General features: G+C 29.6%; 52 protein-coding genes, 6 tRNA genes and 2 riboswitches (1 of these 60 running past the window's edge). Of the genes, 1 reads left to right on the top strand and 57 read right to left on the bottom strand.

Annotated features, from left to right (window positions below; genetic code table 11):
• From hpdB to metK, 24 genes are all read right to left on the bottom strand, one after another.
• On the bottom strand, positions 1-999 hold the 5' portion of the coding sequence (gene hpdB / locus IR151_RS11015; RefSeq protein ID WP_227434570.1) for a 4-hydroxyphenylacetate decarboxylase large subunit. The gene continues 1710 nt to the left of window position 1, outside the view; the window shows 999 of its 2709 coding nt (coding positions 1-999); the start codon lies at positions 997-999; its stop codon lies beyond the left edge, outside the window.
• A gap of 272 nt (positions 1000-1271) precedes the next feature.
• Positions 1272-2288: a tRNA (adenosine(37)-N6)-threonylcarbamoyltransferase complex transferase subunit TsaD gene (gene tsaD, locus IR151_RS11010; RefSeq protein WP_227434569.1), complete on the bottom strand. Its 1017-nt coding sequence runs from the start codon at positions 2286-2288 to the stop codon at positions 1272-1274.
• Between the two features lie 5 nt (positions 2289-2293).
• Complete coding sequence (gene rimI, locus IR151_RS11005; protein WP_227434568.1) at positions 2294-2770, bottom strand: ribosomal protein S18-alanine N-acetyltransferase; 477 nt, start codon at positions 2768-2770, stop codon at positions 2294-2296.
• A complete protein-coding gene (tsaB, locus tag IR151_RS11000) occupies positions 2760-3476 on the bottom strand; it encodes a tRNA (adenosine(37)-N6)-threonylcarbamoyltransferase complex dimerization subunit type 1 TsaB (RefSeq protein ID WP_227434567.1) in 717 nt (238 codons plus the stop codon). Before tsaB ends, rimI begins: the two co-directional genes overlap by 11 nt.
• Complete coding sequence (gene tsaE, locus IR151_RS10995) at positions 3476-3928, bottom strand: tRNA (adenosine(37)-N6)-threonylcarbamoyltransferase complex ATPase subunit type 1 TsaE (protein WP_227434566.1); 453 nt, start codon at positions 3926-3928, stop codon at positions 3476-3478. The genes tsaB and tsaE overlap by 1 nt, the downstream gene beginning before the upstream one ends.
• Positions 3929-4068: 140 nt before the next feature.
• Positions 4069-5109 carry a DUF4116 domain-containing protein gene (locus IR151_RS10990; protein WP_227434565.1) on the bottom strand — a complete coding sequence of 347 codons (1041 nt, stop codon included), beginning with the start codon at positions 5107-5109 and terminating at the stop codon, positions 4069-4071.
• A gap of 336 nt (positions 5110-5445) precedes the next feature.
• Positions 5446-6051, bottom strand: coding sequence for an ECF transporter S component (locus tag IR151_RS10985; RefSeq protein ID WP_227434564.1), 606 nt, complete (start codon positions 6049-6051; stop codon positions 5446-5448).
• A gap of 125 nt (positions 6052-6176) precedes the next feature.
• A riboswitch (FMN riboswitch) is annotated at positions 6177-6294 on the bottom strand.
• Between the two features lie 59 nt (positions 6295-6353).
• Entirely contained in the window at positions 6354-7520 is a 1167-nt protein-coding gene (locus tag IR151_RS10980; protein ID WP_227434563.1) for an amidohydrolase, read from the bottom strand.
• Between the two features lie 147 nt (positions 7521-7667).
• Entirely contained in the window at positions 7668-9809 is a 2142-nt protein-coding gene (locus IR151_RS10975; RefSeq protein WP_227434562.1) for a Tex family protein, read from the bottom strand.
• A 146-nt stretch (positions 9810-9955) separates the two neighbouring features.
• A protein-coding gene (gene prfB / locus IR151_RS10970; protein WP_227434561.1) for a peptide chain release factor 2 occupies positions 9956-11063 on the bottom strand; the annotation gives its coding sequence in 2 pieces (ribosomal slippage) (positions 9956-10987 and positions 10989-11063; 1107 coding nt in all).
• Between the two features lie 14 nt (positions 11064-11077).
• Positions 11078-13753 carry a preprotein translocase subunit SecA gene (secA, locus tag IR151_RS10965; RefSeq protein ID WP_227434560.1) on the bottom strand — a complete coding sequence of 892 codons (2676 nt, stop codon included), beginning with the start codon at positions 13751-13753 and terminating at the stop codon, positions 11078-11080.
• 131 nt (positions 13754-13884) lie between these two features.
• Positions 13885-14436 (bottom strand): ribosome hibernation-promoting factor, HPF/YfiA family, encoded by a 552-nt coding sequence (gene hpf, locus IR151_RS10960; protein WP_227434559.1) that lies wholly within the window; start codon positions 14434-14436, stop codon positions 13885-13887.
• A 564-nt stretch (positions 14437-15000) separates the two neighbouring features.
• Complete coding sequence (locus IR151_RS10955) at positions 15001-15675, bottom strand: copper homeostasis protein CutC (protein ID WP_227434558.1); 675 nt, start codon at positions 15673-15675, stop codon at positions 15001-15003.
• A gap of 2 nt (positions 15676-15677) precedes the next feature.
• Positions 15678-16730, bottom strand: coding sequence for a Sapep family Mn(2+)-dependent dipeptidase (locus IR151_RS10950; protein WP_227434557.1), 1053 nt, complete (start codon positions 16728-16730; stop codon positions 15678-15680).
• A gap of 53 nt (positions 16731-16783) precedes the next feature.
• Positions 16784-17743 carry a N(4)-(beta-N-acetylglucosaminyl)-L-asparaginase gene (locus IR151_RS10945; RefSeq protein ID WP_227434556.1) on the bottom strand — a complete coding sequence of 320 codons (960 nt, stop codon included), beginning with the start codon at positions 17741-17743 and terminating at the stop codon, positions 16784-16786.
• A 93-nt stretch (positions 17744-17836) separates the two neighbouring features.
• Positions 17837-18355: a GrdB-related putative oxidoreductase gene (locus IR151_RS10940; protein ID WP_227434555.1), complete on the bottom strand. Its 519-nt coding sequence runs from the start codon at positions 18353-18355 to the stop codon at positions 17837-17839.
• 10 nt (positions 18356-18365) lie between these two features.
• On the bottom strand, positions 18366-19700 hold the full coding sequence (gene celB / locus IR151_RS10935) for a PTS cellobiose transporter subunit IIC (RefSeq protein WP_227434554.1): 1335 nt from the start codon (positions 19698-19700) through the stop codon (positions 18366-18368).
• A 38-nt stretch (positions 19701-19738) separates the two neighbouring features.
• Positions 19739-20065, bottom strand: coding sequence for a PTS sugar transporter subunit IIB (locus IR151_RS10930; protein ID WP_227434553.1), 327 nt, complete (start codon positions 20063-20065; stop codon positions 19739-19741).
• Between the two features lie 26 nt (positions 20066-20091).
• Complete coding sequence (locus tag IR151_RS10925; RefSeq protein WP_227434552.1) at positions 20092-20400, bottom strand: PTS lactose/cellobiose transporter subunit IIA; 309 nt, start codon at positions 20398-20400, stop codon at positions 20092-20094.
• A 139-nt stretch (positions 20401-20539) separates the two neighbouring features.
• Positions 20540-22444 carry a BglG family transcription antiterminator gene (locus IR151_RS10920; RefSeq protein WP_227434551.1) on the bottom strand — a complete coding sequence of 635 codons (1905 nt, stop codon included), beginning with the start codon at positions 22442-22444 and terminating at the stop codon, positions 20540-20542.
• Between the two features lie 343 nt (positions 22445-22787).
• The gene (locus IR151_RS10915) at positions 22788-23570 is read right to left on the bottom strand and encodes a ComF family protein (RefSeq protein WP_227434550.1); all 783 of its coding nucleotides are present in this window, start codon (positions 23568-23570) and stop codon (positions 22788-22790) included.
• A 2-nt stretch (positions 23571-23572) separates the two neighbouring features.
• Positions 23573-25792, bottom strand: coding sequence for an ATP-dependent RecD-like DNA helicase (locus tag IR151_RS10910; RefSeq protein WP_227434549.1), 2220 nt, complete (start codon positions 25790-25792; stop codon positions 23573-23575).
• Positions 25793-26063: 271 nt separating this feature from the next.
• Complete coding sequence (locus tag IR151_RS10905; RefSeq protein WP_227434548.1) at positions 26064-27161, bottom strand: hypothetical protein; 1098 nt, start codon at positions 27159-27161, stop codon at positions 26064-26066.
• A gap of 334 nt (positions 27162-27495) precedes the next feature.
• Positions 27496-28689: a methionine adenosyltransferase gene (gene metK / locus IR151_RS10900; RefSeq protein ID WP_227434547.1), complete on the bottom strand. Its 1194-nt coding sequence runs from the start codon at positions 28687-28689 to the stop codon at positions 27496-27498.
• Between the two features lie 136 nt (positions 28690-28825).
• Positions 28826-28929, bottom strand: a riboswitch (SAM riboswitch).
• A 188-nt stretch (positions 28930-29117) separates the two neighbouring features.
• Here metK and yyaC point away from each other — a divergent pair.
• A complete protein-coding gene (gene yyaC / locus IR151_RS10895; protein WP_021382545.1) occupies positions 29118-29627 on the top strand; it encodes a spore protease YyaC in 510 nt (169 codons plus the stop codon).
• A gap of 144 nt (positions 29628-29771) precedes the next feature.
• Here the strand turns inward: yyaC and fabZ are convergent, their stop codons facing one another.
• The 33 genes from fabZ to IR151_RS10730 form a co-directional block, all read right to left on the bottom strand.
• Positions 29772-30200, bottom strand: a complete 429-nt coding sequence (gene fabZ / locus IR151_RS10890; RefSeq protein WP_227434546.1) for a 3-hydroxyacyl-ACP dehydratase FabZ — start codon at positions 30198-30200, stop codon at positions 29772-29774.
• A gap of 15 nt (positions 30201-30215) precedes the next feature.
• Entirely contained in the window at positions 30216-31235 is a 1020-nt protein-coding gene (locus IR151_RS10885; RefSeq protein WP_227434545.1) for a rod shape-determining protein, read from the bottom strand.
• Positions 31236-31432: 197 nt separating this feature from the next.
• Entirely contained in the window at positions 31433-31693 is a 261-nt protein-coding gene (gene spoIIID / locus IR151_RS10880; RefSeq protein ID WP_044212029.1) for a sporulation transcriptional regulator SpoIIID, read from the bottom strand.
• Positions 31694-31790: 97 nt separating this feature from the next.
• The gene (locus tag IR151_RS10875; protein ID WP_227434544.1) at positions 31791-32459 is read right to left on the bottom strand and encodes a M23 family metallopeptidase; all 669 of its coding nucleotides are present in this window, start codon (positions 32457-32459) and stop codon (positions 31791-31793) included.
• Positions 32460-32524: 65 nt separating this feature from the next.
• A complete protein-coding gene (gene spoIID, locus IR151_RS10870; protein ID WP_227434543.1) occupies positions 32525-33589 on the bottom strand; it encodes a stage II sporulation protein D in 1065 nt (354 codons plus the stop codon).
• An 86-nt stretch (positions 33590-33675) separates the two neighbouring features.
• Positions 33676-34929, bottom strand: coding sequence for a UDP-N-acetylglucosamine 1-carboxyvinyltransferase (gene murA / locus IR151_RS10865; protein ID WP_227434542.1), 1254 nt, complete (start codon positions 34927-34929; stop codon positions 33676-33678).
• Positions 34930-34949: 20 nt separating this feature from the next.
• Positions 34950-35687, bottom strand: coding sequence for a YwmB family TATA-box binding protein (locus IR151_RS10860; RefSeq protein WP_227434541.1), 738 nt, complete (start codon positions 35685-35687; stop codon positions 34950-34952).
• Between the two features lie 85 nt (positions 35688-35772).
• The gene (locus tag IR151_RS10855; protein ID WP_227434540.1) at positions 35773-36642 is read right to left on the bottom strand and encodes a 4Fe-4S binding protein; all 870 of its coding nucleotides are present in this window, start codon (positions 36640-36642) and stop codon (positions 35773-35775) included.
• Between the two features lie 185 nt (positions 36643-36827).
• Positions 36828-38129, bottom strand: coding sequence for a rhodanese-like domain-containing protein (locus IR151_RS10850; RefSeq protein WP_227434539.1), 1302 nt, complete (start codon positions 38127-38129; stop codon positions 36828-36830).
• A 43-nt stretch (positions 38130-38172) separates the two neighbouring features.
• Entirely contained in the window at positions 38173-38913 is a 741-nt protein-coding gene (locus tag IR151_RS10845) for a rhodanese-like domain-containing protein (RefSeq protein ID WP_227434538.1), read from the bottom strand.
• Between the two features lie 135 nt (positions 38914-39048).
• Positions 39049-40086 carry an ABC transporter ATP-binding protein gene (locus tag IR151_RS10840; protein ID WP_227434537.1) on the bottom strand — a complete coding sequence of 346 codons (1038 nt, stop codon included), beginning with the start codon at positions 40084-40086 and terminating at the stop codon, positions 39049-39051.
• 20 nt (positions 40087-40106) lie between these two features.
• Positions 40107-40901: an ABC transporter permease subunit gene (locus IR151_RS10835; protein WP_227434536.1), complete on the bottom strand. Its 795-nt coding sequence runs from the start codon at positions 40899-40901 to the stop codon at positions 40107-40109.
• Between the two features lie 8 nt (positions 40902-40909).
• Positions 40910-41785 (bottom strand): ABC transporter permease subunit, encoded by an 876-nt coding sequence (locus IR151_RS10830; RefSeq protein ID WP_227434535.1) that lies wholly within the window; start codon positions 41783-41785, stop codon positions 40910-40912.
• Positions 41775-42992, bottom strand: a complete 1218-nt coding sequence (locus IR151_RS10825) for an ABC transporter substrate-binding protein (protein ID WP_227434534.1) — start codon at positions 42990-42992, stop codon at positions 41775-41777. The genes IR151_RS10830 and IR151_RS10825 overlap by 11 nt, the downstream gene beginning before the upstream one ends.
• 23 nt (positions 42993-43015) lie before the next feature.
• Positions 43016-43597 (bottom strand): CDP-alcohol phosphatidyltransferase family protein, encoded by a 582-nt coding sequence (locus tag IR151_RS10820; RefSeq protein ID WP_227434533.1) that lies wholly within the window; start codon positions 43595-43597, stop codon positions 43016-43018.
• A 43-nt stretch (positions 43598-43640) separates the two neighbouring features.
• Positions 43641-44717, bottom strand: a complete 1077-nt coding sequence (locus IR151_RS10815) for a (Fe-S)-binding protein (RefSeq protein ID WP_227434731.1) — start codon at positions 44715-44717, stop codon at positions 43641-43643.
• A gap of 186 nt (positions 44718-44903) precedes the next feature.
• Complete coding sequence (gene glmS, locus IR151_RS10810) at positions 44904-46736, bottom strand: glutamine--fructose-6-phosphate transaminase (isomerizing) (RefSeq protein WP_227434532.1); 1833 nt, start codon at positions 46734-46736, stop codon at positions 44904-44906.
• 267 nt (positions 46737-47003) lie between these two features.
• Positions 47004-48350 carry a phosphoglucosamine mutase gene (gene glmM / locus IR151_RS10805; protein WP_227434531.1) on the bottom strand — a complete coding sequence of 449 codons (1347 nt, stop codon included), beginning with the start codon at positions 48348-48350 and terminating at the stop codon, positions 47004-47006.
• Positions 48351-48520: 170 nt separating this feature from the next.
• A complete protein-coding gene (locus tag IR151_RS10800; protein ID WP_227434530.1) occupies positions 48521-49078 on the bottom strand; it encodes a 2-oxoacid:acceptor oxidoreductase family protein in 558 nt (185 codons plus the stop codon).
• Positions 49079-49831, bottom strand: a complete 753-nt coding sequence (locus IR151_RS10795) for a thiamine pyrophosphate-dependent enzyme (RefSeq protein WP_003420710.1) — start codon at positions 49829-49831, stop codon at positions 49079-49081. It lies immediately after the preceding gene.
• The gene (locus tag IR151_RS10790) at positions 49831-50910 is read right to left on the bottom strand and encodes a 3-methyl-2-oxobutanoate dehydrogenase subunit VorB (RefSeq protein ID WP_227434529.1); all 1080 of its coding nucleotides are present in this window, start codon (positions 50908-50910) and stop codon (positions 49831-49833) included. Before IR151_RS10790 ends, IR151_RS10795 begins: the two co-directional genes overlap by 1 nt.
• A gap of 29 nt (positions 50911-50939) precedes the next feature.
• Positions 50940-51155, bottom strand: a complete 216-nt coding sequence (locus IR151_RS10785) for a 4Fe-4S binding protein (RefSeq protein WP_227434528.1) — start codon at positions 51153-51155, stop codon at positions 50940-50942.
• Between the two features lie 42 nt (positions 51156-51197).
• Positions 51198-51875 carry an ATP-binding protein gene (locus IR151_RS10780; protein WP_227434527.1) on the bottom strand — a complete coding sequence of 226 codons (678 nt, stop codon included), beginning with the start codon at positions 51873-51875 and terminating at the stop codon, positions 51198-51200.
• Positions 51865-52944 carry a butyrate kinase gene (gene buk, locus IR151_RS10775; protein WP_227434526.1) on the bottom strand — a complete coding sequence of 360 codons (1080 nt, stop codon included), beginning with the start codon at positions 52942-52944 and terminating at the stop codon, positions 51865-51867. The genes IR151_RS10780 and buk overlap by 11 nt, the downstream gene beginning before the upstream one ends.
• A gap of 21 nt (positions 52945-52965) precedes the next feature.
• Positions 52966-53868 carry a phosphate butyryltransferase gene (ptb, locus tag IR151_RS10770; RefSeq protein ID WP_227434525.1) on the bottom strand — a complete coding sequence of 301 codons (903 nt, stop codon included), beginning with the start codon at positions 53866-53868 and terminating at the stop codon, positions 52966-52968.
• Positions 53869-54171: 303 nt separating this feature from the next.
• Positions 54172-55356 (bottom strand): YbbR-like domain-containing protein, encoded by a 1185-nt coding sequence (locus tag IR151_RS10765; protein WP_227434524.1) that lies wholly within the window; start codon positions 55354-55356, stop codon positions 54172-54174.
• Positions 55353-56192, bottom strand: coding sequence for a diadenylate cyclase CdaA (cdaA, locus tag IR151_RS10760; RefSeq protein WP_227434523.1), 840 nt, complete (start codon positions 56190-56192; stop codon positions 55353-55355). The genes IR151_RS10765 and cdaA overlap by 4 nt, the downstream gene beginning before the upstream one ends.
• Positions 56193-57127: 935 nt before the next feature.
• Positions 57128-57201 (bottom strand) — tRNA-Arg (locus tag IR151_RS10755).
• 9 nt (positions 57202-57210) lie between these two features.
• Positions 57211-57285, bottom strand: a tRNA-Gly gene (locus IR151_RS10750).
• Positions 57286-57295: 10 nt separating this feature from the next.
• A tRNA-Asp gene (locus IR151_RS10745) sits at positions 57296-57372 on the bottom strand.
• A 5-nt stretch (positions 57373-57377) separates the two neighbouring features.
• Positions 57378-57453, bottom strand: a tRNA-Val gene (locus IR151_RS10740).
• 6 nt (positions 57454-57459) lie between these two features.
• Positions 57460-57533, bottom strand: a tRNA-Gly gene (locus IR151_RS10735).
• A 16-nt stretch (positions 57534-57549) separates the two neighbouring features.
• Positions 57550-57624 (bottom strand) — tRNA-Glu (locus tag IR151_RS10730).
• Between the last annotated feature and the right edge of the window lie 47 nt (positions 57625-57671).

The raw sequence follows: 57671 nt of genomic DNA, 5'->3' as shown, positions 1-57671 counted from the left end.
CAATTGAAGAGCTTCTCTAAATGTACGAGGTTGTTTATGTGCAATATGTTCTAATATCTCTACTAAATCTGAATATTCTTTTTTTGATTCTAAATCTGTTTCTATACTCTCTAAATATTTTGCATGTTTTGCATAGTTTAAAATCCAAGCTTGTAACCCTTCAATGACTTGAATAACAGCTTCATAAAAATATAGACGATCCATTCCGATAAGCCCATCTCCAGATGCATTTCCTGCAACTGCTTTTTTACATTCTTTTGCCATTTCTATAATTCCATCTAATCCATAATTTAAAGGATAAAAATAGTTTATAACTTCTCTACCTTGAGGAAGTGTATATCCTGAATCAAACATACATATAAGTGTACTCATTAAATTTTCTTTTAAATCATAATCTGGCATCATCTTTTCATAGTGAAATCCTAAATCTTCAACTGATTTTCCAACCCATTCCTTTGCCATTTTTACAAGAACAGGTACTTCTTCTTTTCTCATTCCAAATTTACCAGCTATTGAAACAACATTTCCAAAACTTTCAGTTACATTTCCTCCACCAGAACCAAATTTTGTAAGCTCATCTGCTGTATTACTAGCTAATTTCTTTGCTTCTTCTTTCATTTGTTCTCCCTGAGCAACAAAGAAACTTTCACTTACCCAAGGCATTGGGAAAGAACCTCTATAATGGCGTGTTTTTTGCATTACTATCTTCTCACCAGGTATTATATTTGGTGTCATATGAGAAAAAGCAGCTTTAAGAGCTTTAGCTCTTCTAACTACTGCTATATCCCCATCTGATTTTCTATATTCTCTATTGTACCAATATGGAAATTCCATATCAGCTGTAGACAATGTATTGTAATATACATTCAATAAATCATCTGCTCTTTTACTTGCTTTTTTTTCACTAAGTTCATCTAAATTTTCTTGATTTTGAAAATTTGCTTTAATATTTTTTGCTTCTAAAATACTTCTTATTTTATCTTCTTTACTTTGACTCATTTCTTCCCCTCCTTAAACTTTCTATACTTAGTATAAAACTTTTTAAGAAGGGAAAAAAAGAGTCTATTACCCACTTTCTAAAATAATCTTTCTACAAAAAAATAAAACTTAAAACATTTTAGACCATAAATTTACCTTATATCTAAATATCTAAAAACCTACTGATTTATTAAAATATAAAGATTGTCCATTGTCTTGTTTTAAGCTTTAACATATACTATATTTAATTTTATAAAAATACTTGATCAATATATTTTTAAACTTAGTTTATATTACTGGTTTATCTTAAGATTCGGAACTGCATTCAGACTCATATCATGTGTTTTATTGTTTATAAAATTATAATATCCTGCGCAACCTATCATAGCAGCATTATCTGTACATAAAATTAAAGGAGGATATTTAACTATAATTCCACTCTCTTTTGCAAGTTCTGTTATTTTAGCTCTAAGACCAGAGTTGGAAGCAACTCCACCAGAAAGAGTTATAACATCATAACCTTTATCTTTTGTCGCTTTTAATGCTTTAGTAGCTAAAACTTCAACTACTGCTTCTTGAAAAGATGCAGCAACATCTTCAACTACTATTTCTTCGTTTTTCATCCTTTTTCCATTTAAATAATTTAATACAGAAGATTTTAGACCACTAAAACTAAAGTCATAGCTATCATCTTCTAAATAAGCTCTTGGAAATTCTATAGCATGCTTATTCCCTTTTTTAGCTAAATTATCAATAATAGGTCCTCCTGGATACCCCAAATTCATAGCCCTTGAAATCTTATCAAAGGCTTCTCCAGATGCATCATCTCTAGTCTTTCCTAAAATTTCATATTTACCATAATCTTTAACTTCTACTAAGTGAGTATGACCTCCAGATACTATTAATGTTATAAAAGGAGGTTTTAAATCTTTATGCTCTATATAGTTTGCACTTAGATGTCCTTCAATATGATTTACTCCTACAAGAGGAATATCCAATGTATATGCAAGTGCTTTAGCATAAGATAATCCTACTAATAAAGCCCCTACTAGTCCTGGGCCATATGTAACTGCAATGTGGTCTATATCATTAAATCCTATATTTGCCCCATCTAAAGCTTCTTGAACAACTATATCAATATTTTCAACGTGTTTTCTTGAAGCCACCTCTGGTACTACTCCGCCAAACTTTTTATGTGTTTCTATTTGAGTAGAGATTATGTTTGAAAGTACTTCTCTACCATTTTTTAAAACTGATGCAGCTGTTTCATCACAGCTACTCTCTATAGCTAATGTTATTATATCACCCATAAACTCTACACCTCTTTTAATTGATTCCACATTATAATTGCATCTTCTTTGTTATCATTATAGTATTCTTTTCTGATTCCACCAATTTTAAATCCATATTTTCTATATAGATTTTGTGCTATTTTATTTGATGCTCTAACTTCTAATGTCATAGACGCAATATTATTATCTTTACATAAATCAACTAATCTTTTTATTAACTTATCTCCTATTTTTTTGCCTCTATAGTCACTATGAACAGCCACATTATTTATATGACCTTCATCAAGTATAAGCCAAATTCCAACATATCCAACTACTTTTCCATCTAGTTTTGCTACTATATACTTTGCTACTTCATTAGATAACTCTTTTCTAAAAGATTCTTTTGACCAATAATCTTCAAAACAATTTTTTTCCACTTCAAAAACTTCATCTATATCTTTAATAGTCATTTCTTCTATTTTTACATCATCTATTATTTGTTTTGTATTATCTTTCATTATTTATCCTCTTCATTTTTTCGTCATATTGTACTTCGGCCTGAGATTTTCTGATATACATAGGGTTTATTGTATAACAAGTATGTACATCTATATTTTTACTATATTTATTTAGTGCTACAGAACATAAGCTTCCTGCTTTAGATACATTATGAGTTGGTGAAGGTATCTTTATATTTTTTACGTTTTCTAGCTCATCCTTATATTTATAAACAGCTTCTCCAACTATTATAAATTCTTCATCACTTGATTTAATTTCCTTTAGTAAAGTTTCAAATTCTACAACATCAACACTATCTAACTCTATTAACTCTCCATCTTCAAACTTATATTTAGCTGAATACACCTGATTTTTTTGTGCATCTAATATAGAGCATATTTTTCTTTCACATAAATTCATATTACCTGCTAAAGATTCTAAAGAATTTACTGCTATTATTGGTAGATTATTTACATGGGCTATAGCTTTTACTGTAGCCATACCTATTCTAAGACCTGTAAATGAACCAGGGCCTATACATATAGCTAACAAATCCATCTCTTTTATGTTTAAATCACTTATATCCAACATATTTTCTATCATTGGCATAAGCTTTTGTGAATGAGTTTTTTTGTTATTTACTGTAAACTCACAGATTAAATTATCATCTTCAACAACTGCTACACTTGCTGCCATAGAAGATGTATCTATACCTAATATCTTCATTATTTAATCAACTCCTCAACTATACTTTTATAATAATCTCCTTTTGGAGTTAATATCATTTCTCTTCCTTCATCTTTGTACCTTAATTCTATGTTTAAATATTCTTTTGGAAGTATATCTTCTATTAAATTACCCCATTCAATTATACAGATTCCATTTGAATTTATATATTCATCATATCCAATATCATACATTTCATCACTACTACCAATTCTATAAACATCAAAATGATACAAAGGTATTTTTCCTTCATATTCGTTTATTATAGTAAAAGTTGGGCTTGTTATATAATCATTTATACCTAATGAGTCTGCTAAGCTTTGTGTCATTGTGGTCTTTCCAGCTCCTAAATCCCCCACTAAACAAATTACACTACCTTCTTTTAATAATTTACCTAATTTATATCCTATTTCTCTAGTTTTACTTTCATTTTCTAAATATATTTTTGCCATTAATTCATCTCCATCTTGATATAATCGTCGTGTGAATTTATATCACTGCTTAATTAATTATAGTATAAGCCCCAACTATTATAAAGTACTTCTATTTATCTTTTTTGTTTATCTTTCAATATTGATGATTCTATTAAAACTTATATATAATCATCAATAGCAATCCTTACATATTCTTTTGCCTTACAATTTTGTTTCAGGGCTTCTTTACATATTTCCTCTGATTGCTCTTTTACATACTTGAGAGATTTATAATTTTCTTTTACTGCTTCAATGCACATTTTTTCTGTTTGATTCTTTATATACATAAGCATCTTTCCATTTTGTCTTACAATCTCTGTACATATCTCTTCTGTATAGTTATCTATGTAATTTAGTACATCTTTAATATTGTACTTTTTATCCAAGTATCTTATAGCTCTTATACATGTTTCTTCTGTCTTATTATTAACAAATTGTAGGCTTCTTCCATCTTGTTTAACTGCTTCTAAACATATTCTTTCTGTCTGCTGATTTACATATTGTAATGCCATACCATTTTGACTTACAGCTTCAATACACATTTTTTCTGTTTGGTTTTGTACATATTTAAGTGCTTTATAGTTTCGTTTTATTGCTTCTATACATAATTCTTCACTTTGTTCTCTAACATATGCAAGACACCTGCCATCTTTTTTAATTGCTTCTAAACATATTTTTCTTGTTTGAACCTCTAAAGCTTTTAATATACTTACAACATCTATATTAGAAGAACATCTTATTGCTTTTATAATAAGTTCTTCTGTTTGATTTCTTACATACTTAAGTGCATTACAATCCTTTTTTATTGCTTCAAGGCATATATACTCAGTTTGTTCTTTTACATATTCAAGTGCTCTATAATTGTACCTTATAGCTTCTAAACATAATTCTTCTGTTTGCTCTTTTACATACTTCAAAGCTTTATAATTCTGTCTTATAGCTAAAATACACATACCATCTGTTTGATTATTTATATTTTCTAATTCATGATAGTCATACTTCACTCTTTCCATATTTTCAATATATTCATTCGTAATATACTTTAAAGAATCTCCTAACATTTTACTATCAATGCCTATATGAATATTTTCCCAATCACTATTAAAATAATACCCTTTATCGTCTAAAAATACTTTTTTCATTTTTTTACATACTTTCATAAATCTACTCTCCTATCATCATTAAATTAGTTATTATTAAGAATTACAATTCAAAACATTATTTATTCTTAATAATAACTTTATTTTTTGTCTATTATGAATTCGCTCTGCATATTGTAGATACCTTTTTAGTATTTTAATAGTTAATCGTTTTAATTCTTCCTTTATTTTAAAAATTAAATCTGTCTAAATATTTCTTATTTTAAATACATTTTTTGATAAATTAATAAAGCCATAATGTATTTAATACATCAATCACAACATGAGACTGAAGTTATAAATAAATTATGGCTTTCCAATATATTTAATTTTAAAATTTTATATTTTCTTGTCTGATTATTTTTTTATTACATTTCCCATTTTTTTATAAAGTGGTAATGTTACTAAAGATATTATCACAGCTTTTAGTACATTAAATGGAGCTATCATCCAAATTACAAAAGTAAATAGGTCATGAATCTTAGGATTTATAGCTGAACCTAACCCTATTATAGCATCTAGTCCCATAAATTGACCATAAAGTGGTAACATTACAAAGTAATTTAACACTGAGCCAATTATAGTCATAGCTATTGTTCCTAATACAAATCCAATTAATATGCCTTTTAAATCTTTACTTTTCTTATATGAATAACAAAGTATCATTACATAAGAACCACCAATTAATATATTTGCAAACTCTCCTACTCCTCCAGTTGTTGTTGCTGTAATCGCTTGTAGTATATTTTTTACTACAACTATTCCAAATCCAACTAATGGTCCTAAAGACATCCCTCCAAATATTGCTGGAATATCTGATAAGTCAATTTTTAAGAAATCTGGAAATATACCTGGTATTGGTGCTTGAATAAACATTAGTAAATAAGATATTGCTGATAAAATTGACATTACTACTAAAGTTCTTGTTGAAATCATATTACTTCTTTTTGCTGTACTTTGCATAATTATTATCCTCCTAATAAATATATTTATATTTTTTTAGGAAAAACAAAAAACTCGAAGACCTTATCTTCGAGTTTTTATGGATATAGTTTAAACAAACTAAAATAAACTTATTTATATTCCATAAATATCTTCTCTCATCCAGACTTTACTGTCGGCTTTGGAATTTCACCAAATCAACCACATAAGTAGTTCGCGGGCTATACCGCCGGTAGGGAATCTCACCCTGCCCCGAAGATCTTCTTTGATTTTTTAATTTTCCTTACACTCTTATATTAGTTAATTTTTTAATAATTGTCAAGTTATTTTTTTTCATACACTACTTTCCCATTTATTATAGTGTAAAGTACATTACTTTGAATCTCTAGTGGAGAATTATCCCAAATTACTATATCTGCATCTTTACCAACTTCTATAGAACCTACTCTATCTTCAATTCCTAGAGTCTTAGCTGGATTTATTGTAATGGATTCTATTGCTTTTTCTTCTTTCATTCCATGCTTAACTGCTATCCCTGCACATATTGGAAGATATTGAACTGGTATTACTGGATGGTCTGTCATTATACATACATCAAGTCCTGCATTTGAAAGTATTCCAGCTGTATTAAACGTTAAATTTCTAAGTTCAAATTTAGACCTTTCTGATAATGATGGCCCTACTATTACAGGAAATCCTTCTTCCAATAGCTCCTCCACTATAAGATGACCTTCTGTACAATGGTCTAATGTAAGCTTTAAATTAAACTCTTTTGCAATCCTTATGGCTGTGAACATATCATCAGCTCTATGGGCATGTGCTTTAAAAGGAATTTCTCCTCTTAAAACGGGTATTAAACTTTCCATTTTTACATCATATTCAGGTTTTTCACAATCTTCATCATCATGACTTTCATACAGGTCGACTTCCTCTAAATATTCTTCTGCTTTTTTAAGATTCTCTCTAAGTAATGAAGCTATTGCCATTCTAGTTTGTGGAGATTTATCATCTTGACCATAACAGCTTTTTGGATTTTCTCCAAAGGCTATTTTAGATGCTACTGGATTTTTTATTACCATTTTATCAATTCTTTTCCCATAGGTCTTTATAGCTATACATTGACCTCCCATAACATTTGCACTTCCAGGAGTTGTACATACAGAAGTTATACCACCTTCAAAAGCTTCTTTAAATGTTCTGTCCATTGGATTAATCCCATCTATAGGATTTAATTGTGGTGTTATTGGGTCAGTTTCTTCATTTCCATCTGCTCCTTCAAATCCTATACCATCTTCCCACAATCCTAAATGAGTATGGGCATCTATAAACCCTGGAAACACAAATTTACCACTTGCATCTATCACCTCTACATCTAAAGGTGCTATTAAGTCTTTTCCTATCTCTATTATTTTTCCTTGGTCTATAAGTATATCTCCCTGAATTATTCCATTTGTTATGGTATTTATATTACCATTTTTTATAAAAACCATTCATTTTCCTCCTGATTTTCAATACTATACTAACTATTTTAAATATTATCTCTTTACAGTCTCATTTCATAATTTCTTAAATTTTTTATTATGCTACTTACATTTATAATTGTTACACATAAGTATCATAACTAAACATAAATTAACCTATTTTTTCATTGATAATGCAACTCTTTTTTTATTTAAATCAATTCCAATTACCTTTACATCTACTATATCACCTACTGTAACAATACTCATAGGGTCTTTTACAAAGCTATTACTCATTTCTGATTTATGAACTAGCCCATCATTTTTTATTCCAATATCTACAAATGCTCCAAAATCTACAACATTTCTTATTGTACCTTTTAAAGACATCCCTTCTTGTATATCTTCAATTTTTAGGACATCAGTTCTAAGTATAGGCTTTATTCCTTCTTCTCTTGGGTCTCTTCCTGGTTTTTTAATCTCAGCTATGATATCTCTTAAAGTAACTTGGCCTACTTCCAATTTTTCACTTAATTCTCTTAAACCAATTTCCTTAACTTTTTCATCTATTTCTTCTATATTTTTATTTTTTACATCATCCAGAGAATATCCTATTATTTCAATCATTTTTTTGCATATATCATAACTTTCAGGATGTACACCTGTATTATCTAGAGGATTCTTTCCATCTAAGATTCTCATAAATCCAGCACATTGAGTAAATGCTTGAGGGCCAAGTCTTTTTACTTTTTTCAGTTGTACTCTTGATGTAAAGTCTCCATTTTCTTCTCTATATGCTATTATATTTTTTGCGATAACCTTACTTATTCCTGCAATATGCTCTAATAGAGAATATGATGCAGTATTTAAATCTACTCCAACACTATTTACGGAATCCTCAACAACTCCATTTAATACTTCTTCTAATCTCTTCTTATTTAAGTCATGTTGATATTGGCCTACACCTATACTCTTAGGGTCTATTTTCACAAGTTCTGCTAAGGGGTCTTGTAGTCTTCTCGCTATAGATATAGCTCCTCTTATTGATACATTTATATCTGGATGTTCTTCATTTGCGAGTTCAGATGCTGAGTAAACTGATGCACCAGCTTCGCTGACTATAACATATTGAACGTCTCTATCTATCTCTTTTATCATTTCTGACACAAATGTTTCTGACTCTCTTGATGCTGTCCCATTTCCTATTGAAATTATGTCTATATTATATTTTTCAATTAATTCTTTTAAAGTCTTCTTGGCCCCTTCTACATTATTTTGAGGGTCTGTCGGATATACTGTTGTATAGTCCAATAATTTACCATTTTTATCTACAACCGCTATTTTGCAACCAGTTCTAAATGCAGGGTCAAATCCCATAACTACTTTATCTTTAACTGGTGGTTGAAGTAATAAACTTTTAACATTTTTTCCAAATACACTTATAGCCCTTTCTTGAGCTATTTCTGTCAGATGATTTCTTATTTCTCTTTCTATCGATGGGAAAATTAATCTTTTATATGAATCTTCTATTGAATTTACAATTTCATCTTTATTCTTAAAGTTTTTATCATTTACATATTCATTTACTATATAATTTAAAACTTTATCATTATTTATTTCTAATTTGACTTTTAAAAAATTCTCTTTTTCTCCTCTATTTATTGCTAAAACTCTATGTGGAGCCATACTTTTCACTGCTTCACTATAATCATAATACATATCATAAACTGATTTCTCATCAGTAGAACTTTTACTAACTATCATTCCTTCTCTTAAAGCAAGCTCTCTTATGTATTTTCTAATCTTCGCATCATCTGAAACTGTTTCTGCAATTATATCTCTTGCACCTTTTAAGGCATCCTCAACAGAAGTTACTTCTTTTTCTTCATTTATATAACTCTTCGCCTCTAAATCTATATTATCTAGATTACTCTTTAGTATTGATACTGCTAGATTTTCTAACCCTTTTTCTTTTGCTATTGTTGCTCTAGTTCTTTTCTTTTGTTTATATGGAGCATATATATCTTCTACTTCTTGTAGTGTTTTTGCTTTTTCTATATTTTGTGTTATCTCATCTGTTAATTTTCCTTGTTCATCTATTAATCTAACTACATCATCTTTTCTACTTTGAAGGTTTCTTAGATACATCAATTTTTCATAGAATTCTCTTAATGTGACATCACTCATCTCACCAGTCATTTCTTTTCTGTATCTAGCTATAAATGGTATTGTATTTCCTTCATCAATAAGCTTTAGTGTATTATTTATTTGTTCATCTTTGAGATTAAATTCATTTTTTAAGATTTGATTTATATCCAATTTTTTTCACTCCTAATGTTAGTTTTTTCATAAGTATAACAAACAGAACGAAGGCTGAGGGTTGTAGTCCTCAGCCTAAGTGCTGTAAAGTGCATAGTAAGCACTAACCTTCTTATATATCTATCTTAATTACTGTACATTGTTTATTAAACTGTCTTATTCATTTTTAAGTATTCGTTGATAAACAAGTCTATATTCCCATTCATCACACTATCTACATTTCCAAACTCAGCATTTGTCCTATGGTCTTTGACTAACTTATATGGTTGGAAAACATAGGACCTAATTTGGCTACCCCACGTTATTTGTGAGTATTTGCCTTGTATATCTTCTATTTTTTCCTTTTGCTCTAATTCTTTTAACTCTATCAATTTTGCCATCAAAAGTCTCATAGCTCTATCTTTATTTAAATGTTGAGACCTTTCATTTTGACACTGAACCACTACACCAGTAGGAATATGTGTTATTCTAACAGCTGAATCAGTTGTGTTTACATGTTGTCCTCCAGCACCAGACGCTCTATATGTGTCTATCTTCAAATCTGATGAATTAATTTCTACTTCTATATTTTCATCTAACTCTGGTGTTACATCTATAGAAGCAAATGAAGTATGTCTCTTTCCTGATGGGTCAAATGGAGATATTCTTACCAATCTATGAACCCCTTTTTCACTTTTTAAATATCCATAAGTGTTGGTTCCTTCTACAAGAATTGTAGCTGTCTTTATTCCCGCTTCAGGGTCTGATATTATATCTAAAAGCTTAACTTTATAACCCTTACCTTCTGCCCATCTTATATACATTCTTAAAAGCATCTGAGCCCAATCTTGAGCGTCTAGACCCCCAGTTCCAGCATTTATAGATAATATAGCATTATTTTTATCATACTCGCCATTTAAAAGAGTTTTTATTTTCATCTCAGATAATTTTTCTTCTATTGATTCTATAGACATTTCTATATCCTTTTCAACAGAATCATCCTCTTCTTCTAGGCCTATTTCAATCAATACTTCTACATCTTCTAATAAGTTTTTTAGACTTTCATATTCATCTATGGTTTCTTTTAAAGCTTTGTTTTCTTGAAGTACTTTTTGCGCTACTTCATTGTCATTCCAAAAATCTTGTTTATTTATCTTCTCTTCATTAATTTTTATCTTTTCCATCAATGAAGCTACGTCAAAGAGAAACCCTCAATTCTTCTAAATTTGAAGCTATTTGCTCCACACTATGTCTATACTCTTGTATCTTTAACATTTAATCCTCCAAAACTATCTTCCACAACAGTTTTTATATTTCTTACCACTTCCACAAGGACATAAATCATTTCTTCCAACTTTTTCATCTTTTTTAATAGTTTTACTTGTTGGAAGAGTTCCATCTGAGGGAGAAGTTAGATTTTCAACATCTACAACTGCTTTTCTTTCTACTGGAGCCTCTATTGTTATATTAAATAAATATCTTACAGTATCTTCTTTGATATGTTTATTCATCTCATCAAACATATCAAAACCTTCCATTTTATAAGCAATAACTGGGTCTTGTTGACCTACAGCACGAAGCCCTATACCTTGACGTAATTGATCCATTGCATCTATATGGTCTATCCAATGATTATCAACAGCTTGAAGTAAGATAACTCTCTCAACTTCTCTCATTCTTTCATAACCTATTTGTTCTTCTTTTGCAGTATATATCTTCATAGCTATTTCATAAACTTTTTCTGTTATTTCAACTGGATTAAGCTTTTCTATCTCTGGGATTTCTATACTACCTTTTGGTAAGAACAGATTATACATATGTTCCTTAAATCCTTCTTCATCAAATCCTTTATCTTTTGTATAAAGAGTCACTGATTCTTCTATTATAGAATGAGTCATTGATTGTACTTGCTCTTGTAAATCTTCACCTTCTAATACACGTTTTCTCTCTGCATATATTATTTCTCTTTGCTTATTCATAACATCATCATATTGAAGTACATGTTTTCTTATTCCAAAGTTTTTACCTTCGACTTTCTTTTGTGCACCTTCAATAGACTTAGATAAGATTCTATGTTCTATAGGCATGTCTTCTTCAAGACCTATTTTATTTACGATTCCAGATATTCTATCGCTTCCAAACAATCTCATAAGGTCATCATCAAGACCTATATAAAATCTTGAGCTACCTGGGTCACCTTGACGACCAGCACGACCTCTTAACTGGTTATCTATTCTTCGAGATTCATGTCTTTCTGTACCAATTATAGCAAGTCCACCTGCTTCTACTACTTGTTTTTGTTCGTCTTCTGTTTGTTGCTTAAATTGTTTATATAATCTTTCGTACTCTGCTCTAGCTTCAAATAAAATTTCATTTCCTGCTACAGGTATTCCTTCTATTGGAGTATCAACTCTATTTACTACATCTTCTTTAAATCCATTTCTTCTCATTTCTCTCTTAGTTAAGAAATCTGGATTCCCACCTAAAACTATATCAGTACCACGACCAGCCATGTTAGTAGCTATTGTAACAGCTCCAAGTCTACCTGCTTGAGCTATTATTTCTGCTTCTTTATCATGGTGTTTAGCATTTAATACTTCATGTCTAATACCTTTTTTCTTTAATATTTGTGATAGTAATTCTGACTTTTCTATCGAAACTGTACCTACAAGTATTGGTTGATTAACTTTATGTCTTTCAATTATTTCTTCAGCTACAGCATTAAATTTACCTATCTCACTTTTATATACACAATCTGGCAAGTCTTCTCTTACCATAAGCTTATTAGTAGGCACTTGGAAGACATCCATTTTATATATTGCTTTAAACTCTTCTTCTTCTGTTTTTGCTGTACCAGTCATACCTGAAAGTTTTTTATACATTCTAAAGTAATTTTGGAATGTTACAGTAGCTAGTGTTTTAGATTCTCTCTGTATTTTAAGACCTTCTTTTGCTTCTATTGCTTGATGCAAGCCTTCTGAATATCTTCTACCAAACATAAGTCTACCAGTAAACTCATCAACTATTACTATTTCTCCATCTTTAGCAACATAATCAACATCTTTTTTCATTATTACATGTGCCCTTAAAGCCTGATTTATATGGTGATATAACTCTGTATGAGATATATCTGTTATATTATCAACATTAAAATATACTTCTGCTTTTTGTATACCTGATGCTGTTAGAGATACAGCCTTATCTTTTTCTTCTAATTCATAGTCATCAGGTTTTAAAGTTAACACAAATGTATTTGCATCTGAATATAGGTGAGTTGATTTATCTCCAGGCCCAGATATAATAAGTGGTGTTCTAGCCTCATCTATAAGTATAGAGTCGACCTCATCCACTATCGCATAATTTAATCCTCTTTGAACTCTTTGCTCTTTGTGTATTACCATATTGTCTTTTAAGTAGTCAAATCCATATTCATTATTTGTACCATAAGTTATATCACAATCATATTGTTCTTTTCTAACTTTTGGATTTTGACCATGTACAATAACACCTACACTCATTCCTAAAAACTCATAAACTTTTGCCATTTGGTCTCTATCACGTTTTGCAAGATAATCATTTACCGTTACAACATGTACACCTTTTCCAGTAAGAGCATTCAAATAAACAGGAGCAGTTGCAACCAAAGTTTTACCTTCACCTGTTTTCATCTCAGCTATTCTTCCTTGATGTAATACTATACCTCCAATCATTTGAACTCTGTAGTGTCTAAGACCTAATACTCTTTTAGAAGTCTCTCTGACTACTGCAAATGCTTCTGGAAGTATATCATCTATACTTTCTCCATTTTCTAATCTTTCTTTAAATGTATTTGTCATATTTTTAAGTTCCGAGTCTGCCATAGATTCAAATTTAGGTTCTAATGAATCTATTATATCAACAGTCTTATTGAACTTTTTCAATTCTTTTTTATCTGCCATGTTGAATAAACTATCCATAAAGCTCATATTTTACATCTCTCCTCGTTCTTTATTGTACTATTATTCATTTTACCATAAAAACTATACTTTTAATATTAATTTAAAAAGCTATCGATAAATAATTTATCGATAGCTAATATGATTAAATCTAAATTGCTTTATTCATGTTCTATTATACCATATCCGCCATTATGACGTTTATAAACTACAGCTATTTCATCTGAATCTATATTCTTGAACATATAGAAATCATGTCCTACTAATTCCATTTGTAATACAGCTTCTTCTTCGCTCATTGGCTTAACACTAAATTTCTTACGTCTTTGAATTACTATATCTTGATTTTCATCTTCATAATCTTCTTGTTCATCTGCTAGATTTATCTCTGCATCTTGGAATCTTATACTCTTATTGTCTTGATGCTTATCTTGTAATCTCTTTTTATATTTTTTTAATTGTTTGCTTAATTTATCATATACAACATCTATAGCTGTGTATAAATTCTCCTGCATATCTTCTGCTCTAATTATAGGACCATTTACAGTAGCTATTGTTACTTCTATTTTTTGTCTTGTTTTTTTAGCACTTACTGTAACCTTTACATCAGTGTCTGGATGAATGTAATTATCTAACTTACTTAACTTGCTTTCGATTTTATTTTTTATTGCATCAGTTAATTCGATTTGTTTTCCAGATATAATTATGTTCATAAGTACATCTCCCTTCAATTATGCCAGTATAAGAAAATTTATACTTAATAATATATTCTACACGAAATCTCATAATCCTTCTTTTATTATTAACTTTTGTGATTTTTTCTATTCAATTGATAGAATTATTTTTCATTTTTAATCACCTTAATGCTTATGTGGATTAATATTATAACAATACCCTGTGGATAATGTGGATAAAACTGTTAATAACTCTTGTTCCTGTGTATTTAAAGCTATTTTTATTATCCTTTCTATCCACAAATATCTCCAATAATTGTTTATTAATATGTGAATTCATGTCATAAAGTGGTAATTTTAGGAAATTATATGTATTATATGTTACTTAACTTTTATAAATTTTTCATAGTTATCCACCTTCTAAAACCTCCATATTTCATTTTTTCTTTCACTATTTAGTTTAACTTCAAAATTATCTAAAAGTAGTAAAGCATCATAACAATAATTTCTTAATCAATACTCATAATATTCATATACCCAAACTACAATTGACTAACACTCTTTATTTAATCTAATAAGTTATATAAATTATATATGTTTATATTATTTCGAGATTATATCCACTAATTGTTTTAGCTTTTGTCTGTCTATATCTTCAAATGGATTTTTATCTATTCTAACAGCTGTACCAAAATGAAAATTATTTGCCTTAGTTACTCCCTTTATTTCAACTATATTATTAAAATTAAGACCTCCACCTAAAAGAATTTTTATATTATTAGAGTTAAGCATCATATCTTTTATAATTTTTATATTCTCTCTTATACTTCCCTTTCCCCCTGACGTTAATATATTTGTAATTCTGTCATAATTCTTTAAAAGATTAACACTTTCTATTGTATTTGATTCATCTATTGCTCTATGAAATGTAACATCAAGATTATCGCAATATTGCAACAAAAAATTTAAATTTTCTTCATCTATATTATTATTCTTGTCTAACATTCCAAATACAACTCCATTAGCTCCAATCTTTTTGACTGTATTTATATCTTTTAACATTATATTTATGTCTTCTTTACTATATACAAAGCTTTTAGCATGTGGTCTTATCATTACGTTCACAGGTATCTTTACACTGTTAACAACACTTTCTATAAGTCCAAAACTTGGTGTTAGCCCTCCTTCAGTTAAAGCACTAACTAATTCTATTCTATCTGCGCCACAATCTTCTATAATCTTAGCGTCTTCTACTGTCATTCCTATTATCTCTAGCATAACTACTCCTTTGCTAATTCATATATTGCATTTGAAAATATCTTTGCATTTAAGATTATATCATCTATATCCATATATTCGTCAGGATTATGTGCTATTCCTTTTTGTCCTGGAAACGAAGGTCCAAATGGAACTATATTTGGCATTACTTTTGCATATGTACCTCCATTAGTTGTTACTGGAGTACCATCTAATGATGTTACTCTTTCATAAGCTATTTGAAGTTTTTTAACAAGCTTACTATCCTTATCAAAATATACAGGGTTAAAATTAGAAATTACTTCTATCTCTGTATCATTGGGAAAATTAGATTTTATTTCATCTAAGACATCTTCTAGTTTATAACTAAATTCATATTTTACCTTTATCTCAAGTATTATGTAACTATTCTCTTTATGTAACTCTTTATTTGTGACAATCACCTTTTCAGACATATTTTCTATAAAGCTTAAAAATGTATCTTCCTTATAGTTACAGTTATTTTTGATTATAATTTTCGCCATACCTTTTTCACCATATACAACAGGATATTTGCAATCTGGTGTGAACCCCATTATAGGAGGTTTTTCATTTTTTAAATAATATGGTATATCTTTAAATCCACTTTCTTCATTTGTGCCAAAAATTATCCTAACTTTTTTATCTAACTTTAAACCTAATTCCTTAATAACATATAATCCATATAAAGCACACATTATAGGTCCTTTATTATCTAATACCCCTCTACCATAGATTTTTCCATTATATATTTCTCCTCCATAAGGTTGATATATCCAATTTTCCCCTTCATGTACTACATCTACGTGGCCAATTACACAGATATAATCTTCGCTATCTCCATATTCTGCATAACCAATATAATTGTCTAAGTTTCTAACTTTAAAGCCTAATTTTCTTGAAATTTCTAGTGCTTTATTGAGTGCTTTTCCTACCTTTTCGCCAAAAGGGAAGTCATTTTCTGACTCCCCTTCAACGCTAGGTATTTTTACAATATCTACAATATCACTTAATAAATGTTCTTTTATCTCGTCTACTTTATTGTTTATAATATTCATAAAAATCTCCTTTTAAATATTAAAGACTCTACTTTGCTGCATAAATACAAACTTTATTCACTCATTTCTATTGGAGCCTTTATCCTAGCTTCATATGCTTCCATCCACTCGTTTGACACAACCTTATGTATAGTTTTACCATCTATTCTATTTGATATATACACTGTAGGTTCTTCTGCTTTAGTAGCTACTGAGAATGTAAAGTCAGCTATGTTTGTAGCTACTCCCCATTCTCCTTTATTATTCATAGCAACTAATGATAAGTCTCCAGCTTTTCCTCGTCTTTTGATAAGTTGTTCATCTAACTCATTTACTGCTATATCACATGCCTCTTGTGGATGTTTTCCTTCTTTCATAAGTCTAACTATCTCATATGATATACACCCTTTCATCAAATCTTCTCCAAGACCAGTAGCTGTAGCCCCTCCTATGTTACTATCAACGAAAAACCCTGAACCAGATAGTGCAGAATCTCCTATTCTACCTCTTTTCTTCATAAATAGACCACTTGTTGAGGTTGCTGCACACATCTTTCCATCTCTATCTAAAGATATCATCCCAACAGTATCATGACCAGCATATGGGCTTAATCCTTTATCTAAAGTTTCTTTTTTTCTCTTCTTATAATGTAGTTTCGCTCTATCTGTTAACATATTTTTTCTTTCAAATCCATTTTTATGGGCATATTCTTCAGCTCCGATTCCAACTAAGAAATTATTCACTTTCTCATAACTTAGTTTTCTAGCTATGCTGACAGGGTTAGAATAATCTCTTATACCTGCAACTGCTCCTATATCTAGTGTGTTTCCATCCATAAATGCAGCATCAAGTTCTACTTCACAATTTTCATTTGGAAGTCCTCCATATCCAACCGATTTATAGAATGGATAATCTTCGACTCTTCTTACAGCAAGTTCTACAGCATCTCCTGCTTCCATTCCTTTTTCTAAATGTTCTGATGCTTCAGTGATTCCTTCTATAGCCATTCTCCATGTTGCTATCATTCCCCACATATCAGAAAATCCCTCCTTAATTATAGAAACTCTATCCACATACTTTAATGTAAATAATATTTTACTTAAACCTGTCCCCTAGTAAAGTGTTAATTAATAACAAAATTCTTCTTTCATTAAAGTTATGTCTTCTTTATTTGCTATTGAATTTGCTAATTTACATATATTGTTTAGTGAATCATTAAGACCAATTCCACCTTTTTTAGGTGTCTTAACTATACATATATCATTTTTGTATTCGTTTATTACGTATGTATTTTCTTCTGACATAGCTGCAAAAGCTGGTATATCTGTTTTATTATTTATATTTTTAGATAATATTGCTGACATCTTAGAAAAATTTTCATAGTTAAAACTTGGTCCACAAATTACTACATCAGGATTTAACTTTTTAACCATAGCTATCATTTTATTTGTCACTTCTTCTTCATTGTTTATAAAAAATTCATCCCCACAGAAAAGTGTCGCTATTACTTTAGATTCTTTTAAAAATGGTTCCATCATTACACCTGGACCTAATGGACTTGATTTTCCAGCAGGAGGTATATTGCTTTTTTCTTTCCCACCTGCACCTGCTTGTATTTGATCCAATATCATAACTATTTTCTTCATAATTTTCCTCCTATAATACTAAATCATCAAAAGATATATCATCATCTTCCTCTTCAACATTTGTTTTTTCTTCTTTTAAATATTGTTTATCTAACATCTTTATAAATGGCATGTACATAAATATTCCTAGTACAAGAAGTATTATTTGTAATAAAGCACCTTGCCATCCTGTTGTTAGAAATCCAGAGAATATAATTGGAGTTGTCCATGGTAATTGAACTCCATTTGTAAGTGGTACTAATCCTGCTGACATACAGAAATAGGCTATTATTATGTTTATTGTTGGAACTATTGCAAATGGTATCAATAATATTGGGTTAAGCATTATTGGTAGACCAAATATTAATGGCTCATTTATTCCAAATATCCCTGGTAAAATTGATAATTTACCCATTGATTTTATACGTTTACTTTTGCATATAAGTAACATAGCTATAATTAAGGATAGTGTACTACCTGCCCCACCAAATGTTGCAAACATATCCTGGAATTGACCAGTTATTATGTTTGGTATTTTTGAACCAGCTTGAAAAGCCGCTAAATTTTCAGCTGATAAAATTTTTAATATTGGATTATAGACAGCTCCAACAACACTACTACCATTTATTCCAAAGAACCAGAATAAATGTAAGAATATATAAGCTATTGCCATAGCACCTAAACTATTTCCTAATTTTAATAATGGCATTTGTAAAAACTTAAATATAAATTCATGTATACTTCCATATGGTGTAGCTTCAAAAGCAATCTTAACTAAAAAGAAAACTACCATAACTATTGCACTTGGTATTAATGCAGCAAATGATTTTGAAACAGTTGGAGGAACTCCATCTGGCATCTTCAATGTCCACCCTTTTTTGACAACTACTGCAAATAACTTAACAGATGTTATTGCGGTTATCATTCCTACAAACATTCCCTTAGAACCCATCCAACCTAATGGGATACCAGTTACCATATAGACTGCCTTTGTTCCTTCTGGTGTATATGGTATTACAAATGGTGTAACTATAAAAAAGGCGACTATTGCAACTGCTGCTGATGCAATTGGGTCTACATCTATTTGTTTAGCATAAGAGTAACCAATTCCTAAAACTGCAAGTAAAGTCATTACTTCAAAAGTCGCTATAGTTGGCTGTTGTAATTTTACTGCCCAATCTGGACCAAAAATTTGACCTACAAATTCGTCCCATCCTTTTATTGGGAAGTTTGCTACTAATAAAAATAATGACCCTATTATCAATAATGGTGATGATACTAAAAAACCATCTCTAATTGCAATTAATAATTTATTTTTACCTATTTTTTCAGCCAACGGCATAAGTATTCTTTCCAATTTATTCATCTATCCACCCTCATTTCTCAGTATCTTTTTACTATATTTTAAGCTTGTTTAGATTTTATTAATTTTATAGCAAGCTTTAGTACTTTTTCTCCATTCATAGTTCCATAATCAGTTTCGTTTATTATATCCACAGGTTTTCCTTGAGCTTCAAACTTTGGCTTTAACTCCTTTAGCATGTATTTAACTTGAGGTCCTAACAATATACAATCTGGATTCTTCTCTGCAACTATCTTATCAATTTCTGCTATTGGAAATGCTTCTACTTCTATTGGTAAATTGTGTTCATCTGCTACTTTCTGCATCTTTCCTGCAAGTAAGCTTGTTGACATACCAAAACTACAAAATAAATATACTTTTCTCTTCATTATCTTAAATCCCCCTTAATTACTTTTTATTTTAATTTTTGAATTTCTTTTCTTAGCACTATCATTTCTTTTATAAGATTTCTTTCACTCATACAAGTCATTAAATGGTCTTGAGAGTGAATTAGTAAAATAGATATATCTGATTTATTTCCTCCTGCTTCCTTTTGTATAAGTTCTGTTTGTACTTTATGTGCTTTTAATATTTCTTCATTTGCACTTTCGATTAATTCATCAGCCTTTTCAAAATCGTTTTCCTTTGCACAATTAAGAGCTTCATAAAGCATAGATTTTGCATTTCCAGCATGAATTATAATCTTTAATACTATTTCTTCCATTTCTTCCTCCTAAATTACTTGTCTACTTTTAACTGATTTCTATCTGATAGATATATAATATCTTATAAAAACAAAAAAACATGCACAACTTTTTCCACTACATGGAAAATTTTGTGCTTATTCACATTTTGATATAAATTTATATAAGAATATTTTTTATATTTTTAATATCACATTTACTTAGCACATCAAGCATATTTTCATCTTCTGTCAATTTAGATATTTCTTTGAATAATTCTCTAAATACTTTTCTATCATCATCTTTTTTATAAGCTAATAAAAGTATAATCTTTATGTATTTTCCATTTCTAATTTTTATTGGTGTTTTCAATCTTGCAAAACATAAGACAGATTGTTTTATATACTTCATATCTCCATGAGGAAATAATATTCCTTTCCCAACATTAGTTGGATATGCCTTTTCTCTCTCTATAATAGAATTTAAATATTCTTTATCTGCATAATGCTTTTCGATTAATAAATTAGTTAAGTATGCTATAGCCTCATAAATATCATTATGTTCTAGCTCTCTTATTAAATAATCAGACATCATTAATCTATTCATAAGTTTATATGATGTATCTTTTTCTTTTATTTTGTTGGTAAATTCTTTGAGTTTATTTTCATCTTCATCAGTAAATAGTGGCGTTGTTATAAAAATTGGCTTTTGTACATTTTCATATTCTTGAAATGCAATTATAAAATCTATCATTTTATTGAAGTTATCTCTTCTTAAATCTTCTTCCCTTAGTGTTTCAACTATTTCTATATTATTAAATCTCTTTTCTATCTTTACTTTTAGTAACATACTTACTCCAAAACTAAATGGGCACACGATACTTGCTTTTTTAGTTGATTCTCTCTTATTACTTTTTCTTTCTAAAGATGTTTGAAAGTGAAGAGTAAGATAACCTATTTCATCTTCAGTTATTTGTGTTCCTTTTTGCTCAATTCCTATTGAATTTGAAATTACTGTAAATAAAAAACAAAATTTATTTTTTATATTATCTAAAAGTGGATTTTCCAAATAAACGTTACTTTGCATTTGGTGCATTGTAACATTTAAGTGACATATTAATTGGTCATAAAGCAATATATCATTATTAAAGTTTATACCCGATTCTTCTGATACCAGATTTATAATTCTTTTTGTATACTCTGATAATTCTTCATTAAGGTATAGTGATTTTTTAGTATCTTTACTATTTATTTGTTTATTCATGCCAAGTATTAGTGATTCTATAAATAATTTTTCTTCATGGTTTAATACTATAGATAGACTGGATTTCAACTCATTTTCTATATCTAATATAAGAATTTCTAACTTTAATTCTTTTTTAATATTTACTATTTCAAAAGAATTCCCCAACCTTATTCGTATGATATTTATAAGTAAAAATAACATCAATTGCCTGAATGAAACATCTGTAAGTCTTATATCCATTTTATCTTCTATTATAGACATTATATTTTTGACAACTATTATGTCTACTATATGGAAATATTCTATTTCATCCATGTTTAGTCTGTATTTATCTATATATTTAAATAAAAATGCCACTAACATTATCCTTATGTCTTTCTCATTTCCCTCAATACATATACCACTGCCCGTTTTAGTTGAAATTTTCAAATTATAATTACTTAATTCTACTGATAATGTATTTATTTCTTCCCTAACAATATTTTTATTTATATACAATTTATTGGACAAATCATTTAAGGTAATCTTCTTATTATTGCAAAGTAATAGATTCAATATCTCAACTTGTTTATGGAGTTCACTATTTACTCTTTTAACTTCACCTCTTAACTTCTGATTTACTATTATTTTATCTGTATCATCTCCACTAAACTTAATTCCTATTTTAGGCTTTCTTTTAATATAAGCACTACAAAAAGTAGACAACCATTCATCAATGTACTTACAATCATTTCTTATTGTTCTCTCTGAGCACTCAAAATCGTTAGCAATGTCATTGATATTTATAAATTCTTCTTTCAATAGCAATACTGTCAACAAGTTCTCTTGTCTTTTGTTCATATATATCACCTCTTTATGATTCAATCTAAATTTATTATATATAAAAAAGAGCTACACATAAAAACATTATGCTAGCTCTCTTTTAATATGATATTTAGCTGACCTGGTCTTTGACCCCACACTCGCCTACTGGAGGGTTCGCTTGGGTTCGCCGCACTACTACTCTCTCTCGATTTTATTATCGGTAGGTCTTACTTCTAAGCCGCACCATGCTCATTAACCCAATTTTTAGTGTTAACTTACGTGGATCCTTTTGCCTGCGACTGGCTTGGACTTTCAACCACAGACCTAAATATCACTTATTCATTTTAATATTTTAAAGTAAAATTGTCAATATATAAGATTATTCCATAACGTAGTTGTCATTTGCTCTTGTAAGCAACGTCATTACAAAAACCTTATTAACACCAGATAACTTTAAAATCTTAGATATTTCATTTGTTGTCACGCCAGTTGTAAATATATCATCTATCAAAAGTACATTTTTATTATTTATTAATTTAATATTTTTGTTAACAGCAAACACATTTTTTAATTCCTTTTTTCTCTCTTGTTTACTTAACTTATAAAGCATCCTTGTATTTTTTTCCCTGGATATACAATCTAACATTGGAACATTGATTATTTTACTCAAACTCAAAGCTATTTTTTGTGCTTGGTTAAATCCTCTTTTATTAAGTCTTTTCTTATGAAGTGGAACAAATAATATATAATCAAATTTCACATTTTCTAAATCCAACTTTTCTTTCATTATTTGCGCTATGTATTTAGCCATAAATGTTTTTTGATTGTACTTTAATCCTAATATTATTTTTTTAGTTATCTCGTTGTATTCAATACAGGAGATTGACTTGTCAAAATAAAAACTTTTATCAAAACAATAGCTACATCCTTCAATAAATTCTTTTTCAAGTGAATGATGTATTATTGGCTTTCCACATTTTATACACCCATTCAGTATAAAATTCATTTCATTAAAACAACTTTTACAGACTGAATAGGTATTAGTTTTTTTTATTGATTTATCACAAATTATGCAATTTATATTTTCAGGATAAATAAAATCCAGACATTTATTAATTAGATTTCTAAGACTCTTAATAAAATTATCATTGCATATTTTCATATTTACTCTATCAACAGCCCTTCTTGTTTGAATTTGTTTAACTTATATCCTAAGTTTGAATATCTTTGATTTACTCTGTTATTTTTTATCATATATTCCAAATATTTCACATCTCCAACTAACACAACTAATTTTTTTGCTCTTGTCACTGCTGTATATAATAAATTACGACTTAGTAACATAGGAGGAGCCCAAGTTATTGGTATCACTACGACTGGGAATTCACTTCCTTGACTTTTATGTATGGTTGTACAAAAACTATGGTCAATCTCATCTAATTCATCATATAAGTATGATACAATTTTAGTTTGGTCAAATAGTACATAAATAGTTTTCTTATCCTTATCTATATGATATACATAGCCTATATCTCCATTATATATACCTTCCCCACTTTCCTTTTGGTCTTCTGTCTCCCACTTTTTTGTATAATTATTTTTTACTTGCATTACCTTGTCACCAACTCTAAACAACCTTTTAGAAAAACTTTCTTCTACTTTAAACTTCTCCTTTTTGTTAAGATACTTTTGTAACTCTATATTAAGATTGGTAACTCCTAGCTCTCCTTTTCTCATTGAAGATAACACTTGTATATCTTTTAGCTTATCAACATTATAAAATTTAGGTAATCTTTCATTTACCAAACCTATTATTTCATTTAATATCTCTTCATTTGTTGATTTTCTTATAAAAAAGAAGTCTTTTCCCTTTGTATTTAAATGAAGTGGTTCTCCATTATTTATCTTATGAGCATTCACAATTATCATACTTTGTTGAGCTTGTCTAAATATTTCATTTAATTTGACTACATTTATAATATTTGAATCTATCATGTCCTTAAGTACATTGCCTGCACCTACAGAAGGTAATTGGTCGCTATCCCCAACTAATATTACTCTTGTTCCTAATTTTATTGCTCTAAGTAAATTATACATTAAGATAATATCTACCATTGATACTTCATCGACTATTATTACATCTGAATTTATTGGGTCTTCTTCATCTTTAAAAAATGTTAAATCATCATCTGTTGAAAATCCCATTTCTAATAATCTATGTATAGTCTTTGCTTCTTTATTAGAAGTTTCACTCATTCTCTTAGCTGCTCTTCCCGTTGGAGCAGCTAAAGTTACACTTTTCCCATTATTTTCAAATATATCTATAATTGCATTAATAGTGGTAGTTTTTCCGGTACCTGGCCCACCAGTTATAATTAATACGCCACTATTCACAGATTCTTTAACTGCTAAAACTTGCTTCTCTGCTAACTTAATATTCTTATCATCTTCTAAAATTTTAATTTCATTTTCTATATCTATATTCAAATCTTCAAATTCATACTGCGACAATTTTACTATTTGACTACATACTCCATTTTCAGACAAATAGTAGGGCATAAGATATATGAGATTTTCATTATTTACTTTTTCTATATGTATTTTTTGATTATATACCAACATCATTACACATTCTTTTACTATGTCTCCACTTAACTCCAACAATTTTTCCGAATCTTGTATTAGAATATGTTCTGGCAAATATGTATGCCCATTACTTAGTGATTTATTTAAGGTATATAATATTCCTTGGCATATTCTATCTTTAGAATTCTTATCTATACCAATTTTATTAGCTATACTATCAGCTACTTTAAACCCTATTCCTCTTATGTCTTCAGCAAGCTGATACGGATTTTTATTTATAATTTCTATTGCACTACTTTTATATTTTTTATATATTTTTAGACAGTAGTTGGGTGTTATTCCAAAAGGAGATAGTTCAATTATTATGTTTCTTAATTCTCTATCTTCTTCATAACTCTTTACTATTTGCTTTACCTTTTTACTACCTATCCCCTCTACTTCTTGTAATTTTTCTGGGTAGTTTTGTATTATATCTAGTGTGTCAACACCAAACTTATCAATTATTCTCTTAGCCATTTTTTCGCCAATTCCATGTATCATACCAGAAGATAAGTAAACATAAATTCCTTCCAAAGATGATGGTGTCACTGGCATAAAACTATTCACTTCAAATTGAGTTCCATAAATTTTGTGGTTTACCCATTTACCTTCAACCTCTATACTCTCTCCCATTGCTAAAGTAGGCATACATCCTACAACAACAATTTCATCATTTTCATTTACCAGATGAGCTATTGTATAGCCATTATCTTCATTTTTAAAGACTATTTCACTTATCATTCCTTCTAATTTTTCCATTTTTATCTCCTAAAAATACTAATAATTGTTCCGTTCGTATGTTAGTATACTTAAATATATTAAGTTCTATGATAGGATTCTATCAGAAAATTTTTCTATATTTTTATACTTAACTTAATTTCTAACTATTATACATTTTATCAGAAACAAAAAAAATCTGCACCCTAAAAATATGGTACCTTAAAGTAAAGGTACCATATATAAATAATTATTTTATTTCAACCAGCTTACTTCTAAAACATAGATTAAATTTCACAAATTTATTTTGATATTAATTTACCTCAGATTTATTTTCCTTGTATCCTTCAGTTTTGGTAATTCTTCGATAAAGCATACATAGTAAAATTAAAATTCCCATATAACCTGTATATGGATATAATGTCCCTACAAGCTTATCAAATGGTAATAATCCTCCTATACATGCTAATATGCTTACTACTACTGTTATTATTTTAAATTTAGGATGGTCATCTTCCACAAATCTATTAGTTACTGACCATAATAATGGTACAGCTGTAGTATATATTCCTAATAAAAGTACTACTGAGAATAAAATACCTATAATTGGAGATATCTTGTCAGCTAAATAAAGAGCTGGTATTTCTTTTGTGTATATATTTCCTACATCTGAAAGTAATGCTAGATTCATCATTATAGCAGCTGCCATAAGGGCTACTCCACCTACTATACCTCCCCATACAGCATCTTTCTTATTTTTTGCTGAAGCTCCCATTCCAGTTAAAAATGTTATTACTATTATTACATTATAGCAAGTATAAAGTACACCTGAGAAATATCCATTTGATGTAGCAGTTTTAACGTTTAGACTATCAATTATAGCTCCTGCATTTGATAAAGCGCCAATATTACTAAATAGACTAATTGCTCCTACTAAAAGTGTAAATATTATTATTATAGGACCTATATTACCTAGTATCTTTGAAAGCCTTGTCAAACCTAGAGATACAGTTATTAGGGAAACGATTGCCATACCAATTCTACCTACATATGGATTTAGACCATAATACTCTGATAATGTAGCTCCTGCTCCTGCAATCATTATTACTAATGTACCAAACAAAAACAATGGTCCAAACCACTCAAAAAATGTACCAAGATATTTTCCACAATATACCTGATAAATCTTTATTGGTTCTTTAAGCTTTAATTCTCTCCCTTTTTCTATAACTTCTGCTCCAAACCATGAGAATAATACCATAGATATTATTCCTCCTATAATTCCAGCATACCCATAAAACGTAAAGAATTGTACTATCTCTTGACCAGTTGCAAATCCAGAACCTATTACAGTCGCTACATATGCTCCAGCAAAACTTATAACCATTTTGATGTTTATTTTATCCGACATACACACTACTCCCTCCTAAATAAAATAAATTTTTTAATAAGTAAAATTTAATGTAAGTTTATTAAGACTATATTAGTTGTATTATTGATGCTTTTCAATATTTTTTGAATTATTTAACATTACTTAACGAAATCTTAACCAGTTTTTAACATATTCCTTCTACTATGTATTAATTTAATGCAATATTATATAATGAAATATATTAATCTCACTAAATAATGTTTATTTATTATATGATTTAAAATTAGTATTTATTAAATATATTTAATCATAAAATAAAAAACTGCTAAAACGTAATTTTAAAATTACATTCTAGCAGCTCCTTATCTAAGCATTATTCACCTAATGCGTCTTTTCTTAATTGTTCTACTTTATCAGTTCTTTCCCATGGTAAATCTATATCCGTTCTACCAAAGTGACCATAAGCAGCAACCTTTTTGTAAAGAGGCTTTCTTAAATCTAAATCTCTTATTATTGCTCCTGGTCTTAAATCAAAGTGTTTGTTTACTAGTTCAACAAGCTTCTCTTCTGAAACTTTACCTGTCCCAAAAGTATCTATAAATATAGATAATGGTCTAGCTATACCTATAGCATATGCAAGTTCTATCTCACATTTATCTGCAAGTCCAGCCGCAACAATATTTTTAGCAACATATCTAGCAGCATAAGCAGCAGATCTATCAACTTTTGTAGGGTCTTTTCCTGAAAAAGCTCCTCCACCATGTCTAGAATATCCACCATAAGTGTCTATTATTATTTTTCTTCCTGTAAGACCTGTATCCCCTTGAGGTCCTCCTATAACGAATCTGCCTGTTGGGTTTATATAAATTTTAGTATCTTCATCAAGTAATTCAGCTGGTATAACTGATTTTATAACATGCTCAATTAAATCTTGTCTTATCTTATCATTTGATACTGTTTCACAATGCTGAGCTGATATAAGAACTGTATGTACTCTTACAGCTTTATTTCCTTCATATTCAACAGTAACTTGAGTTTTTCCATCTGGTCTTAAATAATCAACTAAACCTGTCTTTCTAACTTCTGTAAGTCTTCTTGATAATTTATGAGCTAATGATATTGGAAGTGGCATTAATTCTGGAGTTTCATTACATGCAAATCCAAACATTATACCTTGGTCTCCAGCTCCTACTTTTTCTATTTCTTGCTCTATTTCTTCTCCAGTCTTACTTTCTAGACCTTCATCAACTCCCATAGCTATATCTCCAGATTGTTCATCTATAGAAGTTATAACTGCACAAGTGTCACAGTCAAATCCATATTTTGCTCTTGTATATCCAATTTCTTTTACTGTTTCTCTTACTAATTTAGGTATATCTACATAAGCAGATGTACTTATTTCTCCAGCTACTAAAACTAAGCCTGTTGTTACTGTAGTTTCACAAGCTACTCTAGATTGTGGGTCTTTTTCTAACAATGCATCTAATATTGAATCTGATATTTGGTCACATATCTTATCAGGATGTCCTTCTGTAACTGATTCTGACGTAAATAAATGTCTTGCCATTTTTGTTCCTCCTTATTCATTCTTAATTTTTATTATAGGTTTTACCTTATCTTCAATTCTTAGAAATTTTACTCAAAATAAAAAACCTCTCCTTATAAGAAGAGGTTAATAATCGTAATCGCATACTAATTAACTGACCTCATCTTTCAAGACTTTTGTCTTGTAGGAATTAGCACCTTTTCCCATTTGGGTGGTTGCTGGGCTTCACAGGGCCTATCCCTCAGCCGCTCTTGATAAGGTAATCAAGATTTAAGTTTTATTTTACTTTATTAGCTTACTATTTTTTTAAAATTTTGTCAAGATTTTTAGTCATATTTTTGCCATTACTTTTTTTGTGAGACAAATAAAATATTATCTCTATCTGAAATTTAAAGTTAGGTCTTTTTAGTGTTTTTTATTCATATATTTTTTTGAAGGGGGTGTTCCTATTGTATTTAGCTAAAGTAAATTACAGCGATGATGATGTTATACAGATGCTAAGTTCAGTTCTCAAAACCATAATTAATGAAAATACGATTGTTGTTTGCATAGGAACAGACAGGGCTATAGGTGATACTTTAGGCCCTTTAGTTGGAACAATACTTAAAAACAGTAAATTTAAATACCCCGTTTACGGTACACTAGATAACCCTATTCACGCCTTAAATATATATGAGTCTTTAGATACTATAAAAAATACACATATGCAAGGTAACTTCTTGGCTATAGATGCTTGCTTGGGGTCACAGAGTAACATAGGCAATATACAGATTAGAGAAGGACCTATCCTGCCCGGAAAAGGTGTGGGAAAAAAACTACCTCAAATAGGAAATTATTCTATAGTAGGAATTGTAGATAAAATTGATGAAAATAACAGACTTTCATTTAATAATATACGTCTTAGCTTTATACTAGACTTAGCTGAAACAATAGCCTTAGCACTATTGGTATCTACTTAAATCTTATATAAGGTAACTGATAAAATTTTTTGTATTAAAAAGGTAGATACTATAGAGTATTTAATTTAATAAATACTCCAAATTATCTACCTTTTTATTTTGATATTTATTCTTCTGTTTTAATGCTTTTCATTCTTAAAAATTTTATTTCTCTACTAGAGCAAACATTAACTCACCTTTACAGACAAGTTCTTCACCAACATAAGCTTTAGCATCTGCTTTTGCTATATTTCTTCTAAGCGTTGTCATTTCAATTTCCATAGTCAATGTATCTCCTGGTCTTACTTCTCTCTTGATTCTAACTTTATCAATACCAGCAAATACACCTAATTTCCCTTTATTTTCTTCCAAAGACATCATTGCTACTCCACACACTTGTGCTAGAGCTTCTACTATCAGCACTCCTGGCATCAATGGGTAATTTGGAAAATGACCTTGAAAAAATGGTTCATTAACTGTTACATTTTTTATACCAACAGCTCTTTTTCCAACTTCTAACTCTGTAATCTTGTCCACTAATAAAAATGGATATCTATGTGGTATTAGTTCTTTTATTTCATCTATATTTAACATTTTAAACTCTCCTAATTATTTTCTTTTGAAAGACCCACCTGTTTCAAGTAAATCTATTGAGCCCAAAGCAATCCCTGTTCCTTTCGCAACACAAGATAGTGGTTCATCTGCTATTGTAACAGTTATTCCTGTTCTCTGTTCTATTATCTTATCTAATCCATATAATAATGAGCCTCCGCCAGTCATTATTATACCAACATCACCTATGTCTGCTGCTAATTCAGGTGGTGTTTTTTCTAAAACAGCATGAGTTGCAACAACTATTTGTTCAACACATTCTCTAAGGGCTTCTAACATTTCTGCTGAGTTTATAGTTATAGAACTAGGAAGACCTGTAATTAGATTTCTTCCTGTTATTTTCATATACTTTTCTTCTTCTCTCTTAAATGCAGAACCAATTTCAAACTTAATTTTTTCTGCGGTTCTTTCTCCAATAAGAAGATTATGTTGTTTTTTCATGTACTTAACTATAGCATCATCAAATCGGTCTCCGCCAACTTTTATAGATTCACTTACAACTGCTCCCCCTAGTGATATTACGGCTATATCTACAGTTCCTCCACCAATATCTATAATCATATTACCATTAGGTTGTGATATGTCTACACCAGCTCCTATAGCTGCTGCTATTGGCTCTTCTATGATATACACTTCTCTAGCCCCAGCTTGTCTAGTAGCATCCTCTACTGCTCTCTTTTCTACTTCTGTAACACCTGTTGGCACACATACCATAATTCTAGGCATGAAAAATCTTCCAAATCCCTTTTTATCAACTATCTTATCTATAAAAGATTTTAACATCTTCTCAGTTACATCATAATCTGAAATTACACCATCTCTTAAAGGTCTTATTGCAACTATATTTCCTGGTGTTCTTCCTATCATTTTTTTAGCCTCTTCTCCTACAGCTAAAACAGAATCTGTTCTGTTGTCTATTGCAACAACAGATGGTTCTTCTAAAACGATTCCCTTACCACTAACATAAACAAGTACATTTGCAGTACCTAAATCTATGCCTATATCAGCTCCAGCCATTTTTTCAACTCCTTCATTTATATATTAGATTATATTATAAGCCTATTTATTAATACTCCTATAATAAAGCATATACAAAAATCTCGCTTTAATCAAGAGAAAATAAATGTTTTGAGAGTATTATTCTTTTGCTATTTATAATTATATAATATATTTCTTACAATAATTTAATGTAATAAAAAAAGTAGGTTTTTAACCTACATTTTTTTATGTTCCTTCTCATACTTTAATTTCGTTGCTAATCCCCCTCTAATATGTCTCTCTGATTTATTTTTGTCTAGCACACTTTTAACTTCTTTGGCAAGGGATGGATTTATTTCCTTTAATCTTTCTGTAACATCCTTGTGAATTGTACTCTTACTTACTCCAAATGTCTTGGCTGTTTGTCTTACTGTAGTGTTTTTTTCAAGTATATATTTTGCTACCACTATGGCTCTTTCCTCTATATGAGATCTCAAAGATTACCCCCCTCACATAATAGCTTTAATGATATATATGTAAAAACACCAAAAAATATAACAAGCTTAACCAAATATGATTAAACTTGTTATACTTTTACTTAATTAGACTCATTGGGTCTATAGATTTTTCTCCATTATATGCTTCTAAATGCACATGTATACCCTCTTCACTTTCTATCTGAGAAGTACTTCCTACAGTCCCTAATGATTGTCCTTCTGTTACTTTCTGATTCTTCTTAACACTAACATTTTCATCTAGATTTGAATATACTACTACAGTATTATTGTCGCTTTTTATTTTTACTGATTTTCCATATTCTTCATCATCAAATACATCTACTACCATTCCGTTTAATAGAGATTTTATTTCTTTACCTTTAGTACAACTAACATCTATACCTTTATGAGTTTCCCAAACATCCAATGTTTTAGAATAACTAGGTTCTTTTTCTGAATATTCTCTTATTATCTTATCACCAATGTAATTTAATTTTGTTGTACTTGACTTATTTTCTTCTTTTGCCTTAGCTTTTTCTAAGTTTTGTTTTGAATCTGTCGCAGTAGGGATAGCATCTTTCTTATCTTTTTCAATTAAATGTATTTCCTCTTCACTATCTTTATTAGATTTTTCTATCATGCCTTTATTAGAAGCTAATTTATCTACATTATTATTTGTAAACCAAACTCCACCTACTGCTAATAAACAAACACATACAAATAAAGATAAATAAAAACCATCTTTTTCTAACAGTTTTTTCTTCATTTCGCACCTCCAAATATATTTCTACATTTGGATTATTGACGTGTTTTTGGTATTTTATACAATTATTAGTATATATCTTTTATTTTTGTATCAGTATAGTAATGTGATAATATATCATAGTATTTATAGCCTTCTTCTGCCATACCTTCAGCTCCCCATTGGCTCATACCAACTCCATGACCATATCCTTTTACTACAAAATCTATGTATCCTTCTCCAAATTTTATATCAAAGTTTGCAGAATTTAAGTTAAAAACAGTCCTCACATCTTTTCCTGTGACTTCTTTGTTTCCTAATTTTATTTTTTCTACAGTTCCAGCATCGCTTCTTTCAGTTATTGCAACTTGTTTACTCAAATTATTTACATCTATCACAATGCTACTATAAGACTTTCTAAGGCTCTTAACAAAATCTGTGTTGCTTATTTTAAGTGTTGATGCAAATTTGGGAGAATACTTATCATATGGGCTTTCTACAGATTTTAAATAAGGATATTTTGATGAAAATACCTCTTCACTATTCTCTGTTTTCCCTGATGAAGTAGAGAAATAAAGAGGAAGTATAGCCTTATCATTGTAAGTTATTATCTGCCCCTTAGTGCCTTTAACTGCGTTTTTAATTTTAGAATACTTATTTTTAATCCATTCTTCACCATTCAACTTTTTAAGAGTCGCATAACTCTTGTATTCTTGACAGTGTTTATAATCAGTACATACCACTGCATTTTTATGTTTACTTGATTTCCCATGTTCTTGCTTATATACTACATACGTTCTAGCTGCTACAGCTTGGGCTTTTAAGGCCTCTATATCAAAATCCGAGGACATCTCACCAGCTAGTACTCCACATAAATAGTTTTCCATGTCCATTTTTTCAACTTTACCTGACATGTGATTATAGACATTTATAACTGGTGTTTTCTTGTCTACAGTTTCATAGTTTACTACCTTTTTATCTTCTTTCTTACCTTCATTTTTAATATCATTTTTTTTAATGGTTTTGTTTATGGAAACTACTTTCTCTGGTTTTTCAGTTAGCTCCACATTTTTGTAAGAAACTAAAGTTATCAATGAAGGGACTAACACAGAGCAAGTTACAAATCCTAACAAAACAACCAATGGGTTCTTCATATACTCTCCTCCTTAGCTTTTAAAACCTTGTATTTAAGTATATGAACAACCCTATCAATTTATAACTTACTTATCTAAACCAATTATTAATCTTCTACTATTTTGATTTGACCACCTAATGCTGTTATCTTTTTATCTATATCAACATAACCTCTTTGAATATGGTATATTTCTCCTATTTGAGTTTCTCCTTCTGCTATAAGACCGCATAAAATAAGCGCTGCTCCTGCTCTTAAATCAGTAGCATTTACTGCTGCACCGTGTAATTCATCTACTCCATTAACAACCGCACTTCTTCCATCTATTTTTATATTAGCACCCATTCTATTGAATTCAGCAACATGCATAAATCTATTTTCAAAAACAGTTTCTATAACTACACCAGTTCCATTAGCTACAGTAAGCATAGCCATAAATTGAGCTTGCACATCTGTAGGAAACCCTGGATGTGGTAAAGTCTTTATGTCTATTGGCTTTAATACCTTTGGACCTACTACTCTAACAGAATTGTCCATCTCTGTAATTTCACAACCAGCTTCTCTTAATTTAGCTACAACTGGCTTTAAATGCTCCATTAAAACATTTTCAACTGTTATATCACCTTTTGTCATAGCTGCTGCAACCATATAAGTTGCTGCTTCTATTCTGTCTGGAATTACATTATGTTCTGCTCCTTTTAGCTCCTTAACACCTTTTATCTTTATAGTGTTAGTACCTGCACCTTTAACATCTGCTCCCATTTCATTTAAGAAATTAGCTAAGTCCACTATTTCTGGTTCTTCTGCTGCATTTTCTATTATTGTAGTTCCTTCTGCTAAAGAAGCTGCCATCATTATATTTTCAGTAGCTCCAACAGATGGGAAATCTAAATACAATTTATTTCCTACTAATTTTTCTGTTGCGGCTTCAACAAAACCGTGGTCCATTTCTATTTTTGCACCTAAAGCTTTAAATCCTTTTAAATGTAAATCTATAGGTCTCGTTCCTATAGCACATCCTCCTGGCATAGAAATTTTTGTACTATTAAATCTAGCAAGTAATGGTCCCATAACCAAAAAAGAAGCTCTCATCTTTCTTACAAGCTCATATGGAGCTTCACAAGTTCTTATATTACTTGCGTCAACAGTAAGTGTATTTTCTTTATATTCAACTTCTGCTCCTACATGTCTTAATAAATCTGATATAACATGAACATCTCTTAAATTTGGAACTCCATTTAAAGTTGATTTCCCGTTTGCTAATAAAGTTGCTGCTATTATTGGTAAAACTGCGTTTTTTGCGCCATCTATTTTAACACTACCTTTAAGTGGATTACTCTTTTTTACTATTATCTTAGCCATATTTTCTGATCTCCTCATAATTAATAATCTAATTTTATAATTGGTGTGGCAATATATATGAGTGTTTTTCCATCGTCCTCATTATATTTAATTCCTATATTTAAATTGATTTTTTCCCCTAAATATTCTAAATCATCATCATTTAATACTTTACTATATGCTGTTATAGATAAAAAGTTTACGTCTTTCACTTTATCTATTTGCTTAGCACTCATATTATATAATATTTTTTGTAAAATATCATCATATTTGTGGTTTTGTAACCTTTTTGTGTATTCTCCAACAATACAAGCAGATACATCTACTTGAGATGAATATTTATTTAACACGTTTTCTACACTACTATAAATATCCTCTTTATGTTTATATACTTTGTTGTCCAATATGTCAACTATTATGTAGCTTTCTTTATTATTTTTATTTATTCCTTTTATAGAAATTTCTTTATCGCTATCTTTTATAGTAGCATATAATTGTATTTCATCGCCATACCCTTTTTGGTTCCAATTTATTCCTTTTTCATCTAACTTTAGATTGTTAATTATTTCTAGAAAAATATTATGTAATTCTTTATTTGATAAATTGTAATTTATAACAGAATTAATTTTCATATTATAATATTTAAAATCGGCTTCTGAAGTTTCAAGAGCACTAATTAATTTATTATATCTAGTATTTATATTTGCATCTGCATAAGATATTGTCATGCCTATAGCCATTAACATAAAAAAACTTACAACTAATTTTATTATCTTCATAATAAAAATCCCCCTTAAATTTGTTTTTCTCTATAACAGAATTATTAACAAATTTAAGAGAGATATACTTTATCAATATGTATTTTTATGCATTTTGTAATTTTATATTAAATAAATGTTTTTCAAACTCTTCGATTCCAATTCTCTCTAATACTTTACTTATTCTTTCTCCTGGACTTGCTAATTGTTTATATGTATAAAATACATCTTGCACTAATTCTTCTATATCATCCTCTGTATACAAATTACTAAGTCTATCTCCAAATCTATAGCCTCTTCCCATTCTACCACCAAGATAAACAGCTAGTCCTTTTTTATCAACTTCCATAGCTCCAAATGGACATGCTTGAGCACACTTTCCACAATTTACACATTCTTCTTTATTCCACACTAATTTCTTATCTTCCATATAAACTGATTTTTGTCTACAAGATGATGTACACAATCCACAATTTTTACATTTATCTTCATTAAATTTTACGTATACTTGACCTACTATACCCACATCATTAGTATTTGCTTTTGCACAGTTATTTGGACATCCAACTAGTGTAATTTTAGTTTTAGATGGTAAATCATATCCAAAATATGAATCATGTAACTTTCCACATAATTCTTGTGTATCATATATTCCATGTTGACATACAGTACCTTTGCATGCGACTAATGGTCTTACTTTTTTACCCGTACCACCATGCTTTAGCCCTACAGCTTTTAAATCTTCCTTCATTAAATCTATATCTTCATACTTTATCCATGGTATTTCAACAGCTAATCTAGTAGTAACACCTAAATAACCTCTACCATATTTTTCAGATAACTTTGATAAGTTGATAAGCTGTTCTGCTGTAAAGTTTCCCGCTCTACTCAATATTCTTATTGAGAAATACCCTTCTTGGCTTTGGGCTAATATACCTTCAGCTTTTAACCTTGCTTTTTCATCTTTACTAATCATATTTCACACCTCATAATATATAATTTTATAATTCTATATTGCTAATAATATGTTTAAATAAGTGCACATCCATATAAGCATATTCTAACTATGTTTATATTTTAAAACATAACAAAGGTATATTCAACTTAATAAACTGAATATACCTTCATTTTAAACAATTATATTATATTTTTTACAAAATTCTATTTTGAATCTCCTGTTTCAATTGGATTTGAATCATCAAGACTCCATCCCATCCATCCATCACTATAGAGAGAAGTATTTTCAAATCCCATAACATTTGCATATGTTAATACCTCTGCAGCACGCCATCCACTGCCACACATAAATGCAAGTTGTTTATTAGTATCTATATTTTCTTTATCCCACATTGCCAATATTTCATATTGATTTCTCATTGTGTTATCTATATTACGATACTCTTCTAGTGATACACTGTCACTACCTGCATGACCATATAAGGCTCCTGGTATACGACCTTTTTTATCATAATAGCTATATCCAGATATTTTACCTATATGTTCATCCCAAGAACGATTGTCCACTAATGTAAATTTATTTTTATCTCTTAGTTTTTGCTTTAATTCTGGTATACTAACAATTAGTTGTGGATTAGCTGGTATATTTTCCCCAAAAGTAGTACATGAACTTTTTGGATTACTAGTTAACTCCAGCTCATATCCTTCTGATAACCATGAGTTTATTCCACCATTCAAAACTCTTACATCTCTTACTCCTATATATCGTAATATAATAGCAATTCTATAAGAAGCCATAGATGCGCTACTTGAAACTATCACAGTATCATCTTTTGTAAATCCATAGTCTAAAGCAAATTTGGCCAAATTATCATTGTTAGTAAGCATCCATGTTGGAGGAGGTTCTATAATATCAGTATTTATATGAACACTTGTAGGTATATGCCCTTTTGCATAAGATTCTTTTTCTTCTCCCCAACTTGCTTCAATCATTTTTATATTCTTAGAATATTCAAATGTCTCTGGAATTTTTCCATCCAAGATATCTTTTATTATGGAAGCAGGTACTATCATTTGATAATTTTTATATCTTTCCATTGGAAGATTTTCATTATTTGCCCATTGTTTAATATCATATTTATATAGATTTTTATATCCTTTTTTAGATAAGTAAGTAGCTACAAGTAAAGCATCTTTTCCATTAGCATCATATAGTACTATATTTTTATCTAAATCAATACCTTTTGTTTTTAGTGCTTGTTCTAATACTTTGTCTTTTTTATCTGAGTCTACATATAACCAATTCGCAGAAAAATCTACTGCTCCTCTTATATGTCCACCTCTTTTTACTCCATCTAATTTCCAGCCATTATATGCATCATTTAAACGAGTATCAACTATAACCCAAGATTCATCTTGTACTTTCTCTTTCAAATCTTCTGTAGAAATTGATTTAACATTAGCACAAAAACCTTCTTCTATTTCTTCTCTTAATTTCTTCGACATAATTTGTACTCCGATTTCTAATCAATCTTTTATTATTTTAAATCTATTTAACTAAATCAAAATCATATTCATCCACACCATCAACTGAATTATATACTTTTGTAAATCCATTCTCTGAAAGTATTTTAGCTGCTTGCCCACTTCTATTTCCAGTTCTACAGTATAAAATTATATCCTTATTTTTATCAAGTTCTCCCATTTTCTTTTCTGTGTCTTCTAGTGGTATATTGATAGCTTCTTTTAAATGTCCAGTTTCAAATTCTTTTGACTTTCTAGCATCTATTACTATAGAATCTTTATTTTCGCTTATTAACTTTAACATTTCAGGCGCAGTTATATCATTATATGTAACTAATTCATAATCAAAATCTTTCACACCTTCTACATTATAAACATCTTTAAATCCATTTTTTACTAATATTTCAGCAGCTTTTGCACTTTTTTTACCTGAGTTACAATACGCTAATATAGTTTTATCCTTATATCCTTCTAAAGCACTTAATTTATCTTCTAAATCATCTACTGATATATTTATACCATTTATAATATGACCTTTAGCATAGTCCTCTGCACCTCTTACATCTAATATCAATAATTCTTTATTTTTCTTCATCATTTTTACAGCCTCTTCACCTGTGGCTTCTTTATAACTAGCCTTATCTTGACTTTGAGAAGATTCTTTTGGTTTTTCTGATTCTTTAGAATCACAACCAACTACACTCCCTAATGTTAATACTAAAGTTAAACCAATAGCTAAAACTTTAAATCTTTTACTAAATTTCATAAAATTACCCTCCAAATATTAAAAATATTCCCTTTTTTGATATAAAATCTTATTTTATTATAGTATTCGAATTCATTATAACAAAATTAAAATATATTTGATACTTATTTACTTGTTTACAGCCATAGTTTTTTTCTATAGTTCAACAGGAAAGAATAGAATTTTTCTTTGTTCCATAAACACATCTACCTTTTCATTTATTTCATATAAATTATTGTTGCTACTAGCTTTTAATACCGTTCCATCAATATCTACATCATAGTAAACTTTATCTCCTGCATATCTTTTTTTTAATATAGACCCTTGTCTTCCTACATCATTATCAATCGTTTTTAGGATTATACTTTCTTTTGGTATCATTAACTCTACATTATCTATATTTATATTTTTATATTTATCTAATTTAATAGAAATTATATCATTTACAAATTCTCCATTTCTTATATTTCCGATTAAATAATTTTTTTCTCCAAATATATTTGCAACTTCTTTACTTTTGGGATTTTCATAAAGATTATCTGGTGTGTCGAATTGTTTAACCTCACCATTTAACATAACTGCTATTCTATCACTCATCATTAACGCTTCTTCTTTGTCATGTGTTACTAATATCGTTGTTATCTTTAGATGTTTTTGTAATCCTAATACAAATTCCCTCATTTCATTGCGTAAATTAATATCTAAATTTGAAAATGGCTCATCTAATAACAGTACCTTTGGATTTATTGCTAAAGACCTTGCTATTGCAACACGTTGTTGTTGTCCTCCTGAGAGTTCGTTTGGATATTTATTTTCATATCCTTTTAACTTAACTAAATTTATAAGTTCGTTTACTTTACTTTTTCTTATATTCTTATTTATTTTTTTCATTTTAAGACCGAATTCTATATTTTCATATAAAGTCATATGTGGAAATAATAAATAATCTTGAAAAACTATTACAGTATCTCTTTTTCCTATAGGTATATCTAATACTGATTCATTATTTAAAAGTATATCTCCGCAATCAGGATGTAAAATACCAGCAATTAATTTTAGAGTAGTACTTTTTCCACAACCTGATGGACCTAAAAGAGAAACTATTTCTCCTTCTTTTATATCTAAATTCATATTGTTTAAAACTTTGATTTTGTTAAAACTCTTACATAAATTTATAAGTTTAACTGATGACAATTATTACACCTCCAATCGTACTAAAATAGCCTTGTATTTTGAATATGCTTATAGTTCTTTTTTACATTGTATTCTATTATTATCAAGATAAATAAACTTATTATTAAAAAGAGCATACTATACAAAGATGCGATTGTCCTGTCTCCACTTTGTATATATGGAAACATAATCATTGGATAAGTTATGACACTACCTCCCCCTATAAGAAGAGTCAAAAAATATTGACTAAAGGATATTATGAAAGACATACTTGATGCACCCAATATCCCTGGCAAAATCAAAGGGAAAGTTACATATCTAAATGTATTAAATCTACTTGCTCCAAGTACTTTCGCTTGTATTTCTAAATTATCACCTATTAATTTATAAACATCTGTTATTATTCGAACTGAATAAGGTATACATGGAAGTATATTTATAATAATTACTCCCAAAATATTATTGGCCAGACCTATTCTAATAAATGCTATATGTATGCCCATAGCAACAGATATTAGTGGAATTATAATTGGAGACAATATCAGTAACTCACAAAACCTTTTTCCTTTAAAGTCATATAGTGCTAACGCTTTAGATGCTGGTATACTTAATAAAATAGTAACTAAGACTACAGTTATTGATATTATAATACTTCTCAAAATGATATTCAGATTATTTATATCCAAAATATATCTAAATCCTCTTAATGAAAATTCCTTAGGTAAAAGATTTGGAAATGGCCATGTATTTACAACTCCCCATATTAACAATAATATTATAGGAGCTATAATAACTACAAACATGATATTAAGAATTATATTAAATTTTTTACTCATAGATACTCCTATACATTATATTTTGATATTTTATTAAAAAATCTATCATAAATTATTAATAGTATAAAACTTATTCCAGATAATACAACATTGATACACATTGAGATTGGTCTTTGCATTAAATCTGAACTAGAATAACTCAGATATGCTTGAACTGGTAATGCTTTTGGAGTTGATGCACCTATTAAAAAAGGTACTTCAAAAGAACCAAATGAAAAGGCAAAAATTATTATAAATGAAGAAATTATTGTAGGCATAGCAAGCGGCAACACTATATATCTAAACGTTTGAAGTTTACTTGCACCTAAATTTATAGACACTTGTTGTAGATTATCATTTATATTTTTCAATATATTATAAACCATTAGTGTTATATATGGTATTCCTTTCCACAAATAAACTGAAATTATCCCTATTCCATTTTTATCAGAAACCATTGGTATAAATTCAGATGAATCCTTTATTATATTGAAAAAATAAAATACTCTTGAAACTATACCTGTTTGAGAAAATATTATAAATACCAATAATACAGCTATTATATGTGGAACTACTAGCGGAACATTTAGAATCATATATCTAACTTTAGAAAATTTATTTTGAGACATTATATATGCTAAAAGTATACCTATAATAATAGCCAAAATTGATGACACTAAAGAAATCTTCAAACTAAAGATAAGAGATTCTAAAAAATTAGAATCTCTAAAAATTTCTCTATAATAATTTAATGTAATTTGCTCAAGACCAATCTGAGGAAAAAATCCTAGACTTTGTGAGATGCAATTTATAATTCCTACACCCATTATAAGTATCAGGATGATAGATACAGGTGCTATTAATAAATATGGAATTATTTTATCATTAATTATTTTACTTTTCACTTTCTAGTACCTCTTTAGTCCATATTTTTTCTATTATTGGAACTATTCCCGCTTTTAATTCTGGAACTGAATTTTTTAATACTATAGTTTCACTAAATTTCTTAACATCTTCACCTGGAATCTTCTTCATATCTAAAACAGATGTATCTCCCCAATTTTTAGTTTCTGTCTTAGAGGATTGTGCATCTATACTCATCAAAAAATCTATTAACACTATTGCACCTTCTTTATTTTGAGAATTATCTGGTATAGCAACAAAATGTGTGTTACTTATATTTCCTTTTTCAAATTCTATTGCTTTTGTAGATTTGCTAAACTCTCCACTTTCTATCCTTCCTAATAATACATTGGGAGCATAAGTCATTGTAAAATAGGTTTCATTATCTGAATACATATTATCTAACTGAGAAGATGTCGCAGGATAAGTTTTACCTTTATTCCATAAGTATGGTTTTATTTCTTTAAGATACTCCATAGCAGGTTGTATGACTTGTTTTACTTTAGCTTCATCTTCTGGTAAATTTTTTACTTTATCATATCCTACTACATCATATATTATATTTCTGACAAATGCACTTCCTGTAAAATCTGGTGGGGCTGGATAGGTAAATTTTCCAGGATTAGATACAATTACTTTTTTTAGTGTTTTTGCATCAGTTATTTTTGTATTAATCTTAGATGTGTCTGTTACAACTGCAAATTGAGATTTACCCCAAGGAGCTTCCATCCCCTCTACCTTAACTCCAAAATCTGTAGTAATATCTTCAGAAGATGAATCAACATACTTTTCATAATTAGAAAGTTTCTCTACAAAAGGTCCAAATAGCAATTTATTCTCTTTTGCTGTTTTGAAGTTTTCTCCATTTATCCAAACCACATCTATAGTACCCTTAGCATTTCCAGCTTGTTTTTCTGACAATAGTTTATTAAGAATGTTTTCTATATCCATTCCTACTCTTTTTACAGTTATGTCATAGTCTTCTTTCATCTTTGGAATTACATAACTATCAAACCATTTATTCATTACTTCATTTCCACCATATCCATAAAAGTTAACTGTTGTACCTTTTGCAGATTTTAAAATCTCTTCATTGCTACTTTTTAATATATCTTTTTGAGGCTCTTCTTTTTTATCGTTATTTGAACACCCTATCAATCCAAATACAAGCCCTAAACATAATAATATTGTTAATATCCTCTTTTTCATTTTTTCCCCTCTCAAAAATTAATTTATAATATTTTTTTTGCTTCTAGTAGTCTTTGAACTGCTGTAAATAAAACGACTATAGAAAATAGATTTGCTATCGTTCCAATATAACTTTGAAATAAAATCATCAAAGTAAAAAGTATAAATCCCTCACTCCTTTCAGCTACACCAGCTTGATAATAAAATGATTTCATACCTTTTTTATCAGTTAAGGCCCCAACAGTTAAAAATATAGTCATTGACATAAGAATACTACTTAAAAGAATCATTAGATTTAACCTTACATCAATCATCTTCAAGCCAAATACTAAAATCATACTTATTTCTACTATTCTGTCAAAAGTAATATCCATTAATGTTCCAAATAAGGATGTTTTATTACTACTTCTCGCCATATCACCATCTACAGCATCTAGGTATCCTGAAACCCATAATGTAATTATTGCTAGCACTTTCATATCGAGATATATAAATAAAGACGTAGATATTCCAACTATAAGTGCTATTATTGTCACGTTATTTGGAGTTAATTTAAGTTTTAAAAAGAACTCTGCTCCTTTGATTATAAATGGCTCTACATATTTTCTTGCATGTGTATCTAACATATTATTTCCTTTCATTAGCTTATATACTTTTTATGGGAATTTATTAAGTTTCTATATTCATCGTCTTTGCTACTTCTATTCCTTTATACCTTGTACTCCATTTTTTAATAGATGATGTTTTCTTCTGGGTTAATTTATTTTTGTTTATAACATCAACATCAAAAATTAAATCTAATACATGTAGTACTTTTTTATCTGCCATTAACATAGACTCACAACAAGATTGACAGTATGAGATTACATAATCTGTTTTTTCATTATTTGCTCTATTTTTGGTCTGGTTTATAGCAACTTCATTATTAGTAACTCTTACCATACCTCCAGAGCCACAACACTCTGTGTTTTCTCTATTTTTTTCAAATTCAATTATTTTTATTCCCATAAAACCTAGTATATATCTGACTGATTCATGTATATTATGCTCATTTCTTATAGGGCATGGGTCATGTAATAAAAATTCCTGATTTAAATCATCATAATGATTTTTTAGATTTTCTGGAAGTCCATATTCTTTTATCACTTCCCATATTGAAGTCACTTTTATATCACTATTATTTCTTATAGTATTAAAACAATTTGGACAAGTTACGATTACTTCGTCTATATCATTTTCTCTAAATAGCTTGTCTATTTTAGAATAATATTTATCAAATTTATTTGTATCTCCCATAGCTAAAGTTGGCTTGCCACAACATTCAAAAGCTAAGGATATATTTTCTATATGATTTTCTAAATATTTATATGTTGCTAATACTAAGTCACTACTATAGCTAGAAAGGCTACATCCTGGAAAAAAAATCTTTTTGGTGTTTTTTTTAATAAATTTTTTTGAGAATAATGAAGAGAAACTATTAGTTTGATGAAATTTTATTGTTCTATATCCTATATCATTTAATTCTTTTTGATTGCTATGAAATATTTCTTTCCTTACATCAAAAAACATTTCTTTTAAATCTATATCTTTTGGACACTCTACCTTGCATATTCCACATAACATGCAAGAATATGGTATATTTTTATTTATTGATTTATTTTGCAAAATGTCTATCATAAGTTCTCTTGGTGAGTCTCCAAATTCTTTCATCATAGGACATACCTTAAAACATTTTTTGCAATTTATACAATCATTGTTATTTTTTTCGATTTTTTTTAACGTCTCTAATTTTAACTTTACCTCTTTTATACAAATACACCTCCATATTGATTAATAGCTTTTTTCTATAATAAAAAACTCATTCTATAAAATTATAACAAATAGAATGAGTTTTTTCTAATAGATATTATCTATGCACTTTTTAATATATTTTTATTCAACTGTTACTGATTTAGCTAAGTTTCTTGGCTTATCTACATCACAACCTCTTAATACAGAAACATGATAAGCAAGTAATTGCATTGGTACAACTGCTAATATTGGTGATAAAATATCATCTGAGTTTGGTATATAAATTATTTTTTCAGCAGCTTTTTCAACGTCTTTATTATGACTTTGAGCAATTGCTACAACATAAGCTCCTCTTGCTCTTACTTCTTCCATATTAGAAACCATTTTTTCAAATAATTTTTCTTGAGTAGCTATAGCAATTACAGGAGTTCCTTTTTCTATTAATGCTATTGTTCCATGTTTTAATTCTCCTGCTGCAAAAGCTTCTGCATGTATATATGATATTTCTTTTAATTTTAATGAACCTTCCATTGCTAAACTATAGTCTATACCTCTTCCTAAATAGAAAGCATGGTCAGAGCTAACAACTGTTTTAGCAACTTCTTTTATATATTCTTCATTATCTAATATTTCTTGTATTTTTGATGGTATTTCTTTCATCTTAGTAATCATACCATCATAAAACTCTCTAGTTATTGTTCCTTTTTTAATAGCAAAATCTAAAGCTATCATATATAAAGAAGTTATTTGAGTTGTATATGCCTTAGTTGATGCAACTGCTACTTCAGGTCCTGCCCAAGTATAGAAAACATCATCTGATTCTCTTGCTATAGATGAACCTACAACATTAGTTATTGAAAGTATTCTTGCTCCTTTAGCTTTTGAATCTCTTAGTACTGCTAAAGTATCTGCTGTTTCACCAGATTGGCTAACTAATATTACTAATGAGTTTTCATCTACAAATGGGTCACTATATCTAAATTCTGATGCTATATCAGTTATTACTGGTATATTTACAAATTTTTCTATAGCATACTTACCAAGTAATCCAGCATTATATGCCGTTCCACAAGCTACTATATAAACTTTATTTATTTTATCTAAATCTTCTTTAGAAATATTTATACTATCTAAAATTATATTTCCATTATCATCAAGTCTTCTTTCTAGAGTTTCTCTAACTCCTGTTGGTTGCTCATGTATTTCTTTTGACATAAAGTAATCATATCCACCTTTAGATGCAGCTTCTACATCCCATGTTACATGGAATACTTCTTTTTCTACAACATTTCTATTAGAATCATAAATTGTTACATTTTCATCTTTTAGGTGAACTATCTCTCCATTTTCTAAGAAATAAACATCTCTAGTATATTTTAATAAAGCAGGTATATCTGATGCTATAAAGTTTTCGCCTTCACCCACACCAACTACAAGAGGACTATCTTTTCTTACTGCAACTAATTCATTTCCATGTTCTTTACATATAACACCTAATGCATAAGCTCCTCTTAATTTTGATATAGTTTTATATACAGCGTCTAATAAGTTACCTTCATAGTATTTATCTACTAAATGTGCTATTACTTCTGTATCTGTTTGAGATTCAAATTTAACACCTTCAGAAATTAATTCTTCTTTGATTTCCATATAATTTTCTATTATCCCATTATGAACAACTGCTATTGTTTTAGCTTGATTAAAATGAGGATGTGAATTTACATCAGATGGTTCTCCATGAGTTGCCCATCTTGTATGTCCTATTCCCAAATTTCCATCAATAGGATTTTTTTCTAAATCTTCTGCAAGCACAGAAAGTCTACCTTTGAACTTTCTAATATTAAGTTCATCACAATTAGAACCATTAACTGCTACACCTGCTGAGTCATAACCTCTGTACTCTAGCTTAGAAAGCCCCTCTATGATAACTTCTGCTGCCTTTCTACTTCCTAAATATCCAACTATTCCACACATTATTTGTGTCCTCCTAAAAATATTATTTATATATTTTAAGAGTTAGGTCATATAAGTTTACTTTGGCTTCCCTTTGTCCATAGGATTACTCCTATTATTTAAAGAAGTCTTTCGATGGTAAACACACCGCAGAGCATCCGCCGACAATTCGATTAACTCTGACCTCGTCAACTTAGTTCCAATAATACTTAATTCTTGTGCCTATAACTAAGTTCTGGCGCTTAGAAAGGTGTCCTCAGGGTTTATATCTGAGAATACCCTTATAAATTACGATAATTTTTCTTGTATAAGATTAGCTAAATTTGTTGCTAATTCTTTTATTTGACCTTCCTCTTTACCCTCTAACATAACTCTAACTAATGGTTCAGTTCCTGATGGTCTTATTAAGACTCTACCATTTCCATCTAAAATAGATTCTATTCTTTCTATTTCATCTTTTATTTCTGGATATTCCATATATTTGGTTTTATTTTCATTTTTTATTGTTGCATTCACTAGTACTTGTGGATATTGACTCATTATTGATGCAAGTTCTGATAAAGGTTTCTTTTCTTGCAATATTATATTTGCAAGTATTAAAGAACTAAGAACTCCATCTCCTGTAGTATTGTAATCTAAGAATATCATGTGTCCAGATTGTTCTCCACCAAGATTATATCCATTTTTAGCCATGTCTTCTAAAACATATCTATCTCCAACTGCTGTAGTAGATAATTTTATTCCATTTTCTTTTGCAGCTATTGTTAATCCTATATTACTCATAACTGTAACTACTAAAGTATCTTGTGCTAATTTATTATTTTTCTTTAAATTTAAAGCACTCAATATCATTATATGGTCTCCATCAACAATTTGACCCTCTTCATTTACTGCAATTAATCTATCAGCATCTCCATCATACGCAAGACCTAAGTCAGCATTATGTTCCAAAACAGCCTTTTGAAGTTGTTCTGGATGTGTAGAGCCACATTTATAATTTATATTGTTTCCATCTGGTGAACTATTTATTGAAATTACACTTGCTCCTAATTCATCAAATACTATTGGTGCTACTTTATACGATGCACCATTAGCACAGTCCAAAACCACTTTTAATCCTCTAAAATCAGTGTTAATTATTGATTTTAAATAATCTACATAATCTCTTTGTGCATAATGCTCATGTAATCTTCGTCCTACATTTTCACCAACTGGCATACAATCTACTTTAGCCATGTCATCTATATATTCTTCTATCTTTAATTCTATTTCATCATCCAATTTATATCCATTCTTATTAAAGAATTTAATTCCATTATATTCAACAGGATTATGAGATGCAGATATAACCACACCACAATCAGCACCATATTTTCTAGTTAAATATGCAACTGCAGGGGTTGGTATTATTCCAACAGTAATAACATCACATCCAACAGACATAAGACCTGCTATTAAAGATGCCTCCAGCATATCTCCTGATATTCTAGTATCTTTACCTACTACTACTTTTACTCTATGGTCTCCTTGAGCTAAAACAAATCCACCAGCTCTACCAAGTCTATATGCTAAGTCACATGTTAATTCTGTATTTGCTATTCCTCTAACTCCATCTGTTCCAAAATACTTTCTCACTAAATATTCTCCTTTCATAATTGAAAAGCTTGTAATTTGTATTATATTTTTATAATTCATAAAATACTATTATATTCTTAATTTCAGTCATAAAAATATTTTAATACTTCTCAGCAAAAAAGACAATAGAAATAATTCTATTGTCTTTTTTTTGACATCTTTTTTCTTTATTAGTTAGTTGCTCCGCAACATGTAGCATCCATACCTTTTTGTAAAGCTGCTCTGTTTAATGGAACAAATTTTTCTTTTCTAGGTCCGAAAACTTTTTTAAATGCTTCTAATACAGACTCTATATCTACTGTATCAGCTACTTTTAAGTAAGCTCCTAGCATTATCATATTAGCAACTTTATCATTACCTAATTCAACAGCTAATTCATTTGCTGGGATATAATAAACATCTACATCTGTTCTTTCAACTTTTTCTTTTATTAAAGAGCTATTTACTATTATTTTTCCACCAGGTACAACATCATCTTTAAATTTTTCAAATGCTGGTATATTTAATAATATAGCTGCAGTTGCATCATTTGTTATAAGTGGAGAACCAACTGGTTCACTAGATACAGTTACTGCACAGTTTGCTGTACCTCCACGCATTTCTGGTCCATAAGATGGTAACCAAGAAACTTCTTTACCTTCTAACATTCCTGCATAAGTAAGTAATTGTCCCATAGACATAACACCTTGGCCTCCGAAGCCTGCACATATTACTCTAGCTGTAGACATTTACTTCACCTCCTCAACTTCAACATTTTTGAAATTTCCTAATGGATAGTATGGTATCATATTGTCTCTTAACCATTGTAAAGCATCATTTGGAGCTAGTCCCCAGTTTGTAGGACAAGTAGATAATACTTCTACTATTCCAAATCCTAATCCTGCTTGTTGAACTTGGAATGCTTTCTTTATAGCTTTTTTAGCTTGTCTAACATGAGCTGGAGTATCAACTGCTACTCTTTCTACAAATACAGCTCCTGTTAATGTAGCTAACATTTCACTTACTCTTATTGGATAACCTTGAGTTTCAGCATTTCTTCCTGATTGAGCAGTAGTAGCTCTTTGTCCAACTAATGTAGTTGGAGCCATTTGTCCACCAGTCATACCATATGTTGTATTGTTTACAAATATAGTAGTTATTTTTTCTCCTCTAGCAGCTGCATGAACTATTTCAGCAGTACCGATTGAAGCTAAGTCTCCATCACCTTGATAAGTGAATACTGTGTTTTCAGGATGAACTCTTTTTATTCCTGTAGCAGCAGCTGGTGCTCTACCATGAGCTGCTTCTTGAGTGTCACAGTTAAAATATTTATATCCTAAAACTGAACATCCAACTGGAACAACACCTACAGCATCACCTAATACTCCTAATTCTTCTAATACTTCACCAACTAATCTATGGATTATACCATGTGTACATCCTGGACAGTAGTGAGTTTGAGTATCTTGTAACCCTTCAGTTTTCTTAAATACAACAGCCATTATCTAGCACCTCCTGCAACCAATTCTCCGGCAATAATTTTTTTAGCTTTTTCAACTATTTCTGCTGGTGTTGGAGTCATTCCTCCTGGTCTTCCATGGAAGTAAACTGGTAATTTACCTTCTACTGCCATTTTTACATCTTCCACCATTTGTCCCATACTCATTTCAACAGTTAATATGTTTCTAGCACTAGGGATTTGATCAAATGCTTCAAATGGGAATGGCCATAATACTTTAGGTCTTATAAGACCTGCTTTTATTCCTTCTTCTCTTAATATATCAATTGCGCTTTTCACTATTCTTGAAGTAGTTCCATAAGCTGCAAATATAAATTCAGCGTCTTCTGTTTTGTACATTTCATATTGTACTTCATTTTTTTCCATTTCATTGAATTTAGCTTCTAAGTGCCAACAGTGATCTTCTAATACTTCTGGCTCTAAGTATAAAGAGTTTATTACATTAGGTACTCTTTTTCCTTTAGTTCCAACAGTTGCCCAATCTTTAGGAGGCAATTCTCTTTTCTTTTCAGGAGCTTTGAATTCAACTGGCTCCATCATTTGACCTATCATACCATCTGCAACTACCATAACAGGTGATCTGTAGTAATCTGCAACATCAAAAGCTTCCATTATCATGTCAACAGCTTCTTGAACTGTAGCTGGTGCGAATACTGGAGTTCTGTAGTCTCCATTTCCTCCACCTCTTGTAGACATAAAGTAGTCAGCTTGTGAAGGTTGTATACTTCCAAGTCCTGGACCACCTCTCATTACGTTAAGTACAACACAAGGAACTTCTGCTCCTACTGCATATGTTATACCTTCTTGTTTTAAAGCAACTCCTGGTGAAGATGAAGAAGTCATAACTCTTGCTCCTGCACCTGCTCCACCATAAACCATGTTTATCGCAGAAACTTCTGATTCAGCTTGAACGAACGCTCCACCTATTTTAGGTAACTCTCTTGATAAATATTCTGGTAATTCACTTTGTGGAGTTATTGGGTAACCGAAGAAATATTTGCAACCAGCTTCTATAGCTGCTTTTCCAAATGCTTCGTTACCTTTCATAAGTATCTTAGCCATTAAAATTCCCCCTTAAATATTAATTTAAATTAATCTCTTTCTACTGTTATAACTACATCTGGACACATAGTCGCACAACTTGCACATCCTATGCATTTTTCCATTTCAGAAACAGTTGCTGGGTTATACCCTTTTTTGTTTATTGTGTTTGAGTCTAATTGTATGATTTTTACTGGACATGCTTCAACACATAATCCACAACCTTTACAACGTTCTTGATTAAAAGATACTTTTCCTTTAGCCATTTACCTAAGCCTCCTTAAACTTTCTATATATTTGAGCTCAAACTACATCCAGTCTTCTCTCATATATAATTTTATTGGAAAAATTTCTCCCTCTAAATCTTTTGGTAATTGTTCAACAAGATTTTCTAAGCATGCAACATATCTTATAGGTATATTACATTCCTTAGAAACTTCTTCTGCAACTTTTTGGCCTCTTAATACATCATCAATAGTAGTAAATCTAATAAGATGAGTATTATTAATTAGACCTGTTACCTTTAGTTTAGAAGATTTTTCTATTTCCTTTATATATTGGATAACTTCTTCAGAAGTTTGAGTTTTCTCCCTATTTGCATTTATTACAAAAAGCATGTCATAGTCGCCTTCTTTTAATAAATGACTAAATCTTCCTATAACTCTAGCACCTACATTATCTCCGCCTAAGTCTATAACAGAATTGTATGAATGATCAACCATAGGTGACATTACTTCTGCTGATACTGCTGGTAAATCTAATGTTGGAGCATTAATTGAACTATCTATTGGTTGTATACCTAAAGATTTCATTAACTCTTTCTTTTCTCTAGTTCTAAAGTATACATTCACCACATCCAAATCAGCTATAGCAACTTTGCCAGAAACCATATCTCTTAATTTAACAACATAGTTCATCGCAAATTCACTTTTACCACTTCCATAGTGACCTGTTATGATTCTTATTCTTTTATCATTAGTTATCATAAACTTGAGCCTCTTCTTCACCAATTAAAACTCTAAGTCCACCTTGAGCTAATGCAATCATTTCATCTTCACCTGGATAAACTTTTACATCTGCTATAAATTTAACTCTATCTGCAATCATATCTGTAAACATTTTTGAATATGCGATTCCACCAGTTAATAATATTGCTTTTACATCTCCCTTAAGAACTGCTGCATTAGCTCCTATTTCTTTAGAGATTTGATATGCCATAGCTTCATATACTAATTTAGCTTTTTCATCACCAGCTTCAATTCTTTCTTCAACTTCTCTAGCATCATTAGTATTTAAATATGCAACTAATCCACCATTACCTTTTATTTTCTTTTTAATTTCATCTTGAGTATATTCTCCACTGAAGCACATTTTCACTAATGCTCCTACTGGTAATCCACCACTTCTTTCTGGAGAGAAAGGACCTTCTCCATCTAATGCGTTTGCAACATCTACTATTCTACCATTTTTATGAGCTCCAACAGAAACTCCTCCACCCATATGTGCAACTATAAGATTTATATCTTCATATTTTGCGTTTATCTCTTTAGCAAATCTTCTTGCTATTGCCTTTTGATTTAAAGCATGTACTACACTTGCTCTACTTATTTCAGGCATACCAGAAATTCTAGCAACATCTTCTAGTTCATCCACAACAACTGGGTCTACTATGTATGAAGGAACATTAACTTCATCACCTATTTGTTTTGCTATTATACCACCTAAATTTGAAGCATGTTCTCCTAAAACTCCTACTTTTAAATCTTCTATCATAACATCACTTACTGAGTAAGTTCCACCTTTTATAGGCTTAAGAAGACCACCTCTACCTACTACAGCATCTAAGTCAGATGTTTTTACTCCCCCCTCTTTTAATGCTTCTTCTATTACTTGTTTACGAAATTCAAATTGGTCTGAAACCTTCTCATACTTTCCTATTTCTTCAGAAGAGTGTCTTAGTGTCTTTTCAAATACTAAATCCTCATTATCAAATACAGCTATTTTAGTTGATGTCGAACCAGGATTTATTGTTAAGATTTTAAATATTTTGCTCATTTGCCTATTTCCCCCTTAAATTTAAGCCTTTGCTGCCATTAAAACGCCCAAGGCTATTGAGTTAAGCTTAGTTTCTTCACTATCTGCTCTAGAAGTTAATATTATTGGTGCTTTAGCTCCAACTATAACTCCTGCATTTTTTGATTTTGAGAAAAATACTAAAGCTTTGTATAATATATTGCCACCTTCGATATCTGGAGCCAATAATATATCAGCTCTTCCTGCTACAGGATGATCTATACCTTTATGTTTAGCTGCTTCTAAAGACACTGCATTATCTATTGCAAAAGGTCCACCAACCATACAACCTTTGATTTCTCCTCTTTCATACATTTCTTCAAGTTCTTTAGCTTCAACTGTATCTTTCATTTTTGGATTTACTTTTTCTTTTGCGCATATTGCAGCAACTTTTGGTTCGCTTATATCTAATGAATGTGCTACTGTGCAAGCATTTTCTATGATTTGCTTTTTAGTATTTGTATCAGGAGCTAAGTTCATAGCTGCATCAGTTACGAAAAATAATCTGTCATACCCCTCTACATCAAATACTGCTACGTGGCTTAATACATTACCAGTTCTAAGACCCACTTCTTTGTTTAAAACTGCTTTTAGTATTATTGATGTGTCTACTAAGCCTTTCATTACCATATCGGCTTTTCCTTGTGAAACTAATTCAACAGATTTTAGAGATGCTTCTGCTAAATCTTTTATATCTATTACTTCATAATTTTCGATATCCATGTCTATGCTTTTTGCAATTTCTTTAGTCTTTTCTATATCACCTATTAAAATGGCATTTGCTATTTTTTCTTTTCTAGCCATTTCAACTGCCATTAAAACTTCTTTATCTTGACAACATGCTACTGATATAGTTTTAGGTCCTCTTTCTTTTGCAAACTTAATTACTTCTTCAAAACTTCTCATGCATTTCCACCTCATCTTGAATTTTTTGAAATAGAACTTTTATATCTCAATTAAATTATAACTCGTTCAGCAACGTTTTCCTAGGGATAATTGAAATATTTAATTCAAAAATATTTATTTAAATCTATTTATCAGTCTTTTTTCATATATCTAACACTTTTTAGATTTAACAAATATCTCATTGTCCTTATTTTATAATATAACTAAAATAAACAAGATGCAACAAAAACATAAAATTAACAAACTTAATTTTATAGATTTTTTTGTCACATCTTGTAACAACTAAATATTCAAAATATTTGTTCATTCCACTTCAACAATATTAGGTTCTATATTTATTTTTTTAAATTGATATGTTGTTTCATATTTTATTTTATATTTACCATTTTCAGTAGGTGCTTCTGATAAATCGATATATAACGAAATATCTTTTTTATTTAGCTTACTTAAATCTTCTGTTGATTCTACAACAACTTGAATATCTCCAGTAAAAATTATACTCGGATTGTCCATATTTGCTGGAATATTTCTTAACATAATATCTTCTGAACTATATACAAACTCAGCACTTAATTGTTTTGTTTCATTTAGTTTTATAGTTATAGAGCTATCATCAATAGTTATTCCTTCTGGAATCTCTAGACTCACTTCTTTTTCCTCTCCATTAGCTAAATCAACTAAATCAATAGGTTTTGTCTTAATATAATTTATTTTGTCTATACTTTCTTTTTTACCTTTTATGCTAACTTCATCTTTACTTAATTTATAATTTTTCAATGTATTATTATCTTGATTATTATCCTTTAAATCTACTCTTATTGGTACAGTTTTTTCTTTTAATAATTGTACACTTGCTGTTACAGAATTTGAACTTAGTGTCACACCTTCAACCTTAGTTCCATCACTATTTAAAGGTATTAAATCCAATTTTTTAGAGAAATCTTCTGTCTCGTTACCTACATTTAGATTAGCTCTTATATTCTTAACTTCCTTAACTAGACTCATTGGACCCGATATATCGACATAATTTTTATTCAGTTCAATTTTATCTATATTTCTTTTAGAATTTCCACTTACTTCTACCTTTATATCTCTTTTTTCTTTTATATTTTTCTCAAGATTTACTATTAAAACGTCATGCTTAAATTCTAAAGTAACACCTTGAGGAATATTTGCTTTTAAATATACTTCTTTCTTACCTTGTATTGGGTCTTCAACAGTTCCATATACATGTATATCTTCTTTTTTAACTTTTTGTACCTTTGATAAACTACCTTTTATATACACATCTGCTGTTAATTTTTCGTCTGGATATATAACAAGATTTTTATCATTTAAATCACTCATATTACTTATAGATACAGGTATATCTTCAAACCCTCTAGTTTCTTCAGGGTCAACTACAGCCATGACATACATCCATAAAGCAATTGCACTTAAAAATGATATTATTTTTATTTTGGTATTATTTTTTAGTCTATTTATCATTTAAATATACCACCTTTGAAAAAACTTCTTGTTTCCGTATTCGTTTTTAGATTACTACGTAATATATTCATCATTCTTTCTCTAGAAATATCTCTATATAACTTACCAGCTTTAGCAATTGATACGCCTCCAGTTTCCTCTGATACGATTAGTGTTATACAGTCAGATACTTCACTTACACCTATTCCCGCTCTATGTCTAGTGCCTAAATCTTTACTTAAATCTTTACTCTCTGTCAACGGCAAGAAACATGCAGCTGCCTTTACCTTAGAATCTCTAATTACAACAGCGCCATCATGTAATGGTGTATTTGGTATAAATATATTTATCAATAATTGCCTAGAAATTTCAGCATCAATTATAGTTCCTGTATTTATTATATCACTTATTCTGGTTTCTCTCTCCATTATGATAAGAGCTCCTATTTTTTGTCTAGAAAGTGAATATAAAGCTTCTACAATCTCTTCTATAGTTCTATTAAGAGTTTCTTCTGAAGTATTTACATTTTTTCCAAATAAATTAAACTTTGCTCTTCCTATATGTTCAAGTCCTGCTCTAAATTCTGGCTGAAAAATTATAAGAGCTGCTATAACTCCATAATCCAGAGCCTTAAGAGATATCCAATAAACGGTATGCAATTTAAAAGTGTTACTAAGTTGAGTTGCTAGCAAAAGAAATATTATACCTTTAAATACTTGTTCTGCTCTTGTATCTTTTATAAACATAAATATTTTGTAAAAAATATATGCTACTATGGATATGTCAATTAAATCATATATACTCATTCTTAATATTATATTAAAAAATTCATTTAAAAAAGAATTTATATCTAACACAGTTTTATCCTCCTGTTCGATAACTTCTTAATTATTTACACTATGTATTATACTATATAAATCTAACTCTATACAAACTATTTAACTTTTGTGTAAATAATTCTATTTTTATAGATTGAGATTGTTAAATAATCTCTAAATACATTAAAAATATTGCTCATTAAATATATATTTTTTATTAAAGTTAAATCTAGTTTAAATAATTCAAATCATCAAGGCGCGAATACAAAATAGTACTCGCGCCTTGATGCAATTTTATACTATAAAATCTATTTCAAAATACATATTATTTTTCAATATATGTTTGCTACAATAAATTTAATAATCTATTTATTAATTATATAAAATTGTAACATTATTTCTATATTTCTATTATATTAGTAATATTATTTTTATCTTATACTAATAATTTATCTTATAAATAATTTATATCAAGTTCTATTAATATCTTATTATGTATCTTTTCTAGAAATTATCTTTTATTATAAAAATAATTAAAACAACTTATCTATTTCAAAGTCATAGATATATTACTTATAAGTATAACAATTCATTTAATACAATAATCTACAAGCACTATATTATCAAGTATTTAGAATCTCTAGTATTTCATAGTAGATTTCATCGTTCTTTTTCAGTATAAGAAATTAATTTATAAATTTAAATAGTATTCTAATATCTTAGTACTATAAAGTATACAGTATAATGTATATGAGCCTATTTACTAATTAATTAAATCTATGCAATAAATCTTTCTATAAACTTCTTGTAGACTATTATACATTACCATTAATATGATTACAATATTAATGAATATAATGTAACTCTTATATAATTTTATATTTATAAAGAAAAAGACACAGGTGACATGCATGTATCCTGTGTCTTTTTAAACAATATAAAAGTTTACTATAAATATAGTAAACTTTTCTTAATGAGCGCACAGGGATTCGAACCCCGGACACACGCCTTAGAAGGGCGTTGCTCTATCCAGCTGAGCTATGCACCCAAATTATTATGGAGCGGGAAACGAGATTCGAACTCGCGACTTCAACCTTGGCAAGGTTGCGCTCTACCACTGAACTATTCCCGCTTATTTAATTTGGCGACCTGGAAGGGGTTCGAACCCTCGACCTCCAGCGTGACAGGCTGGCATTCTAACCAACTGAACTACCAGGCCGCAAATGGTGGGACCAGCAGGGCTCGAACCTGCGACCCCCTGCTTGTAAGGCAGGTGCTCTCCCAGCTGAGCTATGATCCCATTTTTTGGAGCGGGTGAAGGGGATCGAACCCTCACAGCTGGCTTGGAAGGCCAGAACTCTACCATTGAGCTACACCCGCTTATTTAATTGTTTTTTGGTGACTCGTAGGGGAATTGAACCCCTGTTACCGCCGTGAAAGGGCGGTGTCTTAACCTCTTGACCAACGAGCCATTTTAATGGTTGCGGAGGCAGGACTCGAACCTACGACCTTCGGGTT

The organism is Clostridioides sp. ES-S-0006-03 (genome assembly GCF_020662275.1).
Lineage (GTDB): Bacteria > Bacillota > Clostridia > Peptostreptococcales > Peptostreptococcaceae > Clostridioides.
This window is presented reverse-complemented; position numbering and strand designations above follow the sequence as displayed.

What these genes read in the sequence shown, in the direction of transcription:
- IR151_RS10945 (WP_227434556.1), bottom strand. Translation starts at nt 17,743, where the DNA reads ATGTGGGGAATGATAGCAACATGGAGAATGGCTATAGAAGGAATCACT.
- celB (WP_227434554.1), bottom strand. Translation starts at nt 19,700, where the DNA reads ATGAATAAATTGGAAAGAATACTTATGCCGTTGGCTGAAAAAATAGGT.
- IR151_RS10860 (WP_227434541.1), bottom strand. Translation starts at nt 35,687, where the DNA reads ATGAAGATAATAAAATTAGTTGTAAGTTTTTTTATGTTAATGGCTATA.
- spoIID (WP_227434543.1), bottom strand. Translation starts at nt 33,589, where the DNA reads ATGAAGAACCCATTGGTTGTTTTGTTAGGATTTGTAACTTGCTCTGTG.
- IR151_RS10780 (WP_227434527.1), bottom strand. Translation starts at nt 51,875, where the DNA reads ATGATAACTAATGATAAAAGAATAAGAATCATAACAGGTCACTATGGA.
- IR151_RS10795 (WP_003420710.1), bottom strand. Translation starts at nt 49,831, where the DNA reads ATGGCTGTTGTATTTAAGAAAACTGAAGGGTTACAAGATACTCAAACT.
- secA (WP_227434560.1), bottom strand. Translation starts at nt 13,753, where the DNA reads ATGAGCTTTATGGATAGTTTATTCAACATGGCAGATAAAAAAGAATTG.
- IR151_RS10790 (WP_227434529.1), bottom strand. Translation starts at nt 50,910, where the DNA reads ATGGCTAAGATACTTATGAAAGGTAACGAAGCATTTGGAAAAGCAGCT.
- IR151_RS10980 (WP_227434563.1), bottom strand. Translation starts at nt 7,520, where the DNA reads ATGGTTTTTATAAAAAATGGTAATATAAATACCATAACAAATGGAATA.
- IR151_RS10875 (WP_227434544.1), bottom strand. Translation starts at nt 32,459, where the DNA reads ATGAAGAAAAAACTGTTAGAAAAAGATGGTTTTTATTTATCTTTATTT.
- ptb (WP_227434525.1), bottom strand. Translation starts at nt 53,868, where the DNA reads ATGAGAAGTTTTGAAGAAGTAATTAAGTTTGCAAAAGAAAGAGGACCT.
- IR151_RS10955 (WP_227434558.1), bottom strand. Translation starts at nt 15,675, where the DNA reads ATGCTAGAGATAATAGGAATGACAGTAGAAGACGCTAAGATTATAGAA.
- IR151_RS10820 (WP_227434533.1), bottom strand. Translation starts at nt 43,597, where the DNA reads ATGTTAGATACACATGCAAGAAAATATGTAGAGCCATTTATAATCAAA.
- IR151_RS10940 (WP_227434555.1), bottom strand. Translation starts at nt 18,355, where the DNA reads ATGAAGAAAATAGTTATGATATTGGATCAAATACAAGCAGGTGCAGGT.
- IR151_RS10785 (WP_227434528.1), bottom strand. Translation starts at nt 51,155, where the DNA reads ATGGCTAAAGGAAAAGTATCTTTTAATCAAGAACGTTGTAAAGGTTGT.
- rimI (WP_227434568.1), bottom strand. Translation starts at nt 2,770, where the DNA reads ATGAAAGATAATACAAAACAAATAATAGATGATGTAAAAATAGAAGAA.
- IR151_RS10855 (WP_227434540.1), bottom strand. Translation starts at nt 36,642, where the DNA reads ATGATTAGTAAAGATGAAAAAGCAAGGTTAAAAGCTGAAGGTATATTA.
- tsaB (WP_227434567.1), bottom strand. Translation starts at nt 3,476, where the DNA reads ATGAAGATATTAGGTATAGATACATCTTCTATGGCAGCAAGTGTAGCA.
- buk (WP_227434526.1), bottom strand. Translation starts at nt 52,944, where the DNA reads ATGAGCAAAATATTTAAAATCTTAACAATAAATCCTGGTTCGACATCA.
- IR151_RS10930 (WP_227434553.1), bottom strand. Translation starts at nt 20,065, where the DNA reads ATGAAGAGAAAAGTATATTTATTTTGTAGTTTTGGTATGTCAACAAGC.
- glmS (WP_227434532.1), bottom strand. Translation starts at nt 46,736, where the DNA reads ATGTGTGGAATAGTTGGATATTTAGGAAGTAGAAAGGCAGCAGAAGTT.
- IR151_RS10910 (WP_227434549.1), bottom strand. Translation starts at nt 25,792, where the DNA reads ATGGAAAAATTAGAAGGAATGATAAGTGAAATAGTCTTTAAAAATGAA.
- hpf (WP_227434559.1), bottom strand. Translation starts at nt 14,436, where the DNA reads ATGAACATAATTATATCTGGAAAACAAATCGAATTAACTGATGCAATA.
- IR151_RS10915 (WP_227434550.1), bottom strand. Translation starts at nt 23,570, where the DNA reads ATGAAAATATGCAATGATAATTTTATTAAGAGTCTTAGAAATCTAATT.
- IR151_RS10835 (WP_227434536.1), bottom strand. Translation starts at nt 40,901, where the DNA reads ATGAGTAAAAAATTTAATATAATTCTTAATATCATGTTTGTAGTTATT.
- IR151_RS10800 (WP_227434530.1), bottom strand. Translation starts at nt 49,078, where the DNA reads ATGTCTACAGCTAGAGTAATATGTGCAGGCTTCGGAGGCCAAGGTGTT.
- fabZ (WP_227434546.1), bottom strand. Translation starts at nt 30,200, where the DNA reads ATGTTAAATATAGATGAAATAAAAGAACTAATACCACATAGATATCCA.
- IR151_RS10845 (WP_227434538.1), bottom strand. Translation starts at nt 38,913, where the DNA reads ATGAAATTTAGTAAAAGATTTAAAGTTTTAGCTATTGGTTTAACTTTA.
- IR151_RS10825 (WP_227434534.1), bottom strand. Translation starts at nt 42,992, where the DNA reads ATGAAAAAGAGGATATTAACAATATTATTATGTTTAGGGCTTGTATTT.
- IR151_RS10905 (WP_227434548.1), bottom strand. Translation starts at nt 27,161, where the DNA reads ATGTCGGATAAAATAAACATCAAAATGGTTATAAGTTTTGCTGGAGCA.
- IR151_RS10765 (WP_227434524.1), bottom strand. Translation starts at nt 55,356, where the DNA reads ATGATAAATAGACTAAAAAATAATACCAAAATAAAAATAATATCATTT.
- IR151_RS10850 (WP_227434539.1), bottom strand. Translation starts at nt 38,129, where the DNA reads ATGTCGAAGAAATTAAGAGAAGAAATAGAAGAAGGTTTTTGTGCTAAT.
- metK (WP_227434547.1), bottom strand. Translation starts at nt 28,689, where the DNA reads ATGGCAAGACATTTATTTACGTCAGAATCAGTTACAGAAGGACATCCT.
- tsaD (WP_227434569.1), bottom strand. Translation starts at nt 2,288, where the DNA reads ATGGGTGATATAATAACATTAGCTATAGAGAGTAGCTGTGATGAAACA.
- IR151_RS10985 (WP_227434564.1), bottom strand. Translation starts at nt 6,051, where the DNA reads ATGCAAAGTACAGCAAAAAGAAGTAATATGATTTCAACAAGAACTTTA.
- IR151_RS10950 (WP_227434557.1), bottom strand. Translation starts at nt 16,730, where the DNA reads ATGAATATTATAAACAATAAAGTAGACGAGATAAAAGAACATTTATTA.
- IR151_RS10990 (WP_227434565.1), bottom strand. Translation starts at nt 5,109, where the DNA reads ATGAAAGTATGTAAAAAAATGAAAAAAGTATTTTTAGACGATAAAGGG.
- murA (WP_227434542.1), bottom strand. Translation starts at nt 34,929, where the DNA reads ATGGCTAAGATAATAGTAAAAAAGAGTAATCCACTTAAAGGTAGTGTT.
- IR151_RS10920 (WP_227434551.1), bottom strand. Translation starts at nt 22,444, where the DNA reads ATGAACAAAAGACAAGAGAACTTGTTGACAGTATTGCTATTGAAAGAA.
- IR151_RS10925 (WP_227434552.1), bottom strand. Translation starts at nt 20,400, where the DNA reads ATGGAAGAAATAGTATTAAAGATTATAATTCATGCTGGAAATGCAAAA.
- tsaE (WP_227434566.1), bottom strand. Translation starts at nt 3,928, where the DNA reads ATGGCAAAAATATATTTAGAAAATGAAAGTAAAACTAGAGAAATAGGA.
- IR151_RS10885 (WP_227434545.1), bottom strand. Translation starts at nt 31,235, where the DNA reads ATGGCTGGAGCTGATATAGGCATAGATTTAGGTACTGCAAATGTACTT.